The sequence below is a fragment of the Streptomyces sp. NPDC051921 genome, from assembly GCF_040680975.1.
Lineage (GTDB): Bacteria > Actinomycetota > Actinomycetes > Streptomycetales > Streptomycetaceae > Streptomyces.
Window position 1 is genome coordinate 124,405 of the sequence record NZ_JBFAXU010000011.1, and the last position, 56,396, is coordinate 180,800.

General features: G+C 72.5%; 50 protein-coding genes and 1 pseudogene (2 of these 51 only partly in view). 15 read left to right on the forward strand and 36 right to left on the reverse strand.

Going from position 1 to position 56,396, the window contains the following annotated elements; translation table 11 throughout:
- The 21 genes from AB0M16_RS16895 to AB0M16_RS16995 form a co-directional block, all read right to left on the reverse strand.
- On the reverse strand, positions 1-2,105 hold the 5' portion of the coding sequence (locus tag AB0M16_RS16895; protein WP_365343445.1) for a VCBS repeat-containing protein. Its footprint begins 49 nt before the window's first position; only the first 2,105 of its 2,154 coding nucleotides appear in the window; it begins with the start codon at positions 2,103-2,105; its stop codon lies beyond the left edge, outside the window.
- A 989-nt stretch (positions 2,106-3,094) separates the two neighbouring features.
- Complete coding sequence (locus tag AB0M16_RS16900) at positions 3,095-3,808, reverse strand: alpha/beta hydrolase (RefSeq protein ID WP_365343447.1); 714 nt, start codon at positions 3,806-3,808, stop codon at positions 3,095-3,097.
- 171 nt (positions 3,809-3,979) lie between these two features.
- Positions 3,980-4,888: an AraC family transcriptional regulator gene (locus AB0M16_RS16905; protein ID WP_365343449.1), complete on the reverse strand. Its 909-nt coding sequence runs from the start codon at positions 4,886-4,888 to the stop codon at positions 3,980-3,982.
- A 40-nt stretch (positions 4,889-4,928) separates the two neighbouring features.
- Entirely contained in the window at positions 4,929-5,780 is an 852-nt protein-coding gene (locus tag AB0M16_RS16910) for an alpha/beta hydrolase (RefSeq protein WP_365343451.1), read from the reverse strand.
- A 139-nt stretch (positions 5,781-5,919) separates the two neighbouring features.
- Positions 5,920-7,167 carry a helix-turn-helix domain-containing protein gene (locus AB0M16_RS16915; RefSeq protein WP_365343453.1) on the reverse strand — a complete coding sequence of 416 codons (1,248 nt, stop codon included), beginning with the start codon at positions 7,165-7,167 and terminating at the stop codon, positions 5,920-5,922.
- A gap of 135 nt (positions 7,168-7,302) precedes the next feature.
- Positions 7,303-10,137 (reverse strand): AAA family ATPase, encoded by a 2,835-nt coding sequence (locus AB0M16_RS16920; RefSeq protein WP_365343455.1) that lies wholly within the window; start codon positions 10,135-10,137, stop codon positions 7,303-7,305.
- A 120-nt stretch (positions 10,138-10,257) separates the two neighbouring features.
- A complete protein-coding gene (locus tag AB0M16_RS16925; RefSeq protein ID WP_365343457.1) occupies positions 10,258-10,872 on the reverse strand; it encodes an FMN reductase in 615 nt (204 codons plus the stop codon).
- Entirely contained in the window at positions 10,869-11,954 is a 1,086-nt protein-coding gene (locus AB0M16_RS16930) for an LLM class flavin-dependent oxidoreductase (RefSeq protein WP_365343459.1), read from the reverse strand. Before AB0M16_RS16930 ends, AB0M16_RS16925 begins: the two co-directional genes overlap by 4 nt.
- Before the next feature lie 104 nt (positions 11,955-12,058).
- Positions 12,059-12,895: an alpha/beta hydrolase gene (locus AB0M16_RS16935; RefSeq protein WP_365343461.1), complete on the reverse strand. Its 837-nt coding sequence runs from the start codon at positions 12,893-12,895 to the stop codon at positions 12,059-12,061.
- 133 nt (positions 12,896-13,028) lie between these two features.
- Entirely contained in the window at positions 13,029-15,794 is a 2,766-nt protein-coding gene (locus AB0M16_RS16940; RefSeq protein ID WP_365343463.1) for an AAA family ATPase, read from the reverse strand.
- Complete coding sequence (locus tag AB0M16_RS16945) at positions 15,791-16,678, reverse strand: carbohydrate ABC transporter permease (protein WP_365343465.1); 888 nt, start codon at positions 16,676-16,678, stop codon at positions 15,791-15,793. Before AB0M16_RS16945 ends, AB0M16_RS16940 begins: the two co-directional genes overlap by 4 nt.
- Entirely contained in the window at positions 16,675-17,640 is a 966-nt protein-coding gene (locus AB0M16_RS16950) for a sugar ABC transporter permease (RefSeq protein WP_365343467.1), read from the reverse strand. The genes AB0M16_RS16945 and AB0M16_RS16950 overlap by 4 nt, the downstream gene beginning before the upstream one ends.
- Positions 17,640-18,971 (reverse strand): extracellular solute-binding protein, encoded by a 1,332-nt coding sequence (locus AB0M16_RS16955; RefSeq protein WP_365343469.1) that lies wholly within the window; start codon positions 18,969-18,971, stop codon positions 17,640-17,642. The genes AB0M16_RS16950 and AB0M16_RS16955 overlap by 1 nt, the downstream gene beginning before the upstream one ends.
- A gap of 237 nt (positions 18,972-19,208) precedes the next feature.
- Entirely contained in the window at positions 19,209-19,523 is a 315-nt protein-coding gene (locus AB0M16_RS16960) for a GNAT family N-acetyltransferase (RefSeq protein ID WP_365343471.1), read from the reverse strand.
- 45 nt (positions 19,524-19,568) lie between these two features.
- A complete protein-coding gene (locus AB0M16_RS16965) occupies positions 19,569-20,306 on the reverse strand; it encodes a GPR1/FUN34/YaaH family transporter (protein ID WP_365343473.1) in 738 nt (245 codons plus the stop codon).
- Positions 20,307-20,322: 16 nt separating this feature from the next.
- Positions 20,323-22,227, reverse strand: a complete 1,905-nt coding sequence (locus AB0M16_RS16970) for an amidohydrolase (RefSeq protein WP_365343475.1) — start codon at positions 22,225-22,227, stop codon at positions 20,323-20,325.
- A complete protein-coding gene (locus AB0M16_RS16975) occupies positions 22,224-23,177 on the reverse strand; it encodes an alpha/beta hydrolase (protein ID WP_365343477.1) in 954 nt (317 codons plus the stop codon). Before AB0M16_RS16975 ends, AB0M16_RS16970 begins: the two co-directional genes overlap by 4 nt.
- 273 nt (positions 23,178-23,450) lie before the next feature.
- Positions 23,451-24,032 carry a DNA starvation/stationary phase protection protein gene (locus AB0M16_RS16980; RefSeq protein WP_365343479.1) on the reverse strand — a complete coding sequence of 194 codons (582 nt, stop codon included), beginning with the start codon at positions 24,030-24,032 and terminating at the stop codon, positions 23,451-23,453.
- Positions 24,033-24,129: 97 nt separating this feature from the next.
- Positions 24,130-24,651: a DoxX family protein gene (locus AB0M16_RS16985; RefSeq protein WP_365343481.1), complete on the reverse strand. Its 522-nt coding sequence runs from the start codon at positions 24,649-24,651 to the stop codon at positions 24,130-24,132.
- A 5-nt stretch (positions 24,652-24,656) separates the two neighbouring features.
- A complete protein-coding gene (locus AB0M16_RS16990; RefSeq protein ID WP_365343483.1) occupies positions 24,657-25,319 on the reverse strand; it encodes a hydrolase in 663 nt (220 codons plus the stop codon).
- Between the two features lie 154 nt (positions 25,320-25,473).
- Positions 25,474-25,926 (reverse strand): hypothetical protein, encoded by a 453-nt coding sequence (locus AB0M16_RS16995; protein WP_365343485.1) that lies wholly within the window; start codon positions 25,924-25,926, stop codon positions 25,474-25,476.
- A gap of 145 nt (positions 25,927-26,071) precedes the next feature.
- On the opposite strand from AB0M16_RS16995, the gene AB0M16_RS17000 reads away from it, so the two are divergent.
- A complete protein-coding gene (locus AB0M16_RS17000) occupies positions 26,072-27,052 on the forward strand; it encodes a helix-turn-helix domain-containing protein (protein WP_365343487.1) in 981 nt (326 codons plus the stop codon).
- A 250-nt stretch (positions 27,053-27,302) separates the two neighbouring features.
- On the opposite strand, the gene AB0M16_RS17005 is transcribed toward AB0M16_RS17000, so the two are convergent.
- On the reverse strand, positions 27,303-28,037 hold the full coding sequence (locus AB0M16_RS17005; RefSeq protein ID WP_365343489.1) for an SOS response-associated peptidase: 735 nt from the start codon (positions 28,035-28,037) through the stop codon (positions 27,303-27,305).
- A 149-nt stretch (positions 28,038-28,186) separates the two neighbouring features.
- A complete protein-coding gene (locus tag AB0M16_RS17010) occupies positions 28,187-29,458 on the reverse strand; it encodes an NAD(P)/FAD-dependent oxidoreductase (RefSeq protein ID WP_365343491.1) in 1,272 nt (423 codons plus the stop codon).
- Between the two features lie 157 nt (positions 29,459-29,615).
- Here AB0M16_RS17010 and AB0M16_RS17015 point away from each other — a divergent pair, with 157 nt between their 5' ends.
- On the forward strand, positions 29,616-29,981 hold the full coding sequence (locus AB0M16_RS17015) for a hypothetical protein (RefSeq protein WP_365343493.1): 366 nt from the start codon (positions 29,616-29,618) through the stop codon (positions 29,979-29,981).
- 90 nt (positions 29,982-30,071) lie between these two features.
- Here the strand turns inward: AB0M16_RS17015 and rpsR are convergent, their stop codons facing one another.
- Genes rpsR through rpmG form a run of 4 tightly spaced genes read right to left on the reverse strand, consistent with a single transcriptional unit; the run spans position 30,072 to position 31,855 of the window.
- The gene (gene rpsR / locus AB0M16_RS17020) at positions 30,072-30,308 is read right to left on the reverse strand and encodes a 30S ribosomal protein S18 (RefSeq protein ID WP_365343496.1); all 237 of its coding nucleotides are present in this window, start codon (positions 30,306-30,308) and stop codon (positions 30,072-30,074) included.
- Between the two features lie 30 nt (positions 30,309-30,338).
- Positions 30,339-31,490 (reverse strand): GTP-binding protein, encoded by a 1,152-nt coding sequence (locus AB0M16_RS17025; RefSeq protein ID WP_365343498.1) that lies wholly within the window; start codon positions 31,488-31,490, stop codon positions 30,339-30,341.
- Complete coding sequence (locus AB0M16_RS17030) at positions 31,487-31,660, reverse strand: 50S ribosomal protein L31 (RefSeq protein ID WP_365343500.1); 174 nt, start codon at positions 31,658-31,660, stop codon at positions 31,487-31,489. The genes AB0M16_RS17025 and AB0M16_RS17030 overlap by 4 nt, the downstream gene beginning before the upstream one ends.
- Before the next feature lie 30 nt (positions 31,661-31,690).
- Positions 31,691-31,855, reverse strand: coding sequence for a 50S ribosomal protein L33 (rpmG, locus tag AB0M16_RS17035; protein WP_365343502.1), 165 nt, complete (start codon positions 31,853-31,855; stop codon positions 31,691-31,693).
- Positions 31,856-31,944: 89 nt separating this feature from the next.
- Between rpmG and rpmB the strand changes: the two genes are divergently transcribed.
- A complete protein-coding gene (gene rpmB, locus AB0M16_RS17040) occupies positions 31,945-32,181 on the forward strand; it encodes a 50S ribosomal protein L28 (RefSeq protein WP_365343504.1) in 237 nt (78 codons plus the stop codon).
- Positions 32,181-32,486 carry a 30S ribosomal protein S14 gene (gene rpsN / locus AB0M16_RS17045; protein ID WP_365343506.1) on the forward strand — a complete coding sequence of 102 codons (306 nt, stop codon included), beginning with the start codon at positions 32,181-32,183 and terminating at the stop codon, positions 32,484-32,486. Before rpmB ends, rpsN begins: the two co-directional genes overlap by 1 nt.
- A gap of 229 nt (positions 32,487-32,715) precedes the next feature.
- Here the strand turns inward: rpsN and AB0M16_RS17050 are convergent, their stop codons facing one another.
- The 5 genes from AB0M16_RS17050 to AB0M16_RS17070 form a co-directional block, all read right to left on the reverse strand.
- Positions 32,716-33,387 (reverse strand): potassium-transporting ATPase subunit C, encoded by a 672-nt coding sequence (locus tag AB0M16_RS17050; protein ID WP_365343508.1) that lies wholly within the window; start codon positions 33,385-33,387, stop codon positions 32,716-32,718.
- 6 nt (positions 33,388-33,393) lie between these two features.
- Entirely contained in the window at positions 33,394-35,502 is a 2,109-nt protein-coding gene (gene kdpB, locus AB0M16_RS17055; RefSeq protein WP_365343510.1) for a potassium-transporting ATPase subunit KdpB, read from the reverse strand.
- A complete protein-coding gene (kdpA, locus tag AB0M16_RS17060; protein WP_365343512.1) occupies positions 35,499-37,163 on the reverse strand; it encodes a potassium-transporting ATPase subunit KdpA in 1,665 nt (554 codons plus the stop codon). Before kdpA ends, kdpB begins: the two co-directional genes overlap by 4 nt.
- A gap of 8 nt (positions 37,164-37,171) precedes the next feature.
- Entirely contained in the window at positions 37,172-37,261 is a 90-nt protein-coding gene (gene kdpF / locus AB0M16_RS17065; protein ID WP_125594429.1) for a K(+)-transporting ATPase subunit F, read from the reverse strand.
- Positions 37,262-37,672: 411 nt separating this feature from the next.
- On the reverse strand, positions 37,673-37,879 hold the full coding sequence (locus tag AB0M16_RS17070; RefSeq protein ID WP_365343515.1) for a hypothetical protein: 207 nt from the start codon (positions 37,877-37,879) through the stop codon (positions 37,673-37,675).
- A 245-nt stretch (positions 37,880-38,124) separates the two neighbouring features.
- On the opposite strand from AB0M16_RS17070, the gene AB0M16_RS17075 reads away from it, so the two are divergent.
- The gene (locus AB0M16_RS17075; RefSeq protein ID WP_365343517.1) at positions 38,125-40,080 is read left to right on the forward strand and encodes an amino acid transporter; all 1,956 of its coding nucleotides are present in this window, start codon (positions 38,125-38,127) and stop codon (positions 40,078-40,080) included.
- Between the two features lie 292 nt (positions 40,081-40,372).
- On the forward strand, positions 40,373-40,870 hold the full coding sequence (locus tag AB0M16_RS17080) for a carboxymuconolactone decarboxylase family protein (protein ID WP_365343519.1): 498 nt from the start codon (positions 40,373-40,375) through the stop codon (positions 40,868-40,870).
- 259 nt (positions 40,871-41,129) lie between these two features.
- Here the strand turns inward: AB0M16_RS17080 and AB0M16_RS17085 are convergent, their stop codons facing one another.
- Positions 41,130-41,636, reverse strand: coding sequence for a MarR family transcriptional regulator (locus AB0M16_RS17085; RefSeq protein WP_365343521.1), 507 nt, complete (start codon positions 41,634-41,636; stop codon positions 41,130-41,132).
- Positions 41,637-41,751: 115 nt separating this feature from the next.
- On the opposite strand from AB0M16_RS17085, the gene AB0M16_RS17090 reads away from it, so the two are divergent.
- The 3 genes from AB0M16_RS17090 (at position 41,752) to helR (ending at position 45,937) form a co-directional block, all read left to right on the forward strand.
- A complete protein-coding gene (locus tag AB0M16_RS17090; protein WP_365343523.1) occupies positions 41,752-42,993 on the forward strand; it encodes an MFS transporter in 1,242 nt (413 codons plus the stop codon).
- 53 nt (positions 42,994-43,046) lie between these two features.
- Positions 43,047-43,538, forward strand: a complete 492-nt coding sequence (locus AB0M16_RS17095; protein ID WP_365343636.1) for a cupin domain-containing protein — start codon at positions 43,047-43,049, stop codon at positions 43,536-43,538.
- 218 nt (positions 43,539-43,756) lie between these two features.
- A complete protein-coding gene (gene helR, locus AB0M16_RS17100; protein ID WP_365343638.1) occupies positions 43,757-45,937 on the forward strand; it encodes an RNA polymerase recycling motor ATPase HelR in 2,181 nt (726 codons plus the stop codon).
- Positions 45,938-45,974: 37 nt separating this feature from the next.
- Here helR and AB0M16_RS17105 read toward each other — a convergent pair whose 3' ends face one another.
- Complete coding sequence (locus AB0M16_RS17105) at positions 45,975-46,655, reverse strand: response regulator transcription factor (protein WP_365343525.1); 681 nt, start codon at positions 46,653-46,655, stop codon at positions 45,975-45,977.
- Positions 46,652-47,788, reverse strand: coding sequence for a sensor histidine kinase (locus AB0M16_RS17110; RefSeq protein WP_365343527.1), 1,137 nt, complete (start codon positions 47,786-47,788; stop codon positions 46,652-46,654). The genes AB0M16_RS17105 and AB0M16_RS17110 overlap by 4 nt, the downstream gene beginning before the upstream one ends.
- A 232-nt stretch (positions 47,789-48,020) precedes the next feature.
- On the opposite strand from AB0M16_RS17110, the gene AB0M16_RS17115 reads away from it, so the two are divergent.
- Both AB0M16_RS17115 and AB0M16_RS17120 read left to right on the forward strand, forming a co-directional pair.
- On the forward strand, positions 48,021-48,362 hold the full coding sequence (locus AB0M16_RS17115; protein WP_365343529.1) for a DUF6223 family protein: 342 nt from the start codon (positions 48,021-48,023) through the stop codon (positions 48,360-48,362).
- 290 nt (positions 48,363-48,652) lie between these two features.
- Entirely contained in the window at positions 48,653-49,522 is an 870-nt protein-coding gene (locus AB0M16_RS17120; protein WP_365343531.1) for a DUF4157 domain-containing protein, read from the forward strand.
- Between the two features lie 62 nt (positions 49,523-49,584).
- Here the strand turns inward: AB0M16_RS17120 and AB0M16_RS17125 are convergent, their stop codons facing one another.
- A complete protein-coding gene (locus AB0M16_RS17125; protein ID WP_365343533.1) occupies positions 49,585-50,922 on the reverse strand; it encodes a hypothetical protein in 1,338 nt (445 codons plus the stop codon).
- A 246-nt stretch (positions 50,923-51,168) separates the two neighbouring features.
- Here AB0M16_RS17125 and AB0M16_RS17130 point away from each other — a divergent pair, with 246 nt between their 5' ends.
- From AB0M16_RS17130 to AB0M16_RS17145, 4 genes and pseudogenes are all read left to right on the forward strand, one after another.
- The gene (locus AB0M16_RS17130; protein ID WP_365343535.1) at positions 51,169-51,798 is read left to right on the forward strand and encodes a response regulator transcription factor; all 630 of its coding nucleotides are present in this window, start codon (positions 51,169-51,171) and stop codon (positions 51,796-51,798) included.
- A gap of 151 nt (positions 51,799-51,949) precedes the next feature.
- Entirely contained in the window at positions 51,950-53,965 is a 2,016-nt protein-coding gene (locus AB0M16_RS17135) for a VWA domain-containing protein (protein WP_365343537.1), read from the forward strand.
- Positions 53,966-53,984: 19 nt separating this feature from the next.
- Positions 53,985-54,536, forward strand: a pseudogene (locus tag AB0M16_RS17140) (DUF4255 domain-containing protein); the annotation flags it as partial.
- A 38-nt stretch (positions 54,537-54,574) separates the two neighbouring features.
- Positions 54,575-56,396, forward strand: partial view of an AAA family ATPase gene (locus AB0M16_RS17145; protein WP_365343539.1) — the 5' portion only. The gene runs 188 nt beyond the window's last position; the window shows 1,822 of its 2,010 coding nt (coding positions 1-1,822); its start codon is at positions 54,575-54,577; its stop codon lies beyond the right edge, outside the window.

Sequence of the window (56,396 nt, forward strand, 5' to 3'; positions counted from 1 at the left end):
ATCATGCCGGTGGCACCGTAGACGAAGGAGACATCGGCCGTGCTGTTGGTGAGCTCGTTGTTCAAGTAGAAGAAATGCGTGCTCGGACGCCAAACCCCCACCGTGTCACGACCGTCCCCGTTCCAGTCACCGGCAACCGGAAGGTCGCCTCGGTTACCGAAGGGGACCTTCCGAACCGCAGCGCCGACAGCGTTGGATTCAGGCAGGTAGAACGTGCTCGTTTCGGGGTCGTACGTGCCGATCGTGTCGATGCCGTCACCGTTCCAGTCGCCGGTGAGCGGGACGGTACCGGGCCCCTTGTACGTGGGCTTCGTGTCAGGGAAGCCCCCGTTCGCGGTGTTCCGCAGGTGGAAGGTACTTGTCGGATCGTACGCCGTGGTCGTGGGATCGTCTGCCGTGGTCGACGGCTCCCACATGCCGATTCCGGAACCAAGCGGCGGCTGCGTCACCTGGCGAGTGAACAGCGTGCCCGGGTTCGGTGACTTGTAGAGGGTGTCGGCATAGTAGCTTCTGCTGGTTCCAGCCCCGTCCTTGTAGAAGACCTGGAACTGCATCTTCACCTGGTCTGTGTAAGACGAGGTGTGGTCAGGATCCCTTGCCTCCGCACGCAACTGAGGAAGCACATCACTGTAGGGCGCCTTCGCCGGATCGACGACGCACTGCCCACCCGGATTCGAGCTCATCAGCGCCGTCGTGACCTGCATCGGAGGCGTGTTGTAGTTGACCGACAGATAGGCGTTGCCGCAGATGCGCTTCCAGCCGTAGTAGGTCGACTCGTCCTTCGCCTTGAGACCCAGTGACATCGTCGACCACCCGCCGGCCGCCGCCGCCTTGGTCTCCTCCAACAGTTCACCGTTGCTGAAGTGGAGATTCGCCGGACTGGAGCACGTGGTCGGGGAGATCTGCTGGTCCACCGTCATGAGGTAGTCCGACCAGTCGTCCTGGGTGTTGGACCAATTGCTGGATGACGTGACCGTGTAGTTCTGGCCGCCGATCCGGTACAGGTCGACCGGCTCGGCCTTGGCGTCGGCCCAGTAGACGGCGCCGACGCGAGCGGAGAAGCTGGTGCTGAGGATCTGCTTGCCGCTGTAGAAGCCCATCGGGAAGCTGAACAGAAGCCGCCTCACCCCGATACCCGAGCATTCGGTGGGGTTGTAGTTCGCAGGGCACTTGCCCATGCCTGCGTGCCCGGAGTACTTCCAGTCCTGTTCGCTCGGCATTCCGGACATCACAGATGTCCAGGCAGTCGTACCGGTGGTGCGAGGGATGGGGTCAATGACCACGGGGTAGACCGTGTCCGGGCCGCGGAGAAGTCCGGCGTCCGGCGTCAGGGTGATCGTGTCCTTGGTGACATCGAGCTCAACGGACGCCTGGCGTCCGCCTTCCGCCTGATCCAGTTCTGCTTCTTGCGTCGCCTGCTGTTCGCTGGTGATCGTCATTCGAGCGGGAGTCGACTCGCTCGAAGAGTCCCACATTTTCGCTCGACCGGCCTCGAAGACGGTACCGCCAGCGGCAGTGTCGGTGGCCTTGAGCGCACCACCAGCGGACTCGGTAACGGTCAGGCCCTTTGTCGAGAGCCCGAGCTCGATGGTGTCGAGCTCGGGGTTGGCGGCCGCTTCTGCCGTCTTCACGACGAGGTAGTGCGCGAAGCCCTCAGCGCCAGCGCGGACGGTCAGGTCCACACCGGGCAGGACCTCTTCGTAACGGGCGGTGTTGCCTTCGACTTTCGGCTTAGGCAGCGAGGCGCCGGGCCAAGTCAAGGCATACTCTCGCCCGACCCTGTTCATACGGGCGAAGGGGCCCTGCCCTCCGTCGGAGAACTCCACGTCGACGGTTGCGGCCTTCGGCGCCCAGCCACCGTCGGCCCGCTGAACGAGCGTGTCGTCCACTGGCACCCACGAGGTGCCCCGTCGGGTGCGCACCGGCTCCGTGTATTCGTGCGCCGTAAAGGAGCCGTCAGGGTTGGCGAATACCTCACGTCGCTCCTGACGCAGGCCGGTTACCTCTACCTCCCGACCGCTCTCTTTGGCAGCCGCCTTCGCCAGCTGTTCGTTGGGCGCCTCGCCCGCTTCTGCGGCGGCGGCGACCGCGCCGCCCTGAAGCACGGTGCTCGAATTCTGTGCGGCAGCCGGCGTGACTGCCGTACCCCCGGCCACCAACGCCGTCAGTGTCGTGATGACGGCTCCGTACGTCGCTCTACGTCGACGCCTGTCCCACCCCATAGGCCCCCCAGCCTCTGCATAGCAAACACACAGTCTGCACAATCAGCCGGGAACGCTACCCGCAGAACACTCGTTCGACAGAGGGGATTTACTTTCCACTCTCGCCGGAACTTGCCGTTCCAGGCATATCGGCCAGTGATCCACGTCATGCCTCGACAGTCATCCGAAGCCTTACGGAAGATCGGCGCACCCCGAAACCCCACTTCACGACCCACGCTATTGAGCGTGAACATGACAGATTGGCGACGATGGCAGATTGCTCAACAGAGGTGCTGCGGGGCGCTGAATCGGCCAAGTATGTCAGGTCACCGCAGTCGCCACACTGTTTGGCCGGTCGGCATCGCGACCACGGACCTCGGAGAAAGACGGCAGCGGTGGGTGCTGCAAGGCCAGCCCTGACGCGCCCCGCACTCCCCTGCAGTCATGGCCCCGCCCTAACAGCCATAGGGGACCGGGTGGGAGGTCGACGCGCGCTCGTCCCGAGCGATCCCCTTCCGATACGCGGCGTAGCGGCTTGGCAAGACCCAGGAGGGCCGACCCGCCAGTGGAAACGCCGCCGAGTACGGGCTGCGGTTGGGGAGAATCTGGGAAGCATGAGGCGGCACTGGGGATCCTGCTGATGGCGGTGGTCTGCACGAGCCTGTACGTCATCTTCAAGAAGCGGGACTGGCTGTAGGCGGTGGGCCGGGCGGCCGCTCACCTTCGCGGCGGCGGGGCCGGCCCGTTCGCCTCTGTGCGTCGCTGCCGCGGCTCGACCGCGGCCGATCCCCCGGACATGCGGCCGCGGGGAAGCAGCCGGCCTTCACGTAGCGGGGCCGGCCGTGGGGAGCGGCTGCCACGGTCCCGCTCCTGGTGTTCCGGAGGGAGGGCCGTCAGCTCGTCGCCCGTACGGCGGCTCTGATCAGGTCGGCGACGCGGGTGGGCTCGGACAGGGCGACGGCGTGGGAGGCGGCCGGGAGTTCGACGACGGCGGCTCCGGCCCGTGCGGCGCCGAAGCGCTGGACGTCGGGGCCGATCGCGCGGTCCGCCCCGGCCACCAGGGCCCAGGACGGTTTCGTCCGCCACGCCGCCACGGACGCGCTCTCGGTGAACGCGGCCGTGGCGAGCGGGCGCTGGGTCGCCGCCAGGACGCCGGCGACGTCCTCGGACACGTCCGCCGCGAAGACGGAGGGGAAGGCCGTCTCCTCGATCGTGACCTCGACGCCGGAGTCGCCGCCGGGGACGGGGTACGTCCACTCCTTCAAGTGGCCCGTCAGCGGGGTCTCGGGGAAGCCGTCCCGGAGCCGGTCGAGGCTCTCGCCCTCGTGGGGCACGTAGGCGGCCACGTAGACGAGCCCCACGACGTTCTCCGCGGCGCCGGCCACGGTAATCAGCGCGCCGCCGTACGCGTGGCCGACGAGCACGGCCGGTCCCTCGATCTGCGCCAGGACCGAGGCGAGGTAGGCGGCGTCCGACGTCAGGCCCCGGAGGGGGTTCGACGGAGCGATCACCGGGATACCGCTGCTGCGCAGTTCCGCGATGACGCCTATCCAGCCCGTCGCGTCGGTGAAGGCACCGTGCACGAGGACGACGGTGGGGTTGGTCATGCGCGTTCTCTTCTCGGTGTCGGGCCGCGTGCGGGCGTCGTCGCGACGACGGTCGGGACGCGGCCCGGAGTTCGGCAGAGGTCCGTGCGACCGTCACTCACGGTAGAGCCGTGGGAACGGCGCCCCTTGTCCGTGCGCGCAACCGCGCTGTCATGACGGCGCACACGCGTCTCAGCGCCTTCTCCCGTCCCGGGCGTCCGCATGCGGCGGTGCGAAGGCCGAGGTCGCCAGCGCCTGCCATTCGCTGGGGCTCATGCCGTAGGCGCCGCGGAACGTGCGGCTGAAGTGCGAGGGGCTGCTGAAGCCCCAGCGGTGCGCCACCGCGGCCATGGTGATGCTCCGCTTGGAGCGGCCGAGCTCGAACCGGCAGACCTCGAGCCTGCGCTGCCGCACCCACTGGCTCACCGTGCTGCCGTCGTTCTGGAAGAGCTTCTGCAGGTACCGGACGGAGATGTGGTGGGCGCGGGCGATCGCATCCGGTGACAGGTCCGGGTCCATCAGGTGTTCTTCGATGTAGGCGCGGATGCGGGACAGCATCTCCTTGCCGGTCCCGGACGCGTCGCGCGTCCCGTCCGTCGTGTCCGCCTCCAGGAGCTCCATCACCAGGACGGAGAGGAGGTGGACGGCCGTCCGGGCGTGCCGGTCCCCGATCGTGGACCGGCGGAGCTCGGTTCTGGCGGCGAGCGCGGTCAGGAAGTCGGACACCAGTGTCCCGATCCCCTCCCCGCCGCGTACGGGTACGCCGAGCACCTGGTCCAGTTCCGCATCCCTGACGCCCAGATAGCAGCGGGGCACTCGGAAGAAGATCATCCGGCAGTCCTCGCCGAACTGCAGCAGGTGCCGTCGGGCAGGGTCGCAGAAGACGAGGTCGTTCGGCTCCAGCAGGGTCTCGGCACGCTCGTGGACGACGGTGACGGGCCCACGGACATGGACGCCGAGGTAGACGTGGTTCCGGTCGTGCGTGTCCGGCATCCCGGAGAGCATCTGGACCAGCCGTCCCGAGCACGAGGGGGACGAAGCCGGGTCGGACGCCTGCCGGGGCGCCCGTTCGGGCGCACGCGGCGTCAGGGTGGGAGTCATGGGATTCCTAGCCGTAGGTTCGTGCGGGCGGAGCGCGGATTCACGCCTCGTTCGCCGGCTCCTCGGCCAGGAACTTCTCCACCACGGCGTTGAAGGCGGGCGGGTTCTCCAGGAACGGGAAGTGCGAGCTCGCCACGTCGGAGCCGAAGACGTGCAGGCGTGCGCCGGGAATCCGCTCGGCGACGAAGCGCTGGGAATCGGGGTGCACATGGCTTCCCTCACAGCCGATCACCAGGGTCGGTACGTCGATCCGGGGAAGCACGTCGCGCCAGTCCTGCGCGCAGTGGTCGAACAGCAGCGGCACGCCCGCGTAGGCGGGCGTCGACCTGATCTCCTCGGCGACGAAGGCCAGCACCTCGGGGTCGGGCTCGCCGGTGAACATGCCGCGCACGAAGTCGGCGAGGACCGTGTCGCCGTCGGGCCCCGCGAGTGCCGATCCCAGGTACAGCAGCCCCGACACGTCGAAGATGGCGCCGGAGTCCCGCTGTTCCCGCTCGGTCATCCAGGGCACGGCGGCGACCGCCGCGGGCTGGTCGACGGCGACGAAGCGCCGGATCCGGCCGGTCCCGTACTGGTCGACGAAGCTCCACCACACCGAGACGCCCATGGACCAGCCCAGCGCGTCGAAACGGGCCAGTCCGAGATGGTCGACGAGTTCGAGCACGTCGCGGGAGAGCCGGGCGATGCGGTGGCCGTGACGCGGTTTGCCGGACTTCCCGTGGCCGCGGAGGTCGACGGTGACGACGCGACGACCGGGCGCCAGCCCCTCGATCTGGTGGCGGAACATCGCCTGCGTCTGCCCCCAGCCGTGCAGCATCACCAGCGGGACGCCCTCGCCGCCGGTGTCCTGGTACGCGAGCCGCACACCATCCGCCGTGATCAGTTCCTTCATGGCCTCTCCCCTGGTCAGAGGCGGTGTGTCGGTCCCGCCCCGTCCCGGACATCATCGAACGCTGCTCGTCGCCCGCACCACCGCGAGCTGTAGGAATCGGAGCGCGGATCCTCCTCGCTTTGTCGAAGCGGGTCCGCGGTCAGGCGGCCCCCTCGTCGCCCGGGGCGACGAGTTCCTCGATCCTGAGGCCGAGGTGCAGGGTGAGCCGGTGGGCGCCGTCGTCGAGGTCGAGTCCGGTGATCTCCTGGATCTGGCGCAGCCGGTAGTAGAGCGAGGTGCGGTGGATGCCCAGCGCGTCCGCGGTCCTGGGGATCGATCCCGCGTGTTCGAGGAAGCAGCGCAGGGTGTCCGTCAGGCGGTCGCCGCCAGGAGCCTCGCGCAGGGTACGGAGCGGCTTCGGGGCCAGGGACGCGTTCAGGGCGTGCTCGGGGAGCTGGAGCAGCACGGCGAGCTCCCCGAGGAGTTCCCAGTCACCGGCACTCCTCAGGGAGGGCAGTCGGCGCGCCGCGCGGGCCGCCACGAGGGCCTGTTCGTACGACGTCCGCGCGGCGTCCAGGCCGGTGTGCCGGCCACCGACGCCGATCACGGGGTCCGCCGACGGGTCCAGGAAGGTGCGGAGTTCGTCGAGGATGCGGGCGGACTGGGCGGCGACCTCGTCCGGGCCCGGCGGCCGGTCGCGGAGCTGGAGCAGTACCGCCCGCTCCTTGCCGATCGCGATGAGCCCCTGGGCGGAGCGTGTCTGCCGGAACCCCTCCAACGCCGCCCACAGGGCGGCCTCGGACTGCCGCACGAGGGCCGTCCCGCAGCTCAGCTGGACGACGGTGACCAGGACGTGCTCCGCCGCCCCGAGCAGCCCGAGTTCCTTTCCGTGCCGACGCGCCGCGCTGCGTGCGGCGACGTCGGAGCCGACGAGCGCGAGGGCCAGGTCCCGTTCGTCGGACTTCCGGGCGTCGGCCGCGATGTGCTCTCCGTACATCTGGGCGGCCATGGCGTCCGCGGCCCGGGCGATGGCGGCGGTCTCCGCCTCCCCCAGCGTCTTCTCGGGCACGACGACCACGAGCAGCCCGAGGAGGTGCCCGCGCTCCCGCAGCGGCACGACGTAGCGGGGCAGCAGTCCGAGATCGTCACGGCCGTCGATGAACCCGGGCCTGGACCACTGGGTCACGCCCTGGGCGAGGACGTGGCGGATGGCCGCGTTGTCGGCGCGGCCCTGCAGCAGGGCGCCGATGCGCACCCGGTCCTCGTCGCCGAAGTGACGGCTCGTGCAGACCATGCGGACCAGCGGGTCGTCGACGGCGACGGACCGGCGGAGCCGCTCCGCGAGCTCGTCGACGAGTGCCTGGAGCTCGGGGCTGCCGGGGCGGGCTCGCTGGAGCCTTACGGGCATCGCTGCACCTCTCTCGATCAACTGTTCCCGCGGTCTTCTCCGTTCCGCGGTTCTTGATCATTCTGAGCAGGCGGCGACGTCGGCACATCGCGCGAATCATCCATTGCCGTGACACCCGCAGGGGATATGAAGCGATCACTCTCCGCTGTCACGATGCTTCACCAGTCGGGTCAGTTCCGCCCGGGAGGTGACGTCCAGCTTGGTGAAGGCCCGGCGCAGGTGCGAGCCCACCGTGTGGGGTGAGAGGGAGAGCTGCTCGGCCACCTGTCGGTTGGTCAGCCCCTGGGCCACGAGCCGTACCACCCGTGTCTCCGCGGCCGTCAGCTCCGGCCATTCGCCGTCGCGTCCGGCCTGTGCGGGGCGCCGCCGGACACCGGCGGCCCGCAGGCGCCGGCGCACCCGTGCGCCGTCCCGTTCGGCGCCCGCCCGCGCATGGAGCGCGAGGGCCGTCTCGAAGTACGGCACCGCTTCGGACCTGCGGGTGGCCGCCAGCTTGCGTCCGGCGTCCTCCAGTGCCGACGCCCGCGCCAGCACCCGAGGGCAGTCCTCGTACAGCCGGACGGCGCGCAGGAGGAGGCCGAGGTCGTTGTCGAGGAGCCCCCGGGCGTGCGCGGCGGTGGCGGCGAGGAACGTGAGCTCGGGGTTGAGCACGGCTCGCCGCTCGGCCTGGGCGACCGTCTGCGCGGCCCGTTCGTGCGCGCCGGCGCGCAGCGCCAGACGGACGAGCACCGGCGCGTCGGCAGGGTCGACCAGGCCGGCGTAGGCGGGCCGGTCCGCGGCGGGCGACGTCATCACCTCGTCGAGCTCGGCCATGGCGCGGTCGGGCCGGCCTTCGAAGTCGGCCATCAGCGCCAGCATCCAGGAGCCGAAGTGCCGGACGACGGGTGCGCCGTCGCTCCGCATGCGTCTCGCCTCCGCCGCGTACGCGCGTGCGGTCCGCCCGTCGCCGGTGTGGAGGGCGACGCGCATCATCACGTACCGGACCGTGACGTCGGCGAGGTTGCCCGGGCCGGGGTCTCCGGTCGCCTCCGACGCGGCTTCGGCGTCGGCCCGGGCTTCCGTCAGCCGTCCGGCTTCCAGATGAATGCGGGAGCGGGTCATGAGCCACATGCGGGTGGCGGCCGTCCGGCCCTGCTCGCTGGTGATCCGGATGCCCTCCTCCGCGGCGGCGAGCGCCTCCGCGGTGCGTCCGGTGGTGTGCGACAGGAGGGCGTGCCACAAGGCCTCCGGCACCCAGAGCGAGGTGCTGACGCCCAGGGCGTCGGCCAGCGCGGCGGAACGTTCGGCCTGCCGGAACGCCTCGGTCAGGTCCATGCGGTGGAACGCGACGGCCGAACGGACCGTCGTCAACGTGGCCTCGGCCGTGCGGTCCCCCGCCGCCGCCGCGGTCTCCCACGCCTCCGCGGCGACCTGCTCGGCCGCCGCGTGTTCGCCCGACATCGACAGCCCGACGGCGAGCATGGCGAGCATGCGTCCCCTCGCGGTCACGGAGATCCCGGGCAGGGCCGCCCCGGCGCGGGCCTGCCGGACCGCCTCGGAGAAGTCGAACGGGACGGCGAGGCGTGCCAGGGCGAGGCGTATGCGCGCCTCGTCCTCGGGGGCGAGGCCGCCCGCCGCCAGGGCGGAGGATCCCAGCTCGCGCGCCTGGGCGGCCCGGCCCGTCTGCCAGAGCAGCGGGATCGTCTCGGCGATGACCCGCGGCCGCTCCTGAGCGTCCGCCGCGAAGAGTTCCAGGGCCTTGAGACTGCGTTCCGCGGCCGGTCCGGGAGCCGTGGCCGCGAGTTCCGCCGCGGCGGTGCGCAGCAGGTCGGCCTGCGCGGCGTCCCCTGCGCCCGCTGCTCCCGCCGACGGCCCGGGCCGGTCGGTGGGGGAGGCCGCGCTTCCCGGCGGCAGCCCGGCGGCCTGCCGGCGGAGGGCCTGACGCAGGGGCAGGGGGAGGCCGGCTTCGACCGCCTCGCGGATCAGGTCGTGGCGGAACGCGAGGCGGTCGCCGCTCTCGGCGAGCAGATCGGCGTCGAGGGATTCCCGTACCGCTGTGATGAGCGCCGCCGGGGATCTGCCGAGCAGTTCGGCGAGCAGCGCGACGGTGACCGGGCCGCCCACGGCAGCCGCCGTCCGCACCAGCTCCCGCGCCTCGGCGGACAGCTGGTCGAGGCGCCGCGCCACGGAGGGAAGTCCCCGTGGGGCCGGGGGTCCGGCCGGCAGCCCGGCCGTGCCGTTCTCGATCGTCACCACCCCCTCCTCCCGCAGCGGGCCGAGCAGCTCGACCAGCAGCTGCGGCACCCCCTCGGCGCGGTGGGCGAGACGGAGGACGTCCGGGTCGGGAAGGGCGCCCAGGATGTCCTCGGTGATCCGGGCGGTCGCCCGGTCCCCCAGCGCTCCGAGGAGCAATTCGTGCGCGCCCACCTGACGGATCCTGTCCAGGGTCGTGCGCACCCCCGACGGCACGCTGCCGCTGCGCACGGCGACCAGCCACAGGATCGGGTGCGACGAGAGTCCCGCGGCGAGGGTGTGGAAGGTGAGGAGGGTCAGGTCGTCACACCACTGGAGGTCGTCGAGGACGACGAGCAGGGGTCCCCTCCGAGCCGCCTCCCGCAGGCGGTCCCCCATCTCCTGCAGCAGCCAGAACCGCCTGCCGGGTGTGGTGGCGAGGTCCCGGAGGCGTTGGCCGCCCGACAGCGGTTCCTCGCCGGCGAGCACGCCTTCGAGGAGCGGGCCGAGCGGTACGAACGGTTCGTCGGGGTCCGCCGCCCCCTCGAACACCCGCGTCCCGCGCCGCCGCGCGGCTGCCGCGGCCTCCGCGAGCATCCTGGACCTGCCGATGCCGGCCGGACCCTCGACGCGGACGATCCCGCCTTCGCCCCGGTCGAGCGCGTCGAGCCGGGCCTCGATGAACGCCCGTTCCTTGTCCCTGCCGCGGAGGGGTGTCCCTGGGCCGTCGAGCTCCTCGCGCACGGTCCCTGTCGTCACTCGGTTCACGCTCATTCCGCCGGCCTCTGCCGCACGGGACCGGCTCGGTCCTCGTGCGGTACGGCGAAACAGTATGAACCATGCGAAGCGCCCCGCCGCCGCCCGGCCCAGCGGGCCGTCTCAGTCGAAGCGCAGGTCGGCGAGTTGCCGTTCGAGGACCGTGACGTCGTCCTCGGGCTCCGCGCCGACCGGGCGCGCCGCCATGAGGGTGGCGAGCTCGGCGCCCGCGCGGCGGACGCGACCGGGCAGGCCGTCGGTGTACTCGTCGCCGCCCGAACCCCAGTCCTCGGAGGCGGCGAACACGGCGGTGGGGACGACGACGGCGCGGAGATGGGCGAAGAGCGGGCGCACGGCGTGCTCCAGGACCAGGGAGTGGCGGGCGGTGCCGCCCGTCGCGGCGATCAGGGCCGGCTTCCCCGTGAGGGCGTCCGGGTCGATGACGTCGAAGAAGGACTTGAAGAGACCGCTGTAGGAGGCCGCGAACACGGGCGTCACGACGATCAGACCGTCGGCCGCCGTCACCGCGTCGATCGCGGAACCCAGTCGTGGCGGCGGGAAACCGGTCACGAGGTGGTGGGCGATGTCGCCGGCCAGTTCGCGCAGCTCCACGACCTCGGTCGACGGCGCCCGCCCCCGGGTGGCGAGTTCGTCGCGGGCCGCTCCGGCGAGCCGGTCGGCGAGCAGGCGGGTGGAGGAGGGGGTGCTCAGTCCCGCGGAGACGACGATCAGCTTCACGCGGCGGACACCTCCCGGGCGGCTCGGAGGGACGCGTGCGTGGGGGCGTCCGGCACGTCGGCCGGGCGTCCCTTCGCGCTTTCCCGCCGCAGTACGGGCACGACCTCTTCGCCGAGGATGTCGAGCTGTTCCAGGACGGTCTTCAGGGGCAGTCCCGCGTGGTCCATCAGGAACAGCTGGCGCTGGTAGTCGCCGACGGTCTCCCGGAAGGACAGGGTCCGTTCGATGACCTGCTGGGGAGAGCCCACCGTCAGCGGGGTCTGCTCGGTGAAGTCCTCGAGCGACGGGCCGTGGCCGTACACCGGCGCTTTGTCGAAGTAGGGCCGGAACTCCCGCACGGCGTCCTGGGAGTTCTTGCGCATGAAGACCTGTCCGCCCAGGCCGACGACGGCGTCCTCCGGCCGCCCGTGACCGTGGTGCGCGAACCGGCGCCGGTAGAGCTGCACCATGCGCCTGGTGTGGTCGGCCGGCCAGAAGATGTTGTTGTGGAAGAAGCCGTCGCCGTAGAAGGCGGCCTGCTCCGCGATCTCGGGGGACCTGATGGATCCGTGCCAGACGAAGGGCGGGACGCCGTCCAGGGGCCGCGGCGTCGAGGTGAAGGCCTGGAGCGGCGTACGGAACGTGCCCTCCCAGTCCACGACGTCCTCGCGCCACAGACGGCGCAGCAGCGCGTAGTTCTCCCTGGCGAGGTCGATGCCCTGGCGGATGTCCTGGCCGAACCACGGGTACACCGGACCGGTGTTGCCGCGGCCCAGCATGAGGTCGACCCGGCCGTCCGCCAGGTGCTGGAGCATCGCGTAGTCCTCGGCGATCTTCACCGGGTCGTTGGTGGTGATCAGCGTCGTGGACGTGGACAGGATCAGTTTCTCGGTGCGCGCGGCGATGTGGCCGAGCAGGGTCGTCGGCGACGACGGGACGAACGGCGGGTTGTGGTGCTCGCCGGTCGCGAAGACGTCCAGGCCGACCTCCTCGGCCTTGAGCGCGATGGCGACCATCGCCTTGATGCGCTCGTGCTCGGTCGGGGTGCGGCCGTCGGTGGGGTCGGGGGTCACGTCCCCGACGGTGAAGATGCCGAACTGCATGGGGTGGGTGCCCTCCGGGGCTCGTCCGGTTCCGCGCCGGGGAACCGGGGGCCGGGGCGGCGCCGGGGGCTCCGGTTCCGCCCCGGCGGGTCAACGGTGTGCGGTCACTTCGCCAGGAAGGCGAGGAGGGCGGCGTTGACCTCCTCGGCGTGCGTCCACAGCAGCCCGTGCGGGGCGCCCTCGAGCTCGACGTAGTCGGCCGACGGAAGCGCCTTGTGGAAGGGGCGCGCGGTGCCCTCGGCCGGCAGGATGCGGTCGGCCGTGCCGTGCAGGATCAGGGCCGGCACGTCGACGGCGGGGATGTCGGCGCGGAAGTCGGTGTACCAGGTCGACGGGGCGGCGGACGCGGCGAAGGAGCCGCCGCCGGCCGCGGTGTTCCAGCTGTTGCGGACGGCCTCCTCGCTGATGCGGGTGCCCAGGTTCTCGTCGAGGTTGTAGAAGTCCTGGAAGAACGCCGTGTAGTAGGCGTAGCGGTCGGCCTTCACCGCGGCGACGACCCCGTCGAAGAACTCCTTCGGGGCGACGCCGTCCGGGTTGTCGTCGGTCTTGAGCAGGCAGGGCTCCAGCGAGGCCAGGAAGGCGACCTTGGCGACGCGGCCGGTGCCGTACGTGGACACGTAGCGGGCGACCTCGCCGGTGCCCATGGAGAAGCCGACGAGGACGGCGTCATTCAGGTCGAGGGTCTCCATCACGGTGTGCAGGTCGGCCGCGAAGGTGTCGTAGTCGTAGCCGGTCGTCGGCTGGGAGGACCGGCCGAATCCGCGGCGGTCGTAGGTGATCACGCGGTACCCGGCGTCGAGCAGCGCGGCGGTCTGGCGCTCCCAGGAGTGGCCGTCGAGCGGGAAGCCGTGGATGAGGACGACCGGCTGCCCGGCGCCCTGGTCCTCGAAGTAGAGCTCGACGGGGTTGGTGTTCTCCTGGCCCACGGTGATGTACGGCATGGATCGCTTCCTCGGTTCGGAATGGCTGGTCCGCGCGTCGGAGCGGCGCGGTCTGCTCGTCACGCTAGGACCGGTCCCGCGCCTCCTGTTGCCGTACGGCGCACCGCGTCTTGCACGGGAGCGCAGAGCCCGCTCAGTCGGCGGTGGCCCCGGCGTCGCCCTCCGCGAGGACGATCCGCGCCATGTGGACCCTGGAGCGCACCGACAGCTTGCGGAAGATCGACGTCAGATGCGTGTTGACCGTGTGCGGGGAGACGACGAGGGTCTCCGCGGCCGACCGGTTGGTGTGCCCCGCGGCGATCAGCCGGGCCACCTTGCGTTCCGAGGCCGTGAGCGCGCCCCAGCCCTGCTCGGGGCGCGGCCGGGGGCCTCCCGAGCTCCGGCCGGAACGTCGTGCGGCGCGCTCCGGTTCGTCCCGGACCCGGTCGGCCTCGGCGTCGGCGCCCGCCCGGAGGTAGATGTCGTGGGCCCTGGTCAGGGCGGCCGCCGCGGCGGGGTCGTCCGCCGCGCGGAGAGCGCGCCCGAGGTCCGCGGACGCGGCGGCCAGGGGCAGCGGGCGGGGGCCGGTGAGGAGGATGCGGACCGAGCGCTCCAGGAGCCCGTGGTCGGCGTTCACGAGGGCGGTCGCGTGGGCGGCCGTCCCCTGGGCGGTCGGCACGGCGGGGTTGCGGGCGGCGTGTTCGGCGGCCTGGGCCGCGAGGTCCTCGGCCAGCGCCCGGTCCCCGCCGCGCAGGGCGATCCGCACGGCCTGGACGACATGGGGACGCAGGAGCCGCCACCGGAGGAAGGGATGGTCGCGCTGCACGGACCGGACCAGTCCGGCCGCTGTCGCGTGGTCGCCGTCGGCGTCGGCGACGACGGCCTCGAAGTACTGGTGCGTGGCGTGGTTGCCCGTGTTCGGCCGGTCGGCCACGGTGGCCCTCACGACGTCCAGGTGTTCCCGCGCGGCGTCGCGGTCGCCGCGCAGCATCGCGAGGAGACCGCGGTTGACGCGGATGTTGACGAGGTTGCCGGGCACGTCGAGGTCCGCTTCGAGCCGCTCGGCGGTGACGAAGTCGGCGTCCGCGTCGTCGAGGCGGCCGAGTCCCATGTTCAGGGTCGCCTGGGCCCAGATCAGCATCGCGGGGCGCAGGGGGGCGTCGCCCGCCCTCCGGAGCAGTCGCCGAACGGTGTCGAAGTCGTCCATGTGGATCCGGGCGACGGCCTCCTCGGGAAGGAAGGCCGTGTCGAACACGCTCAGCGCCGTGTGGTGTTCGACGGCGGCGGCGCAGTCGCCGGCGTTGAGGGCTATCTCGCCGAGGCCCCACAGCGCGAGGACGCGGGCCTCCCGGTCACCGGCCCGCTCCGCCTCGGCGAGCGCCTGTTCGCCGGTCGCGCGAGCGGCCCCGAGATCGCTTCCGCGGGACCGGGCCAGGGCCTGCCGGGCGGTGAGCCGGGCGCGGATCGCCGGGTCGGTGACGGCTGCCAGCGCCGCCGTCGAGCGGCGGGTCAGCTCGTGGACGTCGTCGAGGTGCCACAGCGTGTCGCCGAGTACGGACTGCAGACGGGCGAAGACGTCGAGGGGCGGCTGCCGGGAGAGCAGCGCGTCGCCGGTGTCCCGTGCCTGGGTGTACCGGCCCGCCCGGGTCAGCGCGACGATGGCCCGTTCTCCCACGTCGAACACCATGGGCGTGTGCGGCGGTACGAGTTCCAGGGCGCGTACGGCCAGGTCGGCGGCGAGGTCGGGCATCACGGCGATCACGTCCGCGGCGGCCGTGCCGAGCAGTCCGATCGCCTCCTGGTCGCCGGGTTCGGCGCTCTGCAGCAGATGCGGGACCGCGTCGACGCGGCTGCGGCCCGCCGCGACGAGCCGGCTCGCGGCCTCCCGGTGCAGCGCCCTGCGTACGGAGGGGGCGAGGTCGGCGTACACCGCCTGGCGGAGCAGGTCGTGGCGGAACCGGAGGCGATCGCCGTCGTCGTGGAGGAGGGCCGCGGCGAGCGCCTCGTCCACTTCGGCGCTGAGTCCGGAGGCGGGTCGGCCGCACAGGGCGGCGGCGTCCGCGAGCGAGAACGCGCGGCCGAGCACCGAGCCGATCCGGAGGAAGTGAAGGGTGTCCGGCCGGAGGTCGGCCAGTCGGCCACGTACGCCGAGGACGAGCCGCTCGGGCGGTTCCGAGCCGTCCGCGCCCGTCGCCGCGATGCCCGAGAGCATCTCGGCCGCCAGGAAGGGGTTGCCGCCCGCCCCGTCGAGGAGCTCCTTCACCCGCGCCGGCACGTCCGCGCCGAGGACGTCGCGTGCCAACTCGGCCAGGGCCGCCTCGGACAGCGGTCGCAGGGGCAGGGTCGTCGTCCGCGGCCCCCGCCCGTGCAGTTCCGGGTCCTCCCTGCCGGTGAGCAGCCAGAGGACCGGGGAGCTGAGCAGCCGTGCCGGCATGACGCTCAGGGCGAACCGGCTCAGCGGGTCGGCCCATTGGACGTCGTCGACCGCGATCAGCACGGGCGTGCCGGCCGAGCGCTCCTCGATCAGCTGGGACAGGCGTTCGACGAGCCAGATGCGCTGGTCGTGGTGGCCGGCGAGGTCGGCGAAGTCCGTGCTGGACAGGAGCGGCGGGGCACCGTGCAGGAGGCCGGAGGCCAGTGAGGCGAGCGGTGCCAGCTCTTGCAGTTCCTCGGCCCGTCCGTGGCTGACGAGGAATCCGTGGTCCTGCGCGATCGAGACGGCCTCCTGCAGCAGGACGGTCTTCCCGATCCCCGGCTCGCCCAGGAGCAGCGCGACGGCTCCGCCCTCGCCGTCGCGTACCGCCTCGATCAGGGCGCGCAGCCGTCGCAGCTCGACTTCGCGGCCCCGGAGCCCGGGCCGGCTCGACCCCACGCTCCCGGGCGCCGTCGCGCCTGCTCCCCCGGGCCGGTCGGTGCTCATCCCTTGACCGATCCGGCGAGCAGTCCCCGTGCGAAGTGCCGCCGGAGGGAGAGGAAGACGAGCAACGGGACGAACGCCGCCACGAAGGCTCCCGCGGTCAGCCGCTGCCAGTCGTTGCCGTACGTCCCGGCCATGCTCGCCAGTCTGACCGTCATCGGCGCGGTCTCGGCCGTTCCGCCCGACAGCGTCAGTGCCACGAGAAGGTCGTTCCACACCCAGATGAACTGGATGACGGCGAAGGTGACCAGGGCCGGGCGGGTCAGGGGCAGCACGATCCGGAGCAGCAGCGTCCCGTGCGACGCGCCGTCGAGGCGGGCGGCCTCGATCAGGTCCCGGGGCAGCCCCGCCAGGAAGTTGTGGAGGAGGAACACCGCGAACGGCAGCGCGAAGACCGTGTGGGCGAACCAGACCTGGCCGAACCGCGCGGGACCGGTGAGGTGCCAGGCGGGCAGGAACAGCCAGCCCTGGGAGAAGAGCTTGAGGAGCGGGACGAGCGCCATCTGCAGCGGCACGGCCTGGAGCGCGAAGATGCCGACGACGAGCGCGTCGCGCCCCCTGAAGTCGATCCAGGCCAGGGCGTACGCCGCGAAGAAGGCCAGGACGAGCGGGAACAGCACCGAGGGAAGGGTGATGACGACGGAGTTGACGAAGTACTCCGCGAGCCGCCCCGACCCGTTCCCGCCGCCGGACAGCACCTCTCCGTAGTTGTCGAGCGTGAGGCGCGGCGTACCGAACACGGTCCACCAGCCCGTCGTCTTGGTCTCCTCCTCGGGGCGGAACGAGGAGAGCAGGAGACCGAGGGTCGGTGTCGTCCAGAGGACCGCGATCACCACGGCGACCGACGTGAAGGCGCGGGAGGCCAGCCGCTCCCGGACGCCGTTCACCCCGCCCTCCGCTGCGCCCGGACCTGGTGGGCGACGAAGGGGGTGACGAGGGCGAGGAGGAGGACGGCGAGCGCCGCGCCGCGGCCCGTCTCGCCGTAGCGGAAGGCCTGGTCGTACATCTCGTGGGCGATGACGCCGGTGTCGAACTGTCCGCCGGTCATGGCCTTGACGATGTCGAAGGCCTTGAAGGTGCCGATCGCCTGGGCGAGGAGCACGACGAGCAGCGTGGGTCTGATCGACGGGACGGTGATCCGCCGGAAGATCTGGCGGGGGGACGCGCCGTCGAGTCGGGCCGCCTCGGTCAGCTCGACGGGAACGGCCCTGATCGCGCCGGCCAGCAGAACGGCAGCGAAGCCCGCCTGTGTCCACACCATCGCCACGATGAGGAACAGGACGTTCCAGGGGGAGTCGGCGAGCCACTGCCGCGGTTCGCCGCCGAACGCGACGACGAGCTGGTTCAGCAGTCCTGTCTGCCCGGCCTCCGCCGGACGGTAGGCGTAGACGAACTTCCAGACGACACCCGCGCCGACGAAGGAGATCGCCATCGGCATCAGGACGAGGGACAGCGCGAACGCCCTGAACCTCGACCGCGCGACGGCCGCCGCGTAGAGGAGACCGACCGCGGTCGCGGTCAGGGGCACGAGGACCACCCACGCCAGGGTGTTGCGCAGCGCCACCCGTGCCCGGGGGTCGGTGACCATCCATGCGTAGTTGTCGAACCCGGCCCACGCGTCTCCCCCGCTGTCGGTGAACGACAGCGCCAGGGTGCGCAGACCGGGCAGGAGGAGACCGACCGTGAGCAGCAGCAGCGCGGGGGCCAGCAGGACCAGGGCCGCGGCCCTCCTCCGTACCGGCCCTCGGTGCAGCGCCAGCAGGATCAGGGCGACGACCGCCGCGAAGGCGGCGACGCCCTGGAGCAGGTACAGCAGCTTGGGCTGCTGGGCGACGGCGTCGAACGACATCAGCGGCCCGGCCAGGACCGTTCGACGGAGTCGGCGACCTGCCGGCTGCTCGCGCCGCCGATCCAGTCGACGGATCCCTTCCAGAACGTTCCCGCGCCGACCGACGCCGGCATGAGGTCCGAACCGTCGAACCTGAACTGTGTCCTGGGGTCCTGGAGCAGCTGGATCGAGAGCCTGTCGACCGGGGTCGCGGCGTTCGCCGGATCCACGCCCTTGTTCGCCGAGACGAAGGGGCCCTTCCGCATACGTGTGTTCGCGAAGTCCGCCGAGGCCAGATACTCCTGGAACGCCCGTACTTCGGGGCGGTCGGCGAAGGCCGCGGTGAACACTCCACCGCCCAGTACGGGCCGGCCGGTCGGCGCGTTCCCCGGCAGGAGGAAGGCGTAGACGTCCTTGTCCGGTCCGATCTCGGTGCCCTCCGGCCACAGATCGGCATAGAACGAGGCCTGGCGGTGCATCGCGCAGTCGCCGGAGAGAACCGGCGTGCCGGCCTCCTGGAAGGAGATCGACGCCATCGACCGGGCCGGACCGAAACCGCCGTTGGCGTACCGGTCGTTCTTGAGGATGGCTCCCACGGTGTCCATGGCCCTGATCACCCGCGGGTCGTTGAACGGGATCTCGTGGGCGACCCACCGGTCGTAGACGTCGGTGCCCTGCTGGCGCAGCAGGACGTCCTCGATCCAGTCCGTCACGGGCCAGCCGGTCGCCTCGGCGGACTCGATGCCCGCGCACCACGGCTTGACGCCCGACGTCGCGACCTTCTCCGTCACGGCCATCAGCTCGGACCAGGTGCGGGGAACGCTCAGTCCCCTGTCGCGGAAGAACCTCGGGGAGTACCAGACGAACGACTTCACGTTCGCGACCAGCGGCGTGCCGTAGAGGGTGCCGTCGACGGTCGCGTAGCTGTTCCAGTCGGCCGACCAGCCCTGCTTCGCGAGGGCCACGACCCCGGCGCTCGCGGGCTTGAGGTCCCCCGCCCGCGCGAAGCGTTCCAGGAGTCCGGGCTGGGGGAAGAACGCCACGTCGGGCGCGCTTCCGCCGTCGACCCGGAGCTGGATCTGGGCCTCGAACTCCCCGTCGCCCTCGTACCGGACGTCGATTCCCGTGCAGTCCGCGAAGTCCGCCCAGGTCTCTTCGAACAGGTCGGCCTCCCGATCCCGGTTCTCCCCGTAGACGGTGACCTGGGTGCCGGGGTGCTCGCCGTACCGGGCGTACCGGCCGCAGTCCGCGGTGGTGTGCGACGGTGGAGCACTGTCCTGGGGTACACCGCAGGCGGCGGCAAGGGCGGCGAGGGCGATGACGACGAGCGCGGGCCTCGCGCCGAACCTCATGGGTGTGTCTCCTCCGATCGCCCGCCGAAGGGTTCTCGGGGGCGGTCAGAAGCTACCAGCGCTCGAACATATCGACTAATCGCCCCATCTCGAACGAGGGGTCGGCGGGCGGTGGACCGGACGGCGTCCTGGATCGGCTCCGCCACGGCCTCGGGCTGGGCGCGCATCACCCGGTGGGAGGGGTCGACCTCGACGGTGGTCACGCCGGCGCTCCGGTAGCGGTGGACGTGCGGTGCCTCACAGGCCGAAGCGGGCGCGGCGCACCTCGGGCACCAGGTCGGCGTACGCGGGGTGCTTGCCGATCCAGCCCCGGATGAAGGGGCAGTACGGCAGGACGCTCAGCCCGCGGGCCCGGGCGTCGCCGAGTGCCCCGCGGGCGAGCGCGCCGCCCAGGCCCCGGCCGGCGAACCGGGCGTCGATCTCGGTGTGGATGAAGGCGATCTCGCCCTCCGAGAGGTGGTACTCGGCGAAGCCCGCGGTCTCGGTGCCGTCGTCGCCGACGAGGACCTCGTACCGGGACGTGTCGGGCCGGTCCGTCACCTGCGGTTCCATGGGTGCTCCTGTGCGGTCGTGGTGTGACGTGGTGGGTGGGTGCGGTCAGAGCGTGCGGCGCACGCCCGCCTGGCGTTCCAGGTTGCGGAGCTGGACGGCCAGGTCGCCTTCCACGGCGAGGTGGGCGGGCCCGCTGCGGCCGATGGGCAGGACCTCCTCGCTGCGCATGTCCTCGAGCATCAGGGCGAACGCCGTGTACATCGCGACGAGCGCCACCACGAGTCCGAGCGCACCGGACGTGCGGGTCAGCCATTCCGCGCCGGTGATGCCCGCGAGGCCGGTGGCCGCCCAACGGGGCAGGGAGACCGCGAGCACGAACCACAGCGCGCGTTTGGGTCGGGTCACGGCGGCCATCAGCGCCCCGAAGCAGAGGAGCGCCAGATTGAACACGCCGAGCACCTGAAGGCCTTCGGCCGCGCCGCTGAGCATGACGAGCGAATAGGGCAGCCAGCTGCCGGCGAACACCGCCATCAGCGTCGCCGCGATCACGTCACGGGCGCCGAAGGCCAGGACGCTCACCAGGAGTTGGAGGACGAAGGCCGGCAGCACGGTGAAGGCGACGGCGGCGCGGGCCGCCTCGTCGAAGAGCCCGAGTTGGAGACAGCCCGTCATCACGGAGGCGATGCCTATCGTGAAGAAGCCGAGCGGCATGGGTGAGGCGACGGGACGCAGGTTGATCCGGGTCATCGACCGGAGGTCCGGCTCGAAGCGGCGTCCCGGGGGGACGTCCGGCGGGGTGGCCGGGGTGTCGTCGCCGTCGGCGGCGGGGGCGGCTGCGGTCATCGGGTGGATCTCTCTTTCAGTGGTCGAAGCAGGGATCGACGAGGGACGGCGTCGTCCCGGGAGCGGAGCCGCGGGCGACGCGCCAGCGGCGGTGGCGCTCGGACTCGGCGACGGCCTCCGCCACGAGGTCCGCCTGGTGGGCGCCCCCCTGACCCGGTCGGCCCGACTGGTAGCCGCCGAAGTGGGCCACCGGGCTCCAGTCGGGGCTCACCGGCGGGACCGCCTCGTCGAGGCCCTCGTACTCGGCGGTCGCCCAGACGATCCGGCCGCCGACGACGGTGAGGACGGACTCGATGTCGGGAATGACCTCCTCGGCCACGGTGAGGTAGTCGTCGGAGAGGATCGCGAGGTCGCCGTACGAGCCTTCGCGCAGGGTTCCCTTGACGTCCTGTTCCCCGGTGAGCAGGGCACCCCCACGGGTGTAGAGGCCGAGGGCGGTCTCGCGGTCGATCAGGTTCTCGGCCGGGTAGAGCGCGGTGCCGCCGACGGTGCGGCCGGTCACGAGCCAGTGGAGGGCGACCCAGGGGTTGTACGAGGAGACGCGGGTGGCGTCGGTTCCGGCGGCGACGGTCAGACCGCGGTCGAGCATGGCCCGGACCGGCGGGGTGTGGGCGGCGGCCTCGGCGCCGTAGCGGTCGCGGAAGACGGCGCCCTGGAAGGACATCCGGTTCTGGACCGAGACGGCGCCGCCGAGGGCGGCGATCCGGTCGAGGCTGCCGGCCGAGACGGTCTCGGCGTGGTCGAAGAGCCAGCGGTTGCCGCCGGGGAAGAGTCCTTCCGCGGCGAGCTTCTCGAAGACCACCAGGTCTCGGCGGATCGTCTCGTCGTAGGTCGCGTGGAGCCGGAAGCCCCAGCCGTTCTCCATCAGCAGCCGGACGGCCTGCTCGAACTCGCCCTCGTAACCCGCGGCGAGTTCGGGCCGGGGCTCGGAGAAGTTCTCGAAGTCGGCGGCGGCCCAGGTCAGGTTCTCGCCCGCACCGTTCAGCCGGAGCCACTCGTCCCCGTCCCCGGGTTCGACCATCTCGGTCCAGCGCTTCAGATCGGCGAGTTCCTGGCCGGCCGTCTGCGGGAAGAGGTGGTAGGCGATCCGCAACGACAGCTCCCCCGACCGGGCGAGGTCGACGACCGTGGCGTAGTTGTCGGGGAAGTTCTGGAACCCTCCGGCGGCGTCGACCGCGGACGTCAGTCCGAAGCGGTTCAGTTCGCGCAGGAAGTGACGGGTCGACGTCCGCTTGTCGGCCTCGTCGAGAGCCGGAGCCTTGGCCAGGGTCGAGTACAGGACGAGGGCGCTCGGCGCGGCGAGGAGGACGCCGTTGGGCTCGCCGTCCCGGCCCCGTACGATCTGCCCGCCGCGGGGGTCCGGGGTGTCGCGGGTGAATCCGGCCGCCCGCACCGCGGCCCGGTTCATCAGGGCCGACTGGTACAGATGCAGGACGAAGACGGGGGTGTCGGGGGCGGCGGCGTTCAGCTCGGCGACCGTCGGCATCCGGCGCTCCGCGAACTGCTCCGCCGTCCAGCCGCCGACCACGCGGATCCACTGCCCCCTGGGCGTCCGGCCGGCCTGCTCGCGGAGCATGGCCAGGGCGTGGCGGAGGCTTCGTACGCCGTCCCAGCGCAGCTCCAGGACGTAGTTCAGACCGCCCCGGATGACGTGCAGGTGCGAGTCGTTGAGGCCGGGGATCACCCGGCGGCCGAGGGCGTCGACGACCCTCGTTCCCGGCCCGACGAGGTGGGCGAGGTCGTGGTCGTCGCCGAGGGCCGCGACCCGGCCGTCGCGGATCGCGACGGCCCGGGCCCCGGGGCGGGCGGGGTCACCGGTGAACACCTTGGCGTTGCGGACGAGGAGGTCGGCGTGCTCCTGCTCCCTCCGCGGGGCGGGGACGAGGCCCGCCACCGGCATGCTCGTCGACGGCCCGCTCATGCGAGGGCCTTGCGCAGGACGTCGACGGCGAGACCGATGGCGAGCTCCGCGCCCTGCGTCCCGCGCAGCGCGTTCAGCATGACGAAGTCGTGGATGGCCCCCTGGACGCGCAGGGCCGTGACCGGGACCCCGGCGCCGCGGAGCTTCGCCGCGTACGCCTCGCCCTCGTCGCGCAGGACGTCGGCCTCGGCGGTGACGACCAGGGCGGGCGGCAGGCCGGTGAGCTGCTCGGTGGAGGCGCGCAGCGGGGAGGCGGTGATCTGGGCGCGCTCGGCCTCGTCGGTCGTGTACTGGTCCCAGAACCACTTCATGGCGTCGCGGCGCAGGAAGTAGCCCTCGGCGAACTCGTGGTACGAGTCGGTGCCGAAGCTCGCGTCCGTGACCGGGTAGAAGAGGACCTGGTGGACGAACGCGACGTCGCCGCGCTGCTTGGCCATCAGGGTGAGGGCGGCGGTCATGTTGCCGCCGACCGAGTCGCCCGCGACGGCGATCCGCGTGCCGTCGAGGCCCTTGTGGTGGCCCTCGCGGGCGATCCACCGGGCGACGTCGTAGTTCTGCTCGATCGCGACGGGATAGCGCGCCTCGGGCGAGAGGTCGTACTCGGGGAACACCACGGCCGCCCCGGTGCCGACGGCGAGTTCGCGGACGAGCCGGTCGTGGGTGTGGGCGTTGCCGAAGACCCAGCCGGCGCCGTGGACGTAGAGGATGACGGGAAGCGGGCCGGTGGCGCCGCGGGGGCGGACGATCCGGGCGCGGACGTCGCCGGTGGGGCCGCCGTGGACGGTGATCCACTCCTCGTCGGCGTCGGGCAGGGGAACGCCGTCGCCGCTCTGGACGTCGTCCACGGCCTTGCGGCCTTCGGCCACGGGGATCTGGTAGAGGTACGGCGGCTGCGCGGTGGCCTCGGCGAAGGCCCGAGCGGCGGGTTCGAGGACGGGGCGGTTCTTCATGAGGGGTTCTCCTGTTCCTGGGGATGTGGGGACGGGCCCGGTCGGGGTTCGGCGGGCCGCCGCTCGGGCGGCGGCGCCGGGTCGCTGCATGCCTCGCTCGGCCCGCAGGCACGGCGGGAGGGGGCGGCGCCGACCGCCTGGGCCGCGACGACGACGGCGGTCGGCCCCGACCGGACGGTCCGGCCGGCGGTCGGCCCCGACCGGACGGTCCGGCCGGCGGTCGGCCCCGACCGGACGGTCCGCCGGCGCCCACGACGACGTCGTACGTGTCCGTCAGCCGCGCACCAGAGGGGTGTCCACGAGATGCTCGGCCAGGAACCACACCTGGGCCTCGCCGGTACGGATGACGTCCGAGACGAGGAGGTCGGCGCTGCCCTCGTCGCCCTCCCCGGAGAGCCGGGCGGCGGCGTCCCGGGCGTCGATCAGGATCCGCTCGTGCGCGTCGAGGAGCCGCGACAGCATGACGGGCACCGGCTCGACGCCGTCCGGCGGCCGGGGGATCGCCGTCAGCTCCGCGACGTGCCGCGGGTCCCCGACGGCGACGCCGCCGAGGCTCTGGACGCGCTCCGCCAGCGCGTCCACGATGGCCAGTTGGGCCTCCGCGTGCTTGTCGAGCATCAGGTGGAGCGAGTAGAAGGTGGCCCCGCGCATGAGCCAGTGATGCTTCTTGTAGAGGGAGTACAGGATCTGCGTGTCGGCGAGGACGCGGTTCAGCCGCTGGCAGCCGTACATGCGGGTGTCGTGGCCGAGGCCGATCGGCAACTGCTTGAGCGTGCCGAACGCCTGGGTCTCGGCGCCCTTCTGGTGCAGCAGCGGCTGTCCGCCACCGTGCGGGACCGTCGAGAGGGTGTCCATCGGGTGCTCCTGCTCAGGAGAGGGTGGGAAGGGCCCGGCCGCCCGGTCGGGGGTACGCGAGCGGCCGGACCCGGTCTGTGCGGCCCGCGCCGTGCGCTCAGCGCGGGCCGGGGGCGGCGGCGTGCGGCGCCGCCGGGGCCGGCCGGTGCAGGACGAGCCGGGTGAGGAGCCCGCTGCCGAGACCGGCCACGAGCGCGAGGGCCGCCCACCACAGTGGGTACGGCGTGAGGCCGAGGACCGTGTCGAGGGACCAGGCGCCGGGTCCGGTGGCGGCGAGGGCGGCGGAGGTGCCGATGAGGACGAGCGGGTACTCGTAGCCGTCGTTCTGCACCCAGAGGCCGTGGCGCCATTTCACGGTGAGCGCGACCGTCATGACCCCGATGGCCCCGGTCGCGGCGAGCGGGGTCAGGAGGCCGGCCGCGAGCAGCAGGCCCGATCCGATCTGGCCGCCGCCCGCCGCCAGGGCGGTGAGGGCACCGCCGCGGAAGCCGTCGGCACGGAACTCCTGCGTGCCGCCTTCGAGCCCCTTGCCGCCCAGGTGCGAACTGACCTTCTGCACACCGTGGCCGGCGACGAGCAGTCCCACCAGCAGACGCAGGATCAGAATGCCGGTGTCCAAGGCGGTCAGCCGGCCGCGTGCGCGCCGATGACGCTCTGCGCGTACACGACACCGAGGCCGTAGGCACCCGCGTGGGCCTTGACGATCTCCATGACCGCGCCGTACGTCTCCTGCCGCGCCCAGTCGCGCTGCAGCTCCAGGAGGACCTGGACCCAGGTCACGGGCACCGCGCCGGCGGCGATCATGCGCTGCAGGGCGTGCTCGTGGGCGGCCGGGCTGACGCCGCCGGAGGCGTCGGTCACGACGTACACCTCGTACCCCTGCTCCAGCGCCGAGAGGGCGGGCAGCACCAGGCAGACCTCGGTCCACAGACCCGACAGGACGATCTTCTTCCGACCGGTCGCCCTGACCGCCGCGACGAGCGCCTCGTCCTCCCAGGCGTTCATGGTGGTGCGGTCGATGACCTCGTGCTTGGGGAACACCTCGGCGAGCTGGGGCAGCAGGGGCCCGGAGAACGACTCGGCGGCGACCGTGGTCAGGACGGCCGGAACGTCGAACGCCTTGGCCGCCTTGGCGAGACCCACGGTGCTGTTGATGATCGCGGCACGGTCGCCGCTGCCGGTGCCGAAGAACATCTGCGGCTGGTGGTCGACGAAGAGCATGACCGCGTTGTCGGGCGTGAGGAGGTCCGCGCTGGGGGCGGCCTGCACCTTGTCGATGTCGAACATGAGGGGTCCTTTCGAAGCGATGGGGAACGGCCCGCCGCTTCCGCGGCTCGGCACTTCCTCACGCTAGAAGCGACCCGAGCGACCGCGTTGACCTCCTGCGCCCAGGAGTTGGCACGACAGCGCACAACCGGTCGCGGACGAGGGCCCCGCGGTGTCAGCCACCCGAACCGCGCCGCCCGCCCGCCCTCATGACGGCTGCCGGCGAGCCGGCGGCCGGGCGCGGCAGGTGGCCCGGCGACAGCGAGCGGACCAGGGCCAGGGTGCTGAGGGCGCACATCACCACGCCCAGGGGGACGTGCAGCGAGGCCACGTGCGCGACGCCGAGTGCGACCTGGGCCGAGGCGAGGAGGAGGAAGCCGGTGGAGTACAGGACCGGCCGCGGGGATCCGCCGCCCGGGCGCCAGGCGAGGACCGCGGCGAGGACGTACAGCATGGCGGCGGCGTACATCACCTTCGAGCCGTAGTCGTGCAGGAGGTAGCCGCGTGACGAGGTCAGCAGCAGGCCCGCGGTGGAGGCCTGGAAGAAGAGGGCGAGGGTCTGCAGGACCGTCGCGGTCCGGAGGAAGGTGCCGCCGCGCGGCGCTGCGGACGTCCGTCTGGTGGTCATGGTGGGGTCCTCTCTGGTCGTGTGCGGTGCTCGTGGACGGTGAAGGGGTCGCCCACGGTTCCGTGCCGCTCCGTCATGAAGATCCTGGCGCGGGGCTCGCTCGCACACGAGTGTCCGGAACGACGTGACCCGTACACTTCCGGACGTGACCACTGTTGCCCTGGCCGTCACCGACGGCATGCTGCACTTCGAACTGGCTCTGGCGGTCGAGGTCTTCGGTGCCGATCTGACCCACATAGTGGATCCCTGGTACGACTTCGCGCTCTGCGGTCCGGGCGCCGTCCAGATCGGCCGTTTCCGACTGGCCCCCGACCACGGGCTCGACCACCTCCGGCGCGCCGACACCGTGATCGTCCCCGGCTGGGCCGACGTCGACCAGGACCCGCCGCCCGAACTCGTCGACGCCGTGCGGGAGGCGCACGAGGCGGGGGCCCGCGTGGCCTCCCTGTGCACCGGCGCGTTCGTGCTCGCCGCCGCCGGTCTCCTGGACGGCCGGCTCGCGACCACGCACTGGGCGCACACCGACGAGCTGACCAGACGTCATCCCCGGATCACCGTGGATCCCGACGTCCTCTACGTGGACAACGGCAGCGTGCTCACCTCCGCCGGCAAGGCCGCCGCCATGGACCTCTGCCTGCACCTGGTGCGCCTCGACCACGGCTCGGCCGTCGCCAACACGATCGCCCGGCGCCTGGTGGTCCCCCCGCACCGGGACGGTGGTCAGGCCCAGTTCGTGACCACTCCCGTGCCCACCCCCGGCAACCATCCGCTCGCCCTGCTGTTCCCCTGGGTGCTGCAGCGCCTGGACCAGGCGCTCACGGTGGAGGACCTGGCCCGTCAGGCCGGGATGAGCTCGCGCCACCTGGGGCGCCACTTCAGGTCGGTCACCGGCACCACCCCGCTGCAGTGGCTGCTCACCCAGCGCATCCGGCACGCGCAGGAACTGCTGGAGACCACCGACGACACCGTCGACACCATCGCGACGGCCACCGGCATGGGCACCGCCACCACCCTGCGCCGCCACTTCGCCCGGACGGTCGGCGTCCCGCCGGACACCTACCGCCGCACCTTCCGCACCCGGACCCGCCCCGCCCTCACCTCGGCTCTCCCGGAACGTCACGGCTGAGCCGAGGGCCGCCGCCGCGACGAAGGGCCCTCCGTGGGCCGTCGCGCGGAAGGGGCCGGACAGGGTGGACCGGCTCCGGAGGCCCGGGGCGGGTTGCCGAAGGGGTGGGGAATGGCGAAGCACCGGCTGCAAGGAGACCCGGGGCGGCTACACCCTCACCGTCGACCGCAACGCCTGGGACGCGCCGGTCGCCCTCATCGGCTGACCGGAGGCCCTGCCGCAGCCGGCGGCCGCGGGCCTCGGGCCGCCCTCAGGCCGCCGGGTCGAGGAGGTGGGGGCCGTTGTTGCGGACGTTGTTCACGGCCATGGAGACGGGCCGGGCGTCGAGGCGGCCGTCGGCGGGCCGGGTGAGCAGGGCGCGGAGGTCGTGCGTGTCGTGGTTGCGGGGGTCGAGCCAGGCGTCGTAGTGGTCGGGGGTGAGGGCGAGCGGCATGCGGGGGTGGACACGGCCGGCCTCGTCGGTGGCCTCGGTGGTGATGATCGTGCAGGTCATCAGCCAGGCGGCCGGATCGTCGTCGGCGGCGACGTCGGGATCGCGCCAGTACTCGTACAGACCCGCGAGGGCCATCACCTGACCGTCGGCGGGGCTGATGAAGTAGGGCTGCTTGCGGGTCCTGCCGGTCGCGTCGTCCTTGACGGGGTCCCATTCGTAGAAGCCGTCGGCGGGCAGCAGGCAGCGGCGCCTGGCGAAGGCCCGGCGGTAGGCGGGCTTCTCGTGCACGGTCTCGACCCGGGCGTTGATCATGCGGGAGCCGCTCTTCGGATCCTTCGCCCACGACGGCACCAGCCCCCACCGCAACGCCCTCAGCTCACGGCGCACCTCGTCGCCGCCGTCGCGCGCGGCGCGTTCGAGGACCGCGTGGACCGGGTCGGTCGGCGCCACGTTCCAACTCGGCGCCAGCGTCTCCTCGGGGCGCCATGCGGTCACCCCGAAGAGCTGGGTGAGATCTTCGGGACTGCGGGTGGAGGCATAGCGTCCGCACATACCGCCACTGTGCCACGACACCGGGCCGGCCCCAACGGCTCGGCCGCGCGTCGCCCGTCCGGCTCGGAGCCGACGGGCGCCGCGCGAGCGCGAGGAACGAGGTGGGCGGCCCGCGGTGCCGGGCGACAGCCCCCGTCAACGCCGGCCGGTCACGCCCCCGACGGCGACGCGGCCGACCGGCGGTGCCTGAGGTTGACGGCCGAGGCCCTGGCCAGCGCGACGGGGTTCAGGAAGCGCATCGGACCGATCAGGCGGGATGCGAACAGGTACATGTGCCGCGCCATCCCCTCGTCGCGCGCCGCCGCCGAGAACATCAGCCGTTGCACGGGATTGAACGGAACGGCGGCCTTGGCGAAGTCGACGGACAGGAACTGGTGACCGCGCAGCCTGCGCCGATGGGTGCGGGCGTACGCGGTGAGCGACGCGTCCAGGTCACCGCGGCCCGTCGCGGCGGCGGCGACGGCCTCGGTCAGCCACTGCGCGGACTGCAGGGCCCACCCGCAGCCGACGCCCCACAGCGGATCGCCGGTCAGGGCGGCGTCGCCGATCAGGGCGAGGCCGGGTGCGGTCGCGTCACGTGTGACGAGCGGGTAGTCGACCGTGCCGATGATCTTCGAGACGCGCTCGGCGGAGTCGACGGGCGGCGCCTCGGGCAGGCCGCGGACGAATGCGAGGAAGCTGCCTTCCAGATCCTCCCGGAACGCCGGCAGCCGCTTCTTGTCCGGCAGTACCGCGACGACCGTGACCCCGTCGTCGTTCGGGAACGCGTACGCCATGTCGGGCTCGAGGAACCAGGCGTGACTGATCCCGTCGCGCAGCGGAAGGTCGCGGTAGTGCGCGAGATAGCCGAACCGCGCGTTCTCGTGCACCCGGGTGCGCACCCCGGCGAACTTCGCGACGGGCGAGTCCTTGCCGTCGGCACCGACCACCAGCCGCGCCCGGATCTCGCGCTCGCCCCGTTCCGTGGACACGCGCACGCCCACCGTCCGCTGCCCGTCGCGGACCAGTCCGGTCACCCGGTGGCCGAGGAGCAGATCGACGCCCGGGGTCTGCGCGGCACGGGACCTGATCATCGGATCGAGGGTGCTGCGCCGGACGTTGTACGCGTACGGCAGCTCGGCGCCCCCGGCGTCGGCCCGGGGCTCGATCCATCCCCAACGAGTGTGCCAGCGCGCCTTGTTGGGAACGGCCCCGGCCTCCTCCAGCGCGGACACGAGCCCGAGTTCGTCCAGCACCGGATAGGCGCTGGCCTGAAGGGCGTGGGTGCACAGCACCTTGTACGCGCCAGGGTCCGAGCGCCGTTCCAGCAGCGCGACGCGGACACCGCGCCGCGCGAGCAGGATCGCCGCGGCACTGCCGGCCAGGCCGGCTCCGCTGATGACGACGTCGTAGGCGTCGCCCGCCTTGTCGGACTCGGTCATGCGCTGATCCCCCTCGGGTCGTGGTGCCGTTCACGGGAGTGGTGCACTGCACGGCCCCTTACTGCTGTCAGGAGCATGACGGATTGTCAAGGGTGGGTGTCCGGACGACCCGCGTCCCTACACTGCTTGCACAGCATTCCGGGGGAAAGGAAGGCGCATGAACTGGATCTGGGTGATCCTCATCCTGTTCTGGACGGGCGGTTTCGCCTGGGCCGCCGACAACATACGCACCGCGTTGCGGCATCGCCACGAGCGCAGGATGGAGGTCCTGGAGGCGGCCAGGCAGGAGCGCCTCGCGCTCGAAGCGGCGAACAGGACGCCGGAGCCGGTGTGCGGCTGCACGCACCATCTGGCCAAGCACGACAAGAAGGGCCGGTGTCACGAGCGGGTCGAGATCCCGGTCGCGTGGGACGAGAACAAGAAGCCGCTGCGGTACGAGGCGGGCGAGTGCAACTGCCAGCAGTACGTGGGCCCGCAGCCGCTGTCCCAGGTCTTCGCGGAGGAGCTCACCGACCTGGCCTGAACCCGGTCCGAGCCGCGTCGGCGGGCACCGCGGCCCCGACGGTGCGGCGGGGTCGCGCAGGGTCCCGCCGCCCCTCCTCCCCCCGGTCCGTCAGCGGCCGGCGTACGGCAGCAGCGCCATCTCGCGCGCGTTCTTGACGGCCGCGGCGACGGCCCGCTGCTGCTGCGCCGTCACCCGGGTGACGCGGCGGCTGCGGATCTTGCCCCGGTCGGAGACGAACGTGCGCAGCAGCGCGGTGTCCTTGTAGTCGATGTACGTGATCCCGGCCGCGTCGAGCGGGTTGGGCCGGGGCCGGGCGGGCTTGCGGGGATCGGGGCGTCGGGCCATCGGGTCTCTCCTGAGTCGGTTGTGGGTGTGTCAGGCGGCGTCGAGGAGCACGTCGAAGGCGGCCGGCAGGGTCTTCCAGGCGTCGCGCCCCGAGGCGAACTCCGCGTCCGTCAACAGGCAGGAGTCCAGGAGGCGTTCGAGACCGTCCCGGTCCAGGCCCGGCGACGTGAAGACGAGGTGCTGGCAGCAGTCGCCGTGGTCGGGGTGCCAGTCGAGCGCGGCCGCCGCCCTGCGCACGGGCGGGACCATCTCCCAGGCGGCGTCGGGCAGGGACGCCAGCCACGGCCCGGCGTTCTCCACGCACAGGGCGCCGCCGGCAGCCTCCCAGGCGAGCAGCGCGTCGGGGCGGTCGGCGAGCCAGAAGCGGCCGCGACTGCGGGCGGCGGCGCAGCACAGGTCCTCCAGCGCCTCGTACAGCCGCTCGGGGTGGAACGGTCGGCGCCGGCGCCAGACGAGCGTGGCGACCCCGGACTCGTCGGCCTCCTGGGGCAGGAGCGCGCACGCCGGGTGCTGGGCGGCGGCCGCCGCCTCGACGTCGAAGCCGGCGAGCGCGGCGCGGGCGAGTTCGGTGGAGGTGGCCGGTACGCGCCGGGCCGTGGGGTGCAACTGGGCGAGCAGGGCGTGGTCCTCGGCGTCGGCCCCGGCGCTGTCGACGACGGCGAGGACGGGTGCGTACTCCAGCTGGCGGGCCCAGGTGTCGCCGACGGTCCGCTGGTCGGTGGGGGCCGCCGCGAGGCCCGCCTCGGCCAGGTCGTCGCCGTTGCCGAGGTACGGCAGGACGAGCGCGGGGTCCACGGCCGTGATCACGCCGGTGAGGGCGAGCCGGTCGCCGCCGTGCGCGGCGACGACCTCGGCCATGGCCTTCGGCTCGACCGAGTCCCACAGCTCGACCACGGCGAGCCGGGTCCGCCCGCCGTCCGCCATCCGCAGCAGCTCCGGCACCAGGTCCTCGCGCAGGGCGCAGCACGCACAGTCGTCGACCAGGGGCGTCTCGCTCCGGGAGAGCGGACCGGAGGCATCGCGGACCAGCCGGAGCACGGTCCCCTCGGGCGCTCCGGTCAGGTCGTGATGGAGGGCGACACTGTCCGGCACGGTCCGCAGGAGGTGTTCGACGACTTCCCTGCGGGCGTCGGCGTGCAGGCCGCCGACGATCACGACGGGGAGCTGCTGGTCGTGCGTCATCGACGGTCTCCGCAGCGGCGTTCGAAGCGCTCGACGCGGCCGGCGGCGTCGAGGACACGCGCGGCGCCCGTGGCGAAGGCGTGGCCGGCCGGGCGGCCCTCCACGTCGACGAGGGGAGGGGTGTCGCGGTGGACGACGGGCCCGTGGGCGGGGTGGATGCCGGGCTTCATGGCAGGACCTTTCGGGGTGGGCGTGGGGGGTCAGCGCTCTTCGCGGAAGTCGACGTGCCGGCCGACGACGGGGTCGTACTTCCGCAGCACGAGCCGGTCGGGGTCGTGACGACGGTTCTTGCGCGTGACGTACGTGAACCCGGTGCCTGCCGTGGAACGGAGTGTGACGACCGGGCGGATCTCGGTGCGTGTCATGAGGCTAGTATATGACAACGGTTTTCATTACCGATAACTGACCCGAGCGGGGCCCACACGCCCCGAAGGCGAGAGAGGCAGCACCACACATGTCCGCCCACTGCCAGCTGACCGGCGCCCGGCCGGGATTCGGCAACTCCATCTCCCACTCGCACCGGCGCACCTCGCGCCGCTTCGACCCCAACATCCAGCGCAAGCGCTACTGGCTGCCGAGCGAGGGGCGGCACGTCCGCCTGACGCTGAGCGCCAGGGCGATCAAGACGGTGGACGCGATCGGCGTCGAGGCCGCCGTCGCCCGGATCCGCGCGCGGGGCGGGAAGGTCTGATGGCGAAGAAGAGCAAGATCGCGAAGAACGAGCGGCGCAAGCAGGTCGTCCAGCGGTACGCGGCCCGCCGGGCCGAGCTCAAGGCGATCGCCCGCCGCCCGTCCGCCACCGCCGCCGAGCGCGAGGCCGCCTACGCCGAACTGCGGCGGCAGCCGCGCGACGCCAGCGCCACTCGCGTACGCAACCGCGACAGCGTGGACGGGCGCCCGCGCGGACACCTGCGGAGCTTCGGGCTCTCCCGGGTGCGGACGCGGCAGCAGGCGCACGCGGGATTCCTGCCGGGCGTGAGGAAGTCGTCCTGGTAGACGGGCGCCCCCCTTCCCGTCCCACGGTTCGGGCGGACGGGAAGGGAGACGTACGGCGTCGACGCCGCCACGAGCACCGGCACGAGCACGAGGGCGGCGAAGCGGAGCCGGCGGCCATGGACCGACCATGGCCGCCGGCTCCGACTCGTCCGTCCGGACGGGCCCGCCGACCCGTCAGGCCATCAGGCCGTCAGGCGTCAGGCCCGTCAGGCGTCAGGCCGTCAGGCCGTCAGGCCTTGGTCACCAGGGCCCTGAGGGCGATGTTCAGCTGGAGGACGTTGACGCGGGGCTCGCCGATGAAGCCGAGGAGGCGGCCGTCGGTGTGGTCGGCGACGAGCCGGTCGACCTGGGCGACGGTGAGGTGGTTGCGCTCGGCGACGCGGTGGACCTGGAGCCTCGCGTACTCCGGGGAGATGTGCGGGTCCAGGCCCGAGCCGGAGGAGGTGACGGCGTCGGCGGGGACGTCGGACGGCTTCACCCGGTGGTCGGCGGTCGAGTTGTCCTTGACGACGGCCGCCTTGGCGTCGGTCACCCACGCGATCAGTTCGGCGTTGTCACCGGAGCGGTTCGTGGCGCCGGACAGGATGATCTTGTACTGGGTGTTGACGCTGTTGGTGCCCAGGCCGTTGGAGGGGCGCGGCTGGAACCAGCGCAGGTCCGGGCTCGCGGTCTCCTCGCCGTCCTTCAGCGGCAGGTCGTAGGTCTGCCCGATGAGCTCGGAGCCGACGACCCTGCCGCTCGCGTCCTTGACCTCGGAACCGTTCGCCTTGCCGGGGAAGGCGAGTTGGGCGAGACCGGTGACGGCGAGGGGGTAGAGCACGCCGCACACGACGGTCAGGACGAGGAGGGCGCGCAGGCCCGCCCAGAGCACGCGGCCGGAGTTTCCTACGGAGTTGTTCATCGTGGGTCAGCCGATTCCGGGGATGAGGGAGAGGAGCAGGTCGATGAGCTTGATGCCGATGAAGGGGGCGACGAGACCGCCGAGGCCGTAGACGCCGAGGTTGCGGCGGAGCATCGAGTCCGCGCTGGAGGGCCGGTAGCGCACGCCCTTGAGGGCGAGCGGCACGAGGGCCACGATGATCAGCGCGTTGAAGATGACGGCGGACAGGATCGCGGACTCGGGCGAGGCCAGGCCCATGATGTTCAGCTTGTCCAGCGACGGGTAGGCCACCGCGAACATGGCCGGGATGATGGCGAAGTACTTCGCCACGTCGTTGGCGATCGAGAAGGTCGTCAACGCTCCCCGCGTGATGAGGAGTTGCTTGCCGATCTCGACGATCTCGATGAGCTTGGTCGGGTTGGAGTCGAGGTCGACCATGTTGCCGGCCTCCTTCGCGGCCGACGTGCCCGTGTTCATCGCCACGCCGACGTCCGCCTGCGCGAGCGCCGGGGCGTCGTTGGTCCCGTCGCCGGTCATCGCGACGAGTTTGCCGCCGGCCTGCTCGCGCTTGATGAGGGCCATCTTGTCCTCGGGGGTGGCCTCGGCGAGGAAGTCGTCGACGCCGGCCTCTTCCGCGATGGCCTTGGCGGTCAGCGGGTTGTCGCCCGTGATCATGACCGTCCTGATGCCCATGCGGCGCAGCTCGTCGAACCGCGCGCGCATGCCTTCCTTGACGACGTCCTTGAGGTGGATGACACCGAGGACGCGCGCGCCCTCGCCGTCCTCCACGGCCACCAGCAGCGGCGTGCCGCCGGCCTGGGAAATGGCGTCGGTGACTTCCTGGGCGTCCTGCGCGACCTCGCCACCGCGTTCCTTCACCCACGTCACGACCGAACCGGTCGCGCCCTTGCGGATCCTGCGGCCGTCGACGTCCACGCCCGACATACGGGTCTGGGCGGTGAACTCGATCCACGTGGCGTGCGCGAGCTCGCTCTGGTGGCGCTCGCGCAGCCCGTACTCCTCCTTGGCGAGGACGATGATCGAGCGGCCCTCGGGCGTCTCGTCGGCCAGCGAGGAGAGCTGGGCGGCGTCGGCCAGCTCGGCTTCGGTGGTGCCCTTGACCGGCACGAACTCCGCCGCCTGGCGGTTGCCGAGGGTGACGGTGCCGGTCTTGTCGAGCAGCAGCGTCGACACGTCGCCGGCGGCCTCGACCGCGCGTCCCGACATCGCCAGGACATTGCGCTGGACCAGCCGGTCCATGCCGGCGATGCCGATCGCCGAGAGCAGGGCGCCGATCGTCGTCGGGATCAGACACACCAGCAGGGCCGTCAGGACGATCATCGACGTCTGCTTGTCGGCCCCGGCGTAGATCGCGAAGGGCTTCAGGGTGACGACCGCGAGGAGGAAGACGATGGTGAGGGACGCCAGAAGGATGTTGAGGGCGATCTCGTTGGGCGTCTTCTGCCGGGCGGCGCCCTCGACCAGGTTGATCATCCGGTCGATGAAGGTCTCGCCGGGCTTCGTCGTGATCTGGACGACGATGCGGTCGGACAGCACCTTCGTGCCGCCGGTGACCGCCGAACGGTCGCCGCCGGACTCACGGATGACCGGAGCCGACTCGCCCGTGATGGCGGACTCGTCCACGCTCGCGACGCCCTCGACGACGTCGCCGTCGCCGGGGATGACGTCGCCGGCCTCGCAGACCACCAGGTCACCGACGCGCAGCTCGGTGCCGGGGACCTGCTCCTCGCCCGTCTCGGTGACCCGGCGGGCGACGGTGTCGGTCCTGGCCTTGCGCAGCGTGTCGGCCTGGGCCTTGCCTCGGCCCTCGGCCACCGCCTCCGCCAGGTTGGCGAAGACGGTCGTCAGCCACAGCCAGGCGGTGATGGCCCAGCCGAACCAGTCGCCCGGATCCTTGATCGCCAGCGCGGTGGTGACCACCGAACCGACCAGGACCACGAACATCACCGGCGACGTGACCATCACGCGCGGGTCGAGCTTGCGCAGTGCGTCCGGGAAGGACCTGATGAGCTGCTTCGGGTCGAACAGGCCGCCGCCGACCCGGGTTTCGGGCTCCTTGCGCGGCGGGCGGGCCGCGTCGTCCTGGGGCGCGCGGGTGGGGGTGAGGGTGCTCATGCTGCCAGCCCTTCGGCGAGCGGGCCCAGCGCGAGGGCCGGGAAGTACGTGAGACCGGTGATGATCACGATGGTGCCGACGAGGAGGCCGGTGAAGAGCGGCTTCTCGGTGCGCAGCGTGCCCGCGGTCCCGGGGACGGGCGACTGCTCGGCGAGGGAACCGGCGAGCGCGAGGACGAACACCATGGGGAGGAACCGGCCGAGCAGCATCGCGATGCCGATGGTCGAGTTGAACCACTGGGTGTCGGCGTTCAGCCCGGCGAAGGCGGAGCCGTTGTTGTTGGCGCCGGAGGTGTAGGCGTACAGGATCTCGGAGAAGCCGTGCGCGCCGGAGTTCGTCATCGAGTGCGCGGGGGTCGGCAGGGCCATGGCCGCGGCGGTGAAGCAGAGCACGAGGGCCGGGGTGATCAGGATGTAGCAGGCGGCGAACGTGATCTGCCGGGTGCCGATCTTCTTGCCGAGGTACTCGGGCGTGCGGCCGACCATCAGACCGGCGATGAACACCGCGATGACCGCCATGATCAGCATGCCGTAGAGACCGGAGCCGACACCGCCGGGCGCGATCTCGCCGAGCTGCATGCCCAGCAGGGTGATGCCGCCGCCGAAGCCCGTGTACGAGGAGTGGAAGGAGTTCACCGCACCCGTCGACGTCAGCGTCGTGGCCACGGCGAAGATCGACGAGCCACCGACGCCGAAGCGGGTCTCCTTGCCTTCCATGGCGCCGCCCGCGATGTCGAAGGCGGGACCGCCGTGGTGGAACTCGGTCCACATCATCAGGGCGGTGAAGCCCAGCCAGATCGTGGCCATCGTCGCCAGGATCGCGTGGCCCTGCCTGATCGAGCCGACCATGCGCCCGAAGGTGCGGGTGAGCGCGAAGGGGATGACGAGGATCAGATAGATCTCGAAGAGGTTGGAGAGCCCGTCGGGGTTCTCGAAGGGGTGGGCCGAGTTGGCGTTGAAGTAGCCGCCGCCGTTCGTGCCCAGCTCCTTGATGACCTCCTGCGAGGCCACCGCGCCGCCGTTCCACTGCTGCGATCCGCCCGTGAACTGCCCGACCTCGTGGATGCCGGCGAAGTTCTGGATCGCGCCACAGGCGACCAGGACGAGCGCGCCCACGACGGAGATCGGCAGGAGGATCCGGACCGTGCCGCGCACCAGGTCGGCCCAGAAGTTGCCCAGCTCCCCCGTACGCGAGCGGGCGAAGCCGCGCACGAGCGCGACCGCCACCGCGATGCCGACCGCCGCCGAGACGAAGTTCTGCACCGCCAGGCCGCCGGTCTGGACGACGTGGCCCATGGCCTGCTCGCCGTAGTACGACTGCCAGTTGGTGTTGGCGACGAAGGACGCGGCCGTGTTGAACGCCTGGTCCGGGTCGATGGACACGAAGCCGAGCGAGCCGGGCAGCGAACCCTGGACCCGCTGCAGCAGGTAGAGGAAGAGGACGCTCACCGCGGAGAAGGCGAGCACCCCGCGCAGATACGCGGTCCAGCGCATCTCGGTGTCCGGGTTCGCTCCGATCACCCTGTAGATCCACCTCTCGGGCCTGTAGTGCTTGCCCGAGGAGTAGACGCGCGCCATGTGCTCGCCCAGCGGCCGGTACGACAGACCGAGGGCGACGACCAGCGCCAGAAGCTGGAGCACTCCAGCGAGGACGGGACTCATCGCGGGGCTCAGAACCTCTCCGGCTTGACCAGCGCGAGGACGAGGTATCCCAGCAGGGCGACGGCGACGAGCAGACCGACGATGTTCTCGGCGTTCACAGCTTCGCCACCCCCTTGGCGACGAGGGCCACCAGCGCGAAGATCGCGACCGTGGTGACCACGAAGGCCGCGTCGGCCATCGTGAGCTCCTGAAGTAAGTGGATGAGATGACTGGCGCCCGGGGCGGACCCGTACGGCGCCTGACACGAGCAAACCGCCTTTCGGCCACCTCTCCACCGCCGTTGACGCCCCCTTGACGCGCGCCGCGGCCGTCTTGACGCATCCCGTACGGCCGCGCGTCCACGCCGCGCCGGGCCCGTCGAGCGGGGCACACCTCAGACGGAGAAGGAGCAGGTCACGCAGCCGTACGGACCGTCGGCGCGGCGGCGAGGGCGGAGCCGGCCTGCACCGCGAGGTCCGCCGCGACCAGCCGGGCCTCCAGGGACGGCGGCCGACTCCGGTCCGCGGGGGTCACCAGGAAGCGGCCCTGGCAGCGGCCCCGCGCGAGGGCGCGGAGCTCGACTCCCCGTCCGGCCGGCCCTGGCGCTCCACGTCCCGGATCCAGCCGGGCACCACCAGGTCCCCGTCGGGCCGAGCCGCGCCCGGGTCGCCGGCCGGCGCTCCGCGTGCGAACCGGCGGTCCCGCAGGTCGAGCACCTCGCCGAGCTCGGTGCGCACCCGCTGCGCTCGGTGTGAGCAAGGCGACGCCCAGAAGGAGGATCTTGACGCTTTCCTGACGCGCTGACCGGCACGACGGCGGGCCGGGCTGCTTACGCTGGCCCGGCCGTCCGGGTGACGGCCGAAAATCCCCCTGCCCCCTCCCCCTTCCCCCTCCCGCTCGGCCTCCCCTCGGCCCCACCGTCCGAACCCCACCGGCCGGCCCACCTGTCCGGCCTGCCGTCGAACAGCGTCCAGGAGCACCCATGGCCACCCCGATCGAAACGCGCACGAGCAGACTGCGCGCGTGGATGCTGGAGGGCCTGTCCGACATGGGCAAGGGCAAGCCCTCCCGGCCCAAGGAACCGGCCGCGGACGCGGGACACAAGGGCCAGCGCTGGTGGCGGGTGATGTGCCTGACCGGTGTCGACTACTTCTCGACCCTCGGCTACCAGCCCGGCATCGCCGCGCTGGCCGCCGGTCTGCTCTCCCCCGTCGCCACCGTCGTGCTCGTCATCGTCACCCTGGCGGGTGCGCTGCCGGTCTACCGGCGGGTGGCGGAGGAGAGCCCGCACGGCGAGGGCTCGATCGCGATGCTGTCGCGGCTGCTGTCCTTCTGGAAGGGCAAGCTCTTCGTCCTCACCCTGCTCGGCTTCGCCGCGACCGACTTCCTCATCACCATCACGCTGTCGGCGGCGGACGCCTCGACCCACCTGGTGGAGAACCCGCACCTCGAAGAGGCGCTGCACAACAAGCAGCTGCTCATCACGATGATCCTGATCGCGCTGCTCGGCGCGGTGTTCCTCAAGGGCTTCCTGGAGGCGATCGGCGTCGCCGTCGCCCTCGTCGGGGTGTATCTGACGCTCAACGTCGTCGTGGTGGTCAGCGGCCTGTGGCACGTGCTGACCGAGGGCCACGTCGTGACCGACTGGACGTCGGCCCTCACCACCGAGCACGGCAACTTCTTCGCCATGATCGGCGTCGCCCTGATCGTGTTCCCCAAGCTCGCCCTGGGTCTGTCCGGCTTCGAGACGGGCGTGGCGGTGATGCCGCACGTCGAGGGCGACCCCGGCGACACCGAGGCCGAGCCCGCCGGGCGCATCCGCGGCACGAAGAAGCTGCTGACGACCGCCGCGGTCATCATGAGCGTCTTCCTGATCGCGACCAGCTTCATCACCACCGTCCTCATCCCGCAGGACGAGTTCGAGCCCGGCGGCAAGGCCAACGGCCGTGCCCTCGCCTACCTCGCGCACGAGTACCTGGGCAACACCTTCGGCACGGTCTACGACGTCTCCACCATCCTCATCCTGTGGTTCGCGGGCGCCTCCGCCATGGCCGGCCTGCTCAACCTGATGCCGCGCTACCTGCCCAAGTACGGCATGGCCCCTCACTGGGCCCGCGCCGTCCGCCCGATGGTCATCGTCTTCACCCTGGTCGCCTTCCTCGTCACCTGGATCTTCGACGCCGACGTCGACGCCCAGGGCGGCGCCTACGCCACCGGTGTCCTCGTCCTGATCTGCTCCGCCGCCATTGCCGTGACCATCGCCGCCCGCAAGGCGGGCCAGCGCGGCTGGGCCATCGGCTTCGGCGTCATCTCCGCCGTCTTCCTCTACACCACCGTCGTCAACATCATCGAGCGCCCGGACGGCGTGAAGATCGGTGCCTGCTTCATCGCCGGCATCATCCTCATCTCCCTCCTCTCCCGCCTCGGCCGAGCCTTCGAACTGCGCGTCACCCACGTCGAACTCGACGACATGGCCGAACGCTTCGTGCGGGACATCGCCAGCCGCACCCCGCGCTTCATCGCCAACGAGCCGGACCGGCGCGACATCGCCGAGTACCGCGACAAGATCGAGCAGATCCGCACCGACAACGACCTGCCGACCACGGAAGACTTCGTCTTCGTCGAGGTCACCGTCACCGACCCGTCGGAGTTCGAGGCCGGACTGACCGTGCGGGGCGAGGTCCTCCACGACCGCTACCGCGTCCTCACGCTGGAGAGCTCCTCCGTGCCCAACGCCCTCGCGGCCCTGCTCCTGCAGGCCCGCGACCTCACCGGCACGCGCCCCCACATCTACTTCGAGTGGACCGAGGGCAACCCCTTCGCCAACTTCGTCCGCTTCTTCCTCTTCGGCCAGGGCGAGGTCGCCCCGGTCACCCGCGAGGTGCTGCGGGAGGCGGAGCCCGACCGGGCCCGCCGCCCCCGCGTCCACGTCGGCTGAGGCCAAGGCCGAGGCCTGGCCGGCGCCGGGGCGTGGGCCTGGGCCGGCCTGGCCTGGGCGTGCGTGGGCGTGGGCCTGGGCGTGGGTCGGCCTGGCCTGGGCCTGGGCGTGGGCCGGCACCGCCCTCACCCGGCCAGGCGGAACCCGAGCGGGCGGATCACGGCGTCCGTGTCCCTGCGGACCGCGTGTGTCGACTTCCTTCCGGATTCCCGTCACATCGTCGGGCCTGCGTCCGTCAGTGCAGTGAAGGCGCCGGAGAGGCCCGCGCGGGCCGCGACGAAGGAGCGACACCATGACGAAGCCCTCGACCCCCTCGATCTCCCGGATGCCGAACCCGGGCGAGTTCGTGCCGGAGCTTGCCGACATCAGTGCCGCCCTGTTCCGCGCCACCGGCAACCAGGCGGTGCCCCGCACCACGATCAACCTGGTCCACCTGCGGGCCGGGCAGATCGTCCACAACACCTACCTGACGATTCTGAACACCAGCTTCCTGCGCAAGGCCGGCGAGTCCGAGGAGCGCATCACCGCCGTCGCCTCCTGGCAGGACGCCCCCTGCTTCACCGCCGCCGAGCGCGCCGCCCTCGCCCTGGCCGAGGCCACCCTGCAGCCCGCCCCGCACGGCAGGGAACGCGTCTCCGACGAGCTCTACGCCGAGGCGGCCGAGCACTACGACGAGAAGGGCATGGCCACCCTGACCATCGCGATCGGCCAGATCAACTTCTTCATCGCGCTCGCCGTCATCGGCAAGCCGCAGCCGGTCACCTCGCTCGCCGCCCAGCAGTGGGACTGACCCGGCCCGGTCCGAGCGCCCAGCCTGCCGCGCGGCTCAGGGCCCCGCGGCAGGCGACGACGGCGTGGTGACCGCCGGCCGCCGCGGCGCGTGACGGTGGGGGCAGGAGACGTCCGCCGGGCCGATCGCCCGGTCGTGGAGCCGGGGAGGACGACCGGGCTCGTCCTGACCGGCTTCGCACCGGCGGTGGCGACCGCGGCCGGCTGGTCCCCGGCCCGCCCCCGAGGTCCTCACCACCCCCGTGCGACGGCGCGGCTTCTCACTCGATGCCGGTGTCACCGAAGGCCTCCAGCACCTCCCGCAGCCCGTCGGCGGTCCGTTCGACCGTCTCGCGGTCCACATCGGCCAGCATGCGGGCGTAGTTGGCGAGGTGGTCGGCGAAGGCCGCACGGGTGACCTCGTGGCCGTGCTCCGTGAGGCGGATCTTGATCGTGCGCCGGTCCTCCCCGTCGCGGACCCGTTCGACGAGGCCCTTCGCCTCCATCCTGTCGATGCGGTTGGTGATCGCGCCGGACGTCACCATGGACGCCTTCAGGAAGGCGCCCGCGGTGAGGGCGTAGGGCGGCCCGGAGCGCTGCAGGGTCGTGAGGACGTCGAACTCGCCGTGCTCCACGCCGTGCGCGGCCGCGGAGGCCTTGGCGGACTTGTCGATCGCGCGGGCGAGACGCTGGATCCGCCCGAAGAGCTCCACCGGCCAGAGGTCCTCCACCACGTCGGGGCGCTCCTTGGCCCACTGCCCGATGATCGCGTCCACGGCATCGCTCATCGCCGCGCTCCTCTCCACATTCATCTTCTCAACGTTAAGACACTTGACGTTGAAGGAATCGAGCTGCTTTTATCTCAACGTTGAGATTATCAAGACTGAACGACGGGAGCACGCGATGTCCCTGCTCGACCGAACCCGGACCCGCCCCACCACGCCGACGACCCCCCTCGCCGCGGCGCCCGCACCGCGCCGAGTCCCGGCCCTGTGGCTGGCGTTGCTGGCCACTCCGCTCGCGGCCTCGGCGAACGGCCCGGTCCTGATCCTCCCGGACATGGCCGCCTCCCTCGGTGTCCGCACCACCACGGCGACCTGGCTCGTCACGGTCTTCGCCTGGGCCATCGCCGTCGGAACCCCCCTGATGGCAGGCCTGCTGCGGCGCCGTGGCCTGGCCGGTGTCCTGCGGCCGAGCGCCGCTCTGATCGCGGCCGGGACCGCCGTCGTCGCCGTGGCGCCCTGGCTGCCGCTGGCCATGGCGGGCCGGGCGGCGCAGGGCATCGGCGGCGCGGGCCTGGTCACCGCGGCGATGAGCCTGGCCGGCACGGTCCGCCGGATGGGCGTGATCACCGCGGGCTTCGGAACGCTCGGCGCGGTCGGACCACTGCTCGGCTCGGCCGTCGCGGGCGCCGTCTCCTGGCGCGCGTCCCTCGCCGTCGGGGCGGTCGCCCTCCTCGCCCTGCCCGCGGTCCTGCGCCGCGCCGACCTGTCCGTACCGCCGCCGAGCGCCCGCTTCGACGGGCGCGGCGCCGCCCTGCTGGTCCTGACGGCGACGGCCCTGGTCCTCGTCCCCCGCTACCCGCTGCCCGCGGTGGCCGCCTCCCTGGTGACGGCCGCGCTCCTCGCCCTGCACATCCGCACCCGCCCGACGGGTTTCGTCCCCGCTGCGCTGCTGCGCACCCGGGCGTTCGTCCTGTCCGCCGCGCTCGCCTGCACCGTGGCGACCTCGTACTTCACGCTGCTCTTCACCGTCCCGCAGCTGCTGCGCGACCGCACCGACTGGTCGACGTCCGCGATCGGCACCGGTCAGATGACCGCCCTCCTCGTGGGCTCCGCGCTCTCCATGCTGCTCGCCGCCGGCGCGGCCCGGATGGGCCGCCCGCGGGTCCTGACGATCGTCCTCACGGCCGGAGCGCTCGCCCCGCTCGCCGCCTTCCTGACCCCCTGGCCGGCGCTGCTCCTGCCGGTCGCGACCCTGGCCGTCCTCGCCACGAGCGCGGGCCAGGCCACGCTCGCGGTGTACGCCACCCAGTCCGCGCCGACCTCCCAACGCGCCACGGCCATCGGCCTGTTCAACCTGTCCTACCAGCTGGGCGGAGCCTTCGGCCCGGCGATCGCGGCCCTGATCACCCTGGGCGCCTGAGGCCCAGGCCCCCCACTCCGTACGCACCCACCCCACCGCAAAGGATCACGATGATGCACGAGGAAGCCACCACCGCCCCCGAGGTCGTCCTGACCCGCCGCTCCGAGGCCGAGACCTGCGCCGACCCGAGCAGCGTGATGACCCTGCTGGCCGAGACGGACGGCTGCACGAGCTACCGCTCCACCTTCGCGAAGGGGGCGGCCGGGGCGCCGGCCCACTTCCACACGCGGGCGACGGAGCTGTTCTTCGTGATCAGCGGCGAGCTTCAGGTGCTGGTCGGCGAGGAGGTCACCGTCCTCAAGGCCGGCGACTTCCTCGCGGTGCCGCCGCACACCCCGCACGCCTTCGCCGCCGCCCCCGGCTGTGAGGCGGACGTCATCTTCGTCTTCACCCCCGGCATGGGAAGGTTCGACTACCTGCGTCTGCTGGGGCGCGTGATGCGCGGCGAGGCGGACCCGCAGGAGATCGCCGCGTCCTCGGAGCGCTACGACAACCACTACGTCGACAGCCCCGTCTGGCGCGCCGCCCTGGAGCGCGCGGAGTGAACGAGCGCGGTGCAGGGCTCCGTACGAGGGCCCTGCGTGACGGACTCGCGCTCCGCCCGACGCAGGCAAAAAGAAAGGGCGCGGAGTGTTCCCCACTCCTCGCCACTCTTAACTTATAGCGCACGGGGGGCCTTGCGGCAAGGCCCCCCTCGTGCCGCACAATCGCTCGCCAAGGCCGTCAGCTGCGGAAACCGGAGAAGCCCCCCGTGCGTGCACCCATGTCACCCGACCATCTGAACACCAGTGCGTTCGACCTGCCCGACCGTCTCTCCGCCAAGGCCGACCCGGCGTTGATCGCCGCCGACGAGCGGCACTTCGCGGCCGTCGCGGAGAGTCTGGAGCAGACGGTCGCCGAGCTGTCAGGGCAGCTCGACACCGCGCGCCGGGCGCCGGGCGGTGCCGGGCGGGAGGCGATGGAGCGGGACGCGGAGATCCACCGCCTCACGGCACGGCTGCGGACCCTGCGCCGCTTCGGCCTCGACCTCTGCCTGGGGCGCATCGTGGGCGCGGAGGACTCCGAGCCCGTGTACATCGGCCGGCTCGGGCTCACCGACAGCTCGGGGCGCAGGCTGCTGCTCGACTGGCGGTCGCCGGCCGCCGAGCCGTTCTTCGGGGCGACGCACGCCGACCCGATGGGCCTGGCCAGCCGTCGCAGGTACCGCTGGTCCGGGGGCCGGATCAGCGATTACTGGGACGAGGTGTTCGACGCGGACGGGCTCGAGGGACACGCCGCGCTGGACGACCAGTCCGCGTTCATCGCGAGCCTCGGCGGCAACCGCTCGTCGAAGATGCGGGACGTGCTCTCCACCATCCAGGCGGACCAGGACGCCATCATCCGGGCGGGGTCCCGCGGCGCGCTCGTCGTGGACGGCGGTCCGGGCACCGGCAAGACCGTCGTCGCCCTGCACCGCACCGCGCACCTGCTGTACTCCGACCCTCGGCTGGGGCACCGCCGGGGCGGCGTGCTGTTCGTCGGTCCGCACCAGCCGTACCTCCACTACGTCGCCGACGTGCTGCCCAGCCTCGGCGAGGAGGGAGTGCGGACCTGCACCGTACGGGACCTCGTCCCGGAGGGGGCCGGGGCCGGGCCCGAGGCCGATCCGGCGGTCGCCCGGCTGAAGGCGTCCGCGGAGATGGTGCGGTCGATCGAGCTGGCCGTCCGCTTCTACGAGGAGCCTCCGACCGAGGCGCTGACCGTCTCCACCCAGTGGTCCGACGTCCGGCTGAGCGCCGACGACTGGGCCGAGGCCTTCGAGGCCGCGGAGGGGACTCCGCACAACGAGGCCCGCGAGCTGATCTGGGAAGAGCTGGTCACCGTCCTGATGGACCGCCAGGTCGAGGACGTGCCGGAGGACCTGTTCCGGCGGGCGCTGCGGCACGACAAGGAGCTCGTCGACGCCCTCGACCGCGCCTGGCCGGTGCTCGAACCCACCGATCTCGTCGGCGACCTGTGGTCCGTACCGGCGTACCTGCGCCTGTGCGCGCCCTGGCTCGGCGCGGACGAGGTCAGGCGGCTGCAGCGCGCGGACGCCCAGGCGTGGACGGTGTCCGACCTGCCCCTCCTGGACGCGGCGCGACAGCGGCTCGGCGACCCGAAGTCCTCGCTGCGCAAGCGTCGGCAGGAGGCCGCCCTCGCCGCCCAGCGGGACCGGATGGCGCGGGTGGTCGACGACCTGATCGCGGCCGATCACGACGGCGAGGGCCTGATGACGCAGCTGCGCCGTGCGGACTTCCAGCGGAACCTCGTCGACGAGTCCGAGCTGCCCCAGGCCGACCACGACGCGCTGGCGGGACCCTTCGCGCACATCGTGGTGGACGAGGCACAGGAACTGACCGACGCGGAATGGCAGATGCTGCTGCTGCGCTGCCCGTCCCGGAGCTTCACGATCGTCGGGGACCGCGCGCAGGCCAGGCACGGGTTCACGGAGTCGTGGCGCGAGCGGCTGGAGCGGGTCGGACTCGACCGGATCGAGATGACGTCCCTGGGCATCAACTACCGGACGCCGGAGGAGGTCATGGCGGAGGCCGAGCCCGCGATCCGGGCCGTGCTCCCCGACGCCAACGTGCCGACCTCCGTGCGCGCATCGGGCCTGCCGGTCCTCCACGGTTCCGTCGCGGACCGGGACGCGGTCCTGGAGACCTGGCTCGCGGAGAACACCGAGGGAGTGGCCTGCGTCATCGGCGACCCCACCTTCGAGGACGCGTACGCACAGACCTTCGGGGAGCACGGCGGGGAGCCCTCACGGGTCCGGTCGCTGACGCCGGAGCTGTCGAAGGGACTGGAGTTCGACCTCGTCGTCCTCGTCCACCCGGAGCGCTTCGGCACGGGAGTCGCGGGAGCCGTCGACCGCTACGTCGCGATGACCCGGTCGACCCGCCGGCTCGTCGTCCTCACCTGAGGCACGGAGGTACGACGGTGGGCCGGCCGGCTGCCGGTCACCCCGGCGGCGCGTCCTGGACCGGGGTGACCAGGCCCGACTCGTAGGCGAGCACGACGAGTTGGGCACGGTCCCGGGCGTCCAGCTTGCTCATGGCACGGTTGACGTGGGTCTTCGCGGTCGTGGGGCTGATCACCATGCGGGCGGCGATCTCGTCGTTCGAGAGGCCGCGCGCCACGAGGGTCACCGCCTCGCGTTCGCGGTTGGTCAGCCCGGCGAGGGCCGTCCGCGCGGCGCCCGGCACGGCGGGCGGCCCGGACACGTAGCGGTGGATGAGTCTGCGGGTGATCGAGGGGGCGAGCAGGGCGTCGCCCCGCGCCGCGACGCGGACGGCGTGCAGGAAGTCGTCCGGCACGATGTCCTTCACCAGGAACCCGGCGGCACCGGCGCGGAGCGCGTGGAACACGTACTCGTCCATGCCGTAGTTGGTCAGGATCACGACGTGCACTCCGGCGAGCGCCGGGTCCGCGGCGATGCGCCGGGTCGTCTCGATGCCGTCGACGTGCGGCATCCGGATGTCGACCAGGGCGACGTCGGGCAGGTGCTGCCGCGCCAGGGCGAGTCCGTGCCGCCCGTCGGCGGCCTCGGCCACGACCTCGATGTCGTCCTCCAGGTCGAGGAGCGCACGGAATCCGCTGCGGATGAGGGGCTGGTCGTCGACCAGCAGGACGCGGATCACGGTGTGCGCTCCACGGGCAGTTCGGCGCGGACGGAGAAACCGCCGTTCTCGCGGGGCGCGGCGCGCAGGCTGCCGCCGAGCGCGGTGACGCGCTCGCGCATGCCGAGCAGGCCGACGCCGGGCGTCGGTGCGCCGTCCGGAGTGGCCCGTCCGTCGTCGTCGACGCGGATCGCGACGGCGTCGGTGCGGCACTCGACGCGGACGGAGGCCGTGGCGGCGTCGGCGTGGCGGGCGATGTTGGTGAGGGACTCCTGGACGATCCGGTAGACCGTGCGGTCGACCGCGGCCGGTACGTCGCGCCGTTCCCCCTGGACCGTCAGGCTCGCGGCCAGGCCCATGTCCCGGGCCCGCGCCACCAGTTCGGGCAGGTCGTCGAGGCCGCGCGGCGGTGTCGTGGCGTCGTCGCGCAGCGCCTCCAGAGTGGCCCGCAGGTCCCGGCTCGCCTCGCGGCCGGCCGCCTGGATCGCGAGCAGTGCCTCCGGCACCTGCTCGCCGCGACGGCGGGCGACGTGAACGGCGACCTCCGCCTGCACCTTGATGACGGAGATCTGGTGGGTGAGGGAGTCGTGCAACTCGCGCGCGATGTGCAACCGCTCCTCGTCGGCGCGGCGTCGCGCCGTCTCCTCCCTGGTGCGCTCGGCCTCGTCCGCGCGCCGCTCGGCCTGCCGCAGCGCCTCCCCCGCGGCGGCGGCCGCGATCAGCCAGGCCAGTTCGAGCGCACCCCGGGCCCGGGCGAACGCCTCGCCCGTGCCGTACGGCCCCGAGGCCAGCGCGGCGAGCGGGAGCAGGGCCAGCAGGCCGAGGCTCGCCGCGGCCGTGGCGGTGCGGTGGCCTGCCCGGACGGCCGCGTACACGGCGAACAGGTAGGCCACGACGGGGACGTCGAAACCGGCCGCCTGATAGCCGACCGCGCACACTCCGGTGACGGCGAGAACGCCGACGGGGGCGCGGCGGCGGGCGAACAGTGCGAGGCCACCGGTCGCGAGCAGCGCGTACCCGAGCAGGTCCCGGCCCGTGACGGGGGCCTCGCCGGACGCCCGGGACACGCCCGTGAGCAGCAGGGCCGCCGCCACACCGACCGCGATCGTCCCGTCCATGACGAGGGTCCGGACCCCCGACTCACCTGTGCGCATGGGCGCACCCTAACCGGGCGGCGGTGCCGGGCGGGTCCCTCCCGGGGAGGAGTGGCGGACTACCGCGGACGCGGTACGTCGCGGGCTCCTGCCGCATGCGCGGTAGGGCGGGTGTCCGCGACGGGCGGACGACGGCGGGCGGGTGCGACAGCGATGCTCGAAGGGCACCCGGATGCCCACGCCGATGCCGATGACGGCACGGGCGGCACCCCTACGAGAAGGAGCACACCTCATGGAACTCCCTTACGCCGTCGGCGCCTACGACTTCACCACCGCCCGGCTGATCGCCTCCGCGGCCGCGCTCCTCGCGCTCGGCGGTGTCGTCGCCGCCTCGCTGGCCCTGGCCCGGACGGCCGGCCGGCTCCGGAGCGGGAACGCACGGACCGGCGCACGGGTGGCGCTGGTCGCGAGTCCCGTCGGTGCGGTGCTGGGCACGGTGGTCGTGGTCACCGCCGACGGCGGTCTCGGCACCGGCAACGGCCTCGGCGGCGGTGTCGTGGCCCTGCTGCTCGGACTCGTCGGGACGGCTCTGGGCAGGCGTGCGCTGAACCGCTCGCTCCGCCCCGTCGGATAGCCCCGCCCCGACCGGCCGACTCGTCCCGCCCCGACCGGCCGACTCGTCCCGTGCCGCCGGGCCGGCCCGTACGGGGCGACGGGGGCGAGGCGGGCGACGGGTCGCCCCGGCCTACGGGGCTCCGCCCGCGTGTCCGGTCCGGGTGCCGCCGTTGCGCGAACGGGCAGCCCTTCCTGCCCCCGGCGGCCCGGGGCGGGCCTGGACGGGGCACGAGCGGGTCGCGAGGCTTGGAGGCCGGGGCCGCCGCGCCCCGCCGGCAGATGCCTTCCTTTGTCCTCGGGGAGCCGACGATGAGCGCGTACGACGCGTACGAGCAGGAGCACGGGCACGACCACGAGCAGCATCAGGACCACGACCACGACAGCGAGCGCGAGCTGCGGACGGACTCCGGTCGCGGCGGCGACCGTGAGGCCGGTCCCGGCACGGCCCGGCTCTTCGGGGCCGCGGCGACCGGGCGTACCGATGTCGTGGGGGCGTCGGGACTCGGCATGCTCCAGAGGTCCGTGGGCAACGGTGCGGTCGGTGCGATGGTGCAGCGGAGCCGGAGCGCGGCCCCACGTACGGCGGAGGCGGACGAGTCGGCCGAGGGCGCGCGCTCACCCGTGCACGACGTCGTGGGCTCGGGCGGCGGGCAGCCGCTGGACACCGAGACGCGCAGCGACATGGAGGCCCGGATGGGCGCCGACTTCTCCGACGTACGCATCCACACGGACTCCGCGGCCGACGCCTCCGCGAAGGGCATCGGGGCGCACGCGTACACGGTCGGCAACGACGTCGTCTTCCAGCGGGAGGCGTACGACCCGGCGTCGCCGCAGGGCCGTACGACGCTGGCGCACGAGCTGACCCATGTCATCCAGCAGCGCAGCGGGCCGGTGGAGGGCACGGAGGCGCCCGGCGGGATCCGGGTGAGCGACCCCTCGGACCGCTTCGAGCGGGAGGCGGTGGCCAACGCGGACCGGGTCCTGGCCGAGCCGGCGCCGACGCCGTCCGCGGAGGCCGCTCCGGCCCCCGCGGCCCCGGTCGCCGCTCCCGCCGCTCCCGCCGTCCAGCGAGCGGCTGCGGAGGACGAGGACGAGCAACCTGCCGACGTGCAGGGTTCGTTCGTGCAGCGGGCGGCTGAGGGCGGCGCCGAGGAGGAGGAAGAGGCCCCGTCGGCGTAGTCGCGGACGGGGCCTCGGGGCGCGCGCCCGGCACCTCGCCGTACCGGTGCCGGGCCGTGCTGTCAGGGCTTGTTCGACTGCATGGTGCCGCCGAGGAAGAGGGACTCGGCGCAGCGGCCGGGGGCCGGGGCGTTGACGGGTCGGCCGACCTTGCGGCAGGTGACCGTCATGGTCACGTTGCCGCCGGCGGGCACCGTGATCGGGGTGACGAAGTGGTAGTCGGAGTCCCGGAAGTTCTCCAGCGCCAGGCTGAGGACGCGCGACCCCCGGTTGACGGTGACGACGACCGTGCCCGCGTCGCCCTGCGGGTTCTGGACCACGATGTCGGTGAGCCGGAAGGTCTGGCCGGCCGGCACCGTCAAGGCCGTACCGCTGCTGGAACCGCCGCCGACCCCGTCCCTGATCTGTACCTGGGCGCTGGTCGGGACGGCGGGCGGGAGCGGCTCGGCGGGGGGCGTGGCGCTCGCCGTCGCGCCGGGGGTGGGGGTGGGCGCCGGGGTCGGCGCACCGCCGCCGGAGCCTCCGGTCCGGCCGCCGGTCTGTCCCCCGGTCTGGCCGCCCGTCTGTCCTCCGCTCTTGCCGGGGCCGGTGGTCGCGGAGGCGATGACCTCGGGCGTGATCGCCTCGCGTGCCGCGGACTTCACGGCCGGGCGGAGCAGCCCGTACCAGAAGCCGACCAGGACGAGGGCGAGCACGCAGGCCAGGATCAGGGCGCGCGGCAGCCCACGCGGCAGGAGGGGTTCCTGCTGGTAGGAGCCGTCCAGGACGACCGGCGTGGCGGCCTCCTCGCCCTCGGGGGCGGGCGGCGCGACGACGGCCTGGAAGGTGTGGACGACCGGGGTGCCGCGCCAGAGGCGCTTGCCGGGCTTCACGCGCAGCTCGGCGAAGGCGGCACGGCCCGGCTCGATCCGCAGTTCCGGGCGGGCGAAGGAGATCCGGGTGCGTTCGGTGCCGGAGCGGGCGGCGAGGCCGACGGTGAGCGGGGCGTTGCCCCGGTTGTCGACGGCGACCTTGTGGGCGCCGCGCCGGACGCCGTGCGAGCCGCGCGGCACCAGTTCGGCGGTGACCTCCGTGAACGGCGCGACCGTCACCCGGCCTTCGGGGACCACCGGTTCCGCGTGGTCGCTGGTCGGGACCACGCGTACGCCGAAGGGCGTCTCCCCCGCGGGTACGGAGGGGTCGCGGGGCGGCCGGAAGGTGACCGAGACGGTTTCCGTGCTGCCGGGGTAGAGGGAGAGGGTCGCCGGTTCCACCGTCGTCCAGGCGGCACAGGCACCGGCCACCTCGAAGCGGTACTCCTCCACGGTGGAGCCGGAGTTGCGCACCTGAAGAGGGAGGCTCGTCTCTTCGCCCGGTACGGCGGTGACGGACGATGCGTCGAGGCTTGCCGTAAGACTCATGGGCGCACCGTAGGGTTCGGGCCCCTCCACAGCATCGCCAGAGAAGGAACACTTTCGGGCAGATTCAGTGCCCGAAGCAACGACTCTGTTTTCATGACGGTCAGTCAGGGAATCTCCAGTCCGCTGAACTACCAATGGGGACGGGGTTGTTGGAGTTCTTACGCGGACAGCCGTGACAGGTTCTCCCGGTGTGGCATGACGTCCACCGACGGCCTGAAGCGGATGCCATACGGGGGGAGCTTGACGATGGAACGAACCGCTGTCGCGCTGCGCGCACAGGATCCGATCTCGCAGGCGGGGGTGACCAGCCAGTTACGGGCCCGCCCCGAGATCACGGTGACCGAGTGGAGCGAGAGCGCCGATCCGGCGCCCGAGGTCGTCGTGCTCGTGGTGGACGCCGTGGACGAGGACGTCCTCCGCCTGCTGCGGCACATCCGGCGCACCAGCACCGCCCGGACCGTCCTGGTGACGACGGACATCGACGAACAGAAGCTGGTCAGCGCGGCGGAGTGCGGCGTCGCCGGGGTGATCCGGCGTGCGGAGGCCACACCGGAGCACCTCGTGCACGTGATCGGCACGGTCGCGAAGGGCGCCGGCCATCTCCCCTCCGACCTGGTCGGACGCCTCCTGGAGGAGGTCGGCCGACTCCAGGGCCAGGTGCTCGGGCCGCGCGGACTGCACTTCACGGGGCTCGCGGCCCGCGAGGTGGACGTCCTGCGCCTGGTGGCGGAGGGGTACGACACGGCGGACATCGCGGCGAAGCTGTCGTACTCCGAACGCACCATCAAGAACGTGCTGCACGCCGTCATCACGCGGCTGCAACTGCGCAACCGGTCGCACGCGGTGGCGTACGCGATGCGGCAGGGGCTGATCTGAGCCACCACGATCCCGTCGCCCGCCCGGCGCCGGTCCGAGGCGTTGCCCATAGGGGCAGAACACTCTTCCCCTGTTGCGGACTCGGCGCACACGGACGACACGGGCGGGCTACGGCATCCTCGGGGCCGACGAGCGGCATGAGGCGAGGGGGATGTTCGTGCGCTGGTTCCAGTCGTCCGGCCGCCGGGTCGCGGGCCGGACCGCCCTCGCCCTGCTGCTGCTCACCGCGGGTGCCGTACCGGCCACCACGTCCGCGTCGGCGGTGCCGGTGCCGGTGGAGCCGGTGACGCCGGCGAGCGTGTCGCAGGCCCTGGATCCGGGCGCGTCGATCGGCGTCGACAAACGGGTCCTCACGCCGGTCGTGCCGCCGCGCCCGGAGGTGGTGCTGCTGGTGGACGGCACGGGAAGCATGGACGACGTCATCATCGGCGTGCGCAGGGGCCTGAAGGACATCATCAAGAACGTGCGGGCGGCGCAGTCGGACGCGCGGTTCGCGGTGGCGACCTTCGGTGACCAGCAGGTGGATCCCGGCGCCGGTTTCAGCGTCAAGGCCGAGCTCACGCAGGACGACGACCTGCTGCAGCGCGGCGTCGACGGGCTCCGCACCAGCCTCGGCTACGGCAGCATGGGCCCGTCCGAGGACTGGATCAACGGCCTGTGGCAGATCGCGAACGGGGCGGACGGCCGGACCGTCTTCCGCGAGAACTCCAGTCCGGTCGTGGTGGTCGTCAGCGACGCCTCCAGCCACGCCCCCAGCAACGGCCACAGCATCGAGGACACGATCTTCGCCCTGCAGGACAAGAACGTCCGGGTCGTGGGCGTCGAAGTGGACACCGACGTCGGCGACGGGATGGACGGCAACGGCGACGCGGGCGACCCCGCGTACAAGGAGAACCCGCCCACCACCCCCGGCCAGGCCACCCGCATCATCCAGGCCACGGGCGGCCGCAAGCTCTCGGGGATCGACCCGAACCGGGTGTCCGAAGCCATCGTCCAGGGCCTGAGCAATCTGCCCACCCGGGTCGGCTACCGCCTGGACGCCTGCGACCCCGGACTGACCGTGACCCTGGACCCGCCCACGCGCGACGTCACGAGCGGCGAGACGGCCGCCTTCGCGGAGACGATCGGTGTCACCGCGGACGCCCCGCAGGGCGCCACGCTGACCTGCACCGTGCAGTTCCTGCTCGGCACGCGGGCACCGGACGGCCCGGCGCTCGGCCCGGCGGCGGCCGACGACCCCGCGTACCGGCAGCAGATCTCGATCACGGTCAACGACGTGTCCGCGCCGGTCGTGACCGTCGACGACCGGACCGCGCGGGCCGTCGACGACTCGGGCACCCGGATCGCGTACACGGCGACCGCTGAGGACGCCAAGGACGGTCCGCTGACGCCGAGTTGCATTCCCGCGTCGGGTTCCGTGTTCCCCGTGGGCACCACGACCGTGACCTGCACGGCCACCGACGGGGGCGGCAACACGGGCACGGACACGGCGGTCTTCCGCGTCCTGCCGCCGCCGGTGCCGCCGTCGGCGGACGTGGCGGTGTCGATCTCCCTCTCCCCCCACCGCGCCCACACGGGCCGGGCGGTCGTCGCCCGGTACACCCTCACGAACGCCGGCCCCGACGTGGCGCAGAACGTCTTCGCCGCCGCCACCTGGCCGGAAGCCCCGGGCCGAGCCCTCTCCCGTACCGACCGCTGCACGACCGCGGCGCCCTGCTCGATCCCGCCCGGCGGCCGGGTGGTGGTCACACAGACGGCGACGTACGCGGACGCGGTGTCCGGCACCGTGCGGGTGAACGTCCGCGGCTTCCCCACCGACCTGGATCCGGCCGACAACACCGCCACGGCACCGCTGCGCGTGCTCCAGCCGCGCCTGGAGGTGACACCGCAGGTGGTGCGGCCGGGCGAGCCGGTCGTCGTACGCGGCACGGACTTCCCGCCCGGCGAGCGGGTGCGCCTCCTCTGGTCCACGGGCCTGACGGCCGACACCGCCCCGCTGACCGCGGGCCGCGACGGCCGCTTCGAGGCCCAGGTGCTCGTCCTGCGCAAGGACCGCCTCGGCCCGCGGCTGCTGCGCGCGGAGGTGGCACGGCTCGAACGCCAGGAGCAGCCGGTGCTGGTGGTCCAACGCGCTCTGCAGCCACCGGACTTCGCGGGCCGAGGATAGAGGGCGAGGGGGCCGGCCGGTGATCCACGAGGTCGACGACGTACTGCGTTCGCTCATTCGGGCGGAGGTCCTGGAGGGCGGGCAGGTGGCGGTGGTGTTCGACGCGCCCACACGCGAGTGGGCGGCGAAGGTGAACGCCCCGATGGTGAACCTGTACCTCTACGACATCCGCGAGGACATGCGGCGACGGGAGCGCGGTCTGCACAACGAGTACGACGAGCGGGGCGTCGTCATCGCCCGCCGGCGTCCCCCGCGCTACTTCAAGCTGTCGTACCTGATCACGGCGTGGACGAAGCGCCCGGAAGACGAACACCGCCTTCTGTCCTCCTTGTTGGGCTGCCTGTTGACGTACGAGGCACTGCCGCCGGCACGGCTCACGGGCAGCCTCGCGGAGATCGGAGCGGCCGTACCGATGTCGATCGCGCTGCCACCGCCGGAGGACCGGTCGTTCGCGGACGTGTGGAGCGCGCTGGGCGGCGAGCTGAAGCCGTCGCTCGACCTCGTGGTCAGTGTGCCGGTGACGGCGTCGCCGCGGTATGTCGTGGGTCCGCCGGTGGGCGACGAGGGCCTGGACGTCCGGATCGCGGACGTGGGGAAGGACCTCGCCGGATGACGGCCGAACTCCTGGCCGGGGCGAGGGAGATGGAGCTGCGGGTCCGGCGCGCGGTGGAGGCGCGGCGGGAGGTGGACCCGGATCCGGACGACGCGTTCCGCGGGCTGTACCTGACGGAGGAGGCGGTGGAGCGGTTGCTGGAGGGCCGGGTGCCGTTCCCCGGTCCGACGGCGCTGCACCCGTGGTCCGGGACCTCCCGACTTGCTTCCCTCGTACGGGACTTCGACCTGACGCCGCTGGACGTGGAGATCCTGTTGGTGGCGCTGCTGCCGGATCTGGACGACCGTTTCGAGGCCTTCTACGGCTATCTCAACGACGACGTGACGCGTCGCCGACCGTCGATCGGCCTCGCCCTCGGCCTGTGCGGGATGTCGCACGCGGACCGGGAGGCGAGGGCGCGGCTCGGGGAGCGGGCGCCGTTGCGGGCGGGCGGACTGCTGCTGGTCGAGGACCGGGAGCGCCCGTTCCTGGGCCGCTCGCTGCGGGTGCCGGACCGGGTGACGGCCTACCTGCTGGGCGACGACACGCCGGACCCGCGGCTGGTGGACGTACGGGCGCCGTGGGAGGGGATACCGGGGGTGGGCGACCCGGCTCCGTTGGCCCGCTTCCTGTCGGAGGATTCGGGATCGGGCGCAAGCCTTGTCTACCTGCAGGAGGACCAGGGCGGGGCGGGTACGGCCCTGGCGGCGTCGGCGCTCGAGGGGGCGGGGCGGGCGGTGCTGGGCGTCGACCTGGCGCGGCTTTCGGAGGACCCGGCGCCGGCGGAGGCGGTGCGCTGCCTGCTGCGCGAGGCGCGGCTGACGGGCGCCGGCCTGGTGTGCGCGCCGGTGGACGCGGTGGTGAGGGAGCGGGCGGGGCTGCTGCGGGCGGTCGCCGACCTCCCGGTGCCGGTGGCGCTGGTGGGCCGGGTGCCGTGGGACGCGGCGTGGTCGGCGGCGCCGCCGCTGCTGGTGCGGGCGCCGAGGGTGGGGCCGGAGGCGCGGGCGGAGCTGTGGCGGCGCAGCGCGGCGGAGGAGGTGTCCCACCTGGACGTCTCCGACCTCCTGTCCCCCTTCCTCCTCACGCCGGAGCAGATCGTGCGCTCGGCGCGGGCGGCGGTGCAGAAAGCACGCCTGGAGTCGGTCCGGGTGGCCGCGGACCACGTACGGCAGGGCGCCCGCGCGCAGAACGCGGCGGGCTTGGACCGCCTGGCGCGCCGGATCGAGCCGTCGGTGGGCTGGGCGGACCTGGTCCTGCCCCCGGACACGGAAGCCCAGCTGAGGGAACTGACGGCCCGGGCCCGCCACCGCGACCACGTCCTCGGCACATGGTCGATGCGCCCGGGCGGCGGCCGGGGCCGGGGCGTCGCGGCGCTGTTCGCCGGCGACTCGGGAACGGGCAAGACGATGTCGGCGGAGGTCATCGCGGCGGACCTGGGGCTGGACCTGTACACGGTGGACCTGGCGACGGTCATCGACAAATACGTGGGCGAGACGGAGAAAAACCTGGAACGCATCTTCACGGAGGCGGCGGGCGTGAACGGCGTCCTCCTCTTCGACGAGGCGGACGCCGTCTTCGGCAAACGCTCGGACGTGAAGGACGCGCACGACCGCTACGCGAACGTGGAGTCCGCGTACCTCCTCCAGCGGATGGAGTCCTTCGACGGCCTGGCCGTCCTGGCCACGAACCTCCGCGCCAACCTGGACGACGCCTTCACCCGCCGCCTCGACCTGATCGTCGACTTCCCGGTCCCCGACGCCCCCCAACGCCTCCTCCTCTGGGACCGCACCCTCGGCCCCCACCTCCCCCGCGCCACCGACCTGGACCTGGAGTTCTGCG

Coding starts and splice junctions, on each gene's coding strand:
- AB0M16_RS17010 (WP_365343491.1), bottom strand. CDS start 29,458: ATGACCGAGTCCGACAAGGCGGGCGACGCCTACGACGTCGTCATCAGC.
- AB0M16_RS16915 (WP_365343453.1), bottom strand. CDS start 7,167: ATGCCCGTAAGGCTCCAGCGAGCCCGCCCCGGCAGCCCCGAGCTCCAG.
- AB0M16_RS16910 (WP_365343451.1), bottom strand. CDS start 5,780: ATGAAGGAACTGATCACGGCGGATGGTGTGCGGCTCGCGTACCAGGAC.
- kdpB (WP_365343510.1), bottom strand. CDS start 35,502: ATGAGCACCCTCACCCCCACCCGCGCGCCCCAGGACGACGCGGCCCGC.
- AB0M16_RS16940 (WP_365343463.1), bottom strand. CDS start 15,794: ATGAGCACCGACCGGCCCGGGGGAGCAGGCGCGACGGCGCCCGGGAGC.
- AB0M16_RS17115 (WP_365343529.1), top strand. CDS start 48,021: ATGGAACTCCCTTACGCCGTCGGCGCCTACGACTTCACCACCGCCCGG.
- AB0M16_RS17125 (WP_365343533.1), bottom strand. CDS start 50,922: ATGAGTCTTACGGCAAGCCTCGACGCATCGTCCGTCACCGCCGTACCG.
- AB0M16_RS16965 (WP_365343473.1), bottom strand. CDS start 20,306: ATGACCGCAGCCGCCCCCGCCGCCGACGGCGACGACACCCCGGCCACC.
- AB0M16_RS17050 (WP_365343508.1), bottom strand. CDS start 33,387: ATGAACAACTCCGTAGGAAACTCCGGCCGCGTGCTCTGGGCGGGCCTG.
- AB0M16_RS16955 (WP_365343469.1), bottom strand. CDS start 18,971: ATGAGGTTCGGCGCGAGGCCCGCGCTCGTCGTCATCGCCCTCGCCGCC.
- AB0M16_RS17095 (WP_365343636.1), top strand. CDS start 43,047: ATGCACGAGGAAGCCACCACCGCCCCCGAGGTCGTCCTGACCCGCCGC.
- AB0M16_RS17005 (WP_365343489.1), bottom strand. CDS start 28,037: ATGTGCGGACGCTATGCCTCCACCCGCAGTCCCGAAGATCTCACCCAG.
- kdpA (WP_365343512.1), bottom strand. CDS start 37,163: ATGAGTCCCGTCCTCGCTGGAGTGCTCCAGCTTCTGGCGCTGGTCGTC.
- rpsR (WP_365343496.1), bottom strand. CDS start 30,308: ATGGCCCGACGCCCCGATCCCCGCAAGCCCGCCCGGCCCCGGCCCAAC.
- AB0M16_RS16900 (WP_365343447.1), bottom strand. CDS start 3,808: ATGACCAACCCCACCGTCGTCCTCGTGCACGGTGCCTTCACCGACGCG.
- AB0M16_RS16950 (WP_365343467.1), bottom strand. CDS start 17,640: ATGTCGTTCGACGCCGTCGCCCAGCAGCCCAAGCTGCTGTACCTGCTC.
- AB0M16_RS16905 (WP_365343449.1), bottom strand. CDS start 4,888: ATGACTCCCACCCTGACGCCGCGTGCGCCCGAACGGGCGCCCCGGCAG.
- AB0M16_RS17130 (WP_365343535.1), top strand. CDS start 51,169: ATGGAACGAACCGCTGTCGCGCTGCGCGCACAGGATCCGATCTCGCAG.
- AB0M16_RS16930 (WP_365343459.1), bottom strand. CDS start 11,954: ATGCAGTTCGGCATCTTCACCGTCGGGGACGTGACCCCCGACCCCACC.
- AB0M16_RS16935 (WP_365343461.1), bottom strand. CDS start 12,895: ATGCCGTACATCACCGTGGGCCAGGAGAACACCAACCCCGTCGAGCTC.
- helR (WP_365343638.1), top strand. CDS start 43,757: ATGTCACCCGACCATCTGAACACCAGTGCGTTCGACCTGCCCGACCGT.
- AB0M16_RS16960 (WP_365343471.1), bottom strand. CDS start 19,523: ATGGAACCGCAGGTGACGGACCGGCCCGACACGTCCCGGTACGAGGTC.
- AB0M16_RS16975 (WP_365343477.1), bottom strand. CDS start 23,177: ATGAAGAACCGCCCCGTCCTCGAACCCGCCGCTCGGGCCTTCGCCGAG.
- AB0M16_RS16980 (WP_365343479.1), bottom strand. CDS start 24,032: ATGGACACCCTCTCGACGGTCCCGCACGGTGGCGGACAGCCGCTGCTG.
- rpsN (WP_365343506.1), top strand. CDS start 32,181: ATGGCGAAGAAGAGCAAGATCGCGAAGAACGAGCGGCGCAAGCAGGTC.
- rpmB (WP_365343504.1), top strand. CDS start 31,945: ATGTCCGCCCACTGCCAGCTGACCGGCGCCCGGCCGGGATTCGGCAAC.
- AB0M16_RS17025 (WP_365343498.1), bottom strand. CDS start 31,490: ATGACGCACGACCAGCAGCTCCCCGTCGTGATCGTCGGCGGCCTGCAC.
- rpmG (WP_365343502.1), bottom strand. CDS start 31,855: ATGACACGCACCGAGATCCGCCCGGTCGTCACACTCCGTTCCACGGCA.
- AB0M16_RS17120 (WP_365343531.1), top strand. CDS start 48,653: ATGAGCGCGTACGACGCGTACGAGCAGGAGCACGGGCACGACCACGAG.
- AB0M16_RS16990 (WP_365343483.1), bottom strand. CDS start 25,319: ATGTTCGACATCGACAAGGTGCAGGCCGCCCCCAGCGCGGACCTCCTC.
- AB0M16_RS17030 (WP_365343500.1), bottom strand. CDS start 31,660: ATGAAGCCCGGCATCCACCCCGCCCACGGGCCCGTCGTCCACCGCGAC.
- AB0M16_RS17085 (WP_365343521.1), bottom strand. CDS start 41,636: ATGAGCGATGCCGTGGACGCGATCATCGGGCAGTGGGCCAAGGAGCGC.
- AB0M16_RS16995 (WP_365343485.1), bottom strand. CDS start 25,926: ATGACCACCAGACGGACGTCCGCAGCGCCGCGCGGCGGCACCTTCCTC.
- AB0M16_RS17090 (WP_365343523.1), top strand. CDS start 41,752: ATGTCCCTGCTCGACCGAACCCGGACCCGCCCCACCACGCCGACGACC.
- AB0M16_RS16970 (WP_365343475.1), bottom strand. CDS start 22,227: ATGAGCGGGCCGTCGACGAGCATGCCGGTGGCGGGCCTCGTCCCCGCC.
- AB0M16_RS17110 (WP_365343527.1), bottom strand. CDS start 47,788: ATGCGCACAGGTGAGTCGGGGGTCCGGACCCTCGTCATGGACGGGACG.
- AB0M16_RS17075 (WP_365343517.1), top strand. CDS start 38,125: ATGGCCACCCCGATCGAAACGCGCACGAGCAGACTGCGCGCGTGGATG.
- AB0M16_RS17015 (WP_365343493.1), top strand. CDS start 29,616: ATGAACTGGATCTGGGTGATCCTCATCCTGTTCTGGACGGGCGGTTTC.
- AB0M16_RS17135 (WP_365343537.1), top strand. CDS start 51,950: ATGTTCGTGCGCTGGTTCCAGTCGTCCGGCCGCCGGGTCGCGGGCCGG.
- AB0M16_RS17080 (WP_365343519.1), top strand. CDS start 40,373: ATGACGAAGCCCTCGACCCCCTCGATCTCCCGGATGCCGAACCCGGGC.